Here is a 57,671-nt window from a genome sequence, read left to right on the forward strand (position 1 = left end):
CCAGCCCGCAATCCACCTCCACGGCACTGGTGCGATACAGGCGCGTCCAGGCAAATGGCAGCACGCCATCCAGTTCGCCATCGGTCAGGGTCAGCAGCTCTTCGCCGGTGACCATGGACACCGGGCAGCCGTGGGTCGCGGTTTGATCAGCGCTGGCGGTTGCTTCACCGTTGGGGTTTTTCGCGGAGGAGGGCGCGTCGTCGACCGCCTCATGCTTGACCAAGGCCGTCTTGGGCGCGGATTTTTCCCGCACCAGGGGCACCGGATTGGTTACTTCCATTGCGCCGGCTTTCAGCGGCACGCTGGGCACCGTCTTGATCGGCGTTGCAGGGCTACCCAGCATTAACGGCCTGAGCGCCTCGGCATGGGGCTCCATGCCGGTCTTCGCAAATGGCCGGGCCATCTGCTCGAGCCATTGGCGGACCCGACCCGACTTGATCTTGCCCAGCACTTGCGCGCCCAGGCGCACCGTCACGCCCATGCCGGCGGTGACCCACACCAGCAACAGGTTGATCAGCACTTCGGCGGTGATTTGCCCCAGCAGTTCGTTCAAGTACGGCGGCGGCAGCATGCGCATCCAGCTGACCAGCGCCGACAGGTAGATAAACAACAGCGGCTCGTCGCTGAGCATCAGCAGGCCATTGGCGATGGCTTCCTGGCTCAACGCCAGTAGGGCATCAAGTTCGGCCTGGGAGAGGTAGTGCAGGAGTTTTTCGCTGTTGGGCTTGAGGTCCGCCAGCCATTGATACAGCTGTTGGATGTTGTCCCACAGCTCATGCAGTGCGTTGCCAAACCCCTGCGCATAGCCTTGGTCCAGCAGGCGGTAGCGCTGCACAAAATTGGCTTCGGAGTAGCCCTGCCACAAAGGTTCGAATGTACTGCTCCAGTCTTTGCGCAACTGGCTTTCCAGCGGCGCAATGATGGCCTGGTAAGACGCGTACAACGCCTGGACGTGGGCTTTGGAAACATTGGGGTAGAAGGTGATCCGATACGGCTGGTCGCGGGTGCAGTCGGTGACTTCGAGAATGCCGCTGGGGCCGATGGTTTTGTAAAGGGGGTCGCCCAGCGGGCCACCGTTCTTGGGGATGGCTTGCAGCATCACCGGGGTGTTGCCGATGGGCACAAAACGTGTGCTCTCGAACATATGCACCAGGGTCAACGAGCCACTGGCTTTGCACATCGCGACGGTGCTGCTGGGGGCTTTGGACGCAATGGGTGCCACCAGCGCCACCTCATCGCCCACCTTGAAGACCTGCTCGACCTCCAGCGCCGAAAAGCTCCAGAAACTCTCGGCCCAGGCGTCATAGGTGTTCAGGCATTGCCGGAAGTCGGCGAGAACCGCTTCGACGTCCCGCGTTTTGAAGTCCATGGCCGCCAGGACCATAAAACCAATGGCGGCATTCAAGAGGTTGCCCCCAGGACCGGGGCATCAATTGGAAAGTACATCGGCGGTCCCTTGCGCTGTGTGATCAGGCGAGGGACTTTGCAGCGGTTTTTAACGCTTGGAAGTAGAGATTATCCGGCAGTCGGGTGGGAAATTTCGGGGGTGCCTGACGAGCAGTCCCCTGTCGGTTTGCGGATGAACAATGTGGCCTTTGTCAGGTAGGGTGGCTCGGCGGCCGAGCGGCCGTTTCATATCAAGGACGGCCGTGCCTATGGCCCTGGGGTGATGGACGACAAGGGCGGGATCGTCGCCGGGATCTATGCCTTGAAAGTGCTGAAAAACCAGCACTTCACGGACTACGCGCAAATCACCTTTCTGCTCGATGCCAGCGAAGAAACCGGCTCCGAGGCCGTCTCCGAACTGATCCGCAAAACCGCCAAGGCCCACGATGTCACCTTGAACCTGGAGCCCGGTCGTCCGGCCGATGGCCTGGTGGTCTGGCGCAAGGGCAGTGCCACAGCGGTGGTTGAGGTCAAGGGCAAGGCCGCTCACGCCGGGGTTGCCCCGGAGCTGGGGCGTAACGCGGCGATGGAGGCGGCCCACCAGATCCTGCAACTGGGCAAGCTTGGGGATGACGAGAAAAAAACCACCATCAACTTCACCGTGCTCAAGGCTGGCGATCGCACCAACGTGATCCCCGACCAGGCCACGGCCAAGGCGGATGTGCGGGCGGCGCTGCCGGAAGAGTTTGATCGGATCGAGAAGGATCTGGCGCGGGTTTCCGCCAATAAGCTGATTCCTGAAACACAGGTCACCACCAGCCTGCAACGGGGTTTGCCGCCGATGCCGCAGACGCCTGAGTCTGACAAGTTGGTGGCTATCGCCCAAGGCATCTACGCCGAACTTGGGCGCAAGCTGACCATTGAAGGCAGTGGCGGGGCGGCGGATGCCAGCCTGTCGGCGGGCGTCGGCACCCCGACGCTGGACGGCTTCGGGATTGTCGGCGGCAATATCCATACAGCGCAGGAGTACGCCGAGGTGGAGAGTGTGGCGCCGCGGATTTATCTGTTGAGTCGGATGATTATGGAGCTGGCCAAGCGCTGATCTGAAAGCACCATCAATCGCTCGGTAGACACCGGGTTGATGTGGGAGCGGGCTTGCCCGCGATAGCGGTGTGTCAGGCGGCATCTTGGTTGACTGATTCGCCGCCATCGCGGGCAAGCCCGCTCCCACACAAACCGACACATTAGGAGATTGCCGCCCGCACCTTGTCCCGGCCCAGCACCAAACTGCACAACGCTGGCAAGAACAGCAGCGTCAACAATGTCCCCACCAACACCCCGCCGATCAGCACATACGCCAGGGACGACCAGAACACCGACAAGGTCAGCGGAATAAACGCCAACGCCGCCGCCAGCGCAGTCAGTATCACCGGCCGTGCGCGGCGTACGGTGGCTTCGACAATCGCCTCGGTGGTGGCCAGGCCCTGTTCCTGGTTCTGGCGGATCTGGTCGGTGAAGATCAGGGTGTTGCGCATCAGGATCCCGCCAATCCCGATCAACCCCAGGATCGCGTTGAAGCCAAACGGTTGGTTGAACAGCAGCAAGGTCGGCACTGCGCCGATCAAGCCCAGCGGGGCGGTGGCGAAGACCATGAACATCACGCCGAACGAGCGCACCTGGAACATGATCACCGTGAGGGTCAGCAGGATCATGATCGGGAACAGTGCCGCCAGGGCCACGTTGGCCTTGGCGCTTTCTTCCACCGGGCCGCCGATGTCCAGGCGGTAGCCGGCCGGCAATCGTGCAATCAGCGCTTGCAGGTCTTTGTAGACAGCCATCTCCACGTCGGGCGGTTGCACGCCGTCGATGATGTCGGCGCGCACTTCAACCGTGGTCGTACGGTCGCGGCGCTTGAGGATAGGTTCTTCCATCACGGCCTGGAAATGCCCGACCTGGGCCAGGGGCAGCGACACGCCGGCGCTGTTGGTCAGGGTCATATTGTCGAGGTTGCCGAGGTCTTCACGCTGGCTGCCCTGGGCACGGACCACCACCGACACCGTGCGGTTGCCTTCGCGTACTTCGGTGATCGGGTTCCCGCTGAGCAGGGCGTTGAGTTGGGATTTCACCTCGTCGGGGGTGAAGCCCAGCAGGCGCAGGCGATCCTGGTCCAGCACCAGGCGATAAGCGCTGGTGCGTTCGCCCCAATCGAGGAACGCGTCCTTGGTCAGAGGGTTGGCGGCAACCACCTGGCGCACCTCTTCGGACAGGCTGCGCAACAGGCTCAAGTCGGGGCCGGACACGCGAAACACCACGGGGAAGGGCACCGGCGGGCCGAACAGCAATTGCGTGACCCGTACCCGCGCGGCGGGGAATTCGCCGTCGGCGATGCGCTCGCGCATGCGCCGTTTCAAGGCATCGCGGGCATGGGCGTCGGCGGTTTGCACGATCAGTTTGGCGAACGCCGGGTCAGGCAACTCAGGGTTAAGCGATAGGAAAAACCGTGGCGCACCGCCGCCTACATAGGTGTCGACCATGCGCGTCTGTGGCTCTTGCAGCAGCGCCTTTTCCAACTGTGCCGCCACCGCCTCGGTGCTTTTGAAGGCACTGCCCGGCGGCATATACACCTCCAGGATCAATTCGGAACGGTCGGAGTTGGGGAAGAACTGCTTCTTCACCACACCCATGCCCAATACGCACAGCACAAACGCCGACACCACCAGCCCGGTCACCTGCCAGCGCCGGCGCACGCAGGTTTGCACCAGGTGGCGCAGTTTCTGGTACCAGGGGCCGGCATAGATCGCGTCGTGGCCGCCGGGTACCGGCTTGATATTGGGCAGCAGCTTGACCCCCAGGTACGGGGTAAACACCACCGCCACCAACCACGACGCGATTAGGGCAAAGCCAACGATCCAGAAGATATTGCCGGCATATTCGCCCGCACCCGAACGGGCAAAACCCACCGGCAGAAAGCCGATGATCGTCACCAGGGTGCCGGTCAGCATTGGCGCGGCAGTGGCGCTCCAGGCGAAGGTCGCGGCGTGGATGCGGTCGAAGCCTTCTTCGAGTTTCACCACCATCATCTCAATGGCGATGATTGCGTCGTCCACCAACAGGCCCAGGGAAATGATCAGCGCGCCGAGGGTGATGCGGTCAAATTCGCGGCCGGTCAGCAGCATGATCACAAACACTATGGACAAGGTCAGCGGCACCGCCGCCGCTACTACCAAACCGACGCGAAAACCAAGGGCCAACAGGCTGATGACCATCACCACGGCCAGGGCGACGAAGAATTTGAGCATGAACTCATCCACCGCCAGGCTGATGTTTTTCGCCTGGTCGGAGACTTTTGCGAAGTTGACGCCCAGGGGCAGGTCCGCCTGGATTTTAGCCTCCTGGCCCTTGAGGCTCTGGTCCAGGTCCAGGCCGTTCCAGTGTTTTTCCATGATGATGCCCAGCATCAAGGCCGCGTCGCCCTGGTGGCGGATACGGTAGCTGGGCGGGTCTTCATAGCCACGGCTGACGGTGGCGACATCGGCGATGCGCAGCACTTTGCCGTCCACCGGCAGCGGCACGTTTTCGATCAGCGCCAGGCTGTCAAAGGCGCCGTCGATACGGATATAAGCACGGGCGCCGGCGGTTTCGACAAACCCCGACGGCGCCACGGCGTTTTGCGCGGCGAGGGCGGCGAAGATCTGCTCGGGCTTGATCCCCAGGGTCGCCAGGCGCTCATAGGAGAACTCGACAAATACCCGCTGCGCCTGTTCGCCGAGGATATTGACCTTCTTCACCCCCGGCAGCCTGAGGAAGTCCTGGCGCATTGCTTCGGCCATCTGCACCTGTTGGCGATGGGGCAGGTGTTCGGCTTCCAGGGCGTATAGGGCGAAGTACACATCGGAATATTCATCGTTGAAGAACGGCCCGATCACGCCCTTGGGCAGTTTGGCGGCTTCGTCACTGAGTTTTTTGCGGGTCTGGTAGAACAGGTCCTGGATTTCATTGGGGCGCGTGGACTCGAGGAAGGTCATGCGCATCGACACAAACCCCGGTTGGGCGATGGTTTCGACGCGGTCGTAGTCGTCCAGCTCCTGCAGGCGCTTTTCCAGGCGGTCGGCCACTTGCTCCTGCATCTCCTGGGCCGTGGCGCCGGGCCAGGCGGCGGTGATGGTCATGACTTTGACGGTGAACAGCGGGTCTTCGGCGCGCCCCAGTTTACCGAAGGAAAAAATCCCGGCAGCGAGGATTGCGAGGATCAGGAACAGGGTGACGGCACGGTGCTTGACCGCCAATGCCGAGAGATTCAGGCCATGCATGCTCAAGGTTCCTGGCGGCGGTTGAGGGGCTGTGCCTGGGCGGGCAGCACGCGCACGCTGTCACCCTGGTGCAGCAGGTGCGCGCCGAGGGCGACCACCCGTTGGCCGGGGCTGACGCCGCTGGAAAGCAGGGCTTCTTCCTGGCCCAGGCTGGCCACCGTGACCGCAGCGAAGCTGACTTTGTCATCCGCGCCAATCAGCCAGACCCCGCTGCCGTTGCCGGTATCCTGCAGGGCGCCAATCGGCACGCGGGTGTGTGGCGGTTGGCCGTTGCCTTGCAGGCGCAGGGTGATGGTGGAGCCGAGGGCGACACGCTCGACCGTGCCGTGCAGCACATAGCGCGCGCGGTAGGTGCGGGTGACGGGATCGGCGCTGGCCGAGAGTTCACGCAATGTCGCGGTGACCGCCTGGTCCGGCGCACCGAACGGCAAGGCCAGGGCTTTTTGCGAGGCGCGGTCACGCTGGTTTTCCGGCAGGTGGATGATGGCTTCCCGCGCACCGTCGTGGGCCAGGCGCGCGACGATCTGCCCTTCGGCCACCACCTGCCCGCGCTCCACCCGCACATCGGTGATCACCCCGTCGCCATCGGCCCGCAGCACCGAGTAGGTGCGACGGTTTTCAATCTGGCTGGCGTCCGACTGGGCGGCGGCGAGTTCAGCTTCGGCGACCCGCAGGTTAGTCGCGGACTGGTCGAAAATCTGCCGTGACACCGCGCCGGTGCTGGCCAGGCGTTGGTAGCGATTGGCATCATCACGGCGCTGACGCAGTTGCGCCTGGGCGGCATTGACGCGGTTTTTTGCCGAGCGCAGTGCCAGCTCGAAGTCGCCGATATCCAGGACCAGCAGGATGTCGCCCCGGGAAACGTGCTGGCCGGGATCGACTTTGCGTTCGATCACCTTGCCACTGACTCGAAAACCCAGGTCGCTTTCGGTGCGTGCCGCCACCACCCCGGTATAGGCATTCTGCTGGCTTGCAGCGGCTTCGACGTTGGCCGCCAGCACCGGGCGCGGTGGGGCGGTGTTGGCGGTGGGGTCGGCCTGGCTGTTGCAACCGCTGAGCAGGATCAACAGCGCCAGGGGCGAAAAAAGGCGGTGAAGAGGAGGGCGTGGGCTCATTTCAGGCTCCTGGTGGCGTTGGCGTAGAAAAAATTACGAACGTAATATTTGGCCAAATATTACGACCGAAATATAATTTAATCCACCCTTTGCTTTGGATCGCGTTGTCACACGTTGTCCAGGTTGTTCGGGCGTAGATGATTAAGATGCCTGCTTTGCGTTTTGCGGGTGGCCTGTAGTCTCAACGCCCACGCCAATGAAACCGGATGGGCTATGGCTGCGAAGCGCCGCGGTTAAGTCGTCCCATCCATGGAACGATGCGAGCCAAATCCGCTGTCTAGTGCCTTATTGGTATTGGATTTAAGGTGGATGCACTTTGGAGGTCCATCATGAAAAACATCATTGGTATCTACACCAGCCCACGCGGCCATTGGGTCGGCGACGGTTTTCCGGTTCGCACGCTGTTTTCCTACGACACCATGGGCAAGCACATCAGCCCGTTCCTGCTGCTGGACCACGCCGGCCCGGCGGATTTCACCCCCACCACGCAGCGACGTGGCGTGGGCCAGCATCCCCATCGCGGCTTTGAAACCGTGACCATCGTCTACGACGGCGAAGTCGAGCACCGCGATTCCACGGGTGCCGGCGGCACCATCGGCCCGGGCGATGTGCAGTGGATGACTGCGGCCAAAGGGATCCTGCATGAAGAGTTTCATTCCGAAGCCTTCGCCAAACGGGGTGGCGCCCTGGAAATGGTGCAACTGTGGGTCAACCTGCCGGCCAAGGACAAAATGAGCGAAGCCGGCTACCAGACCATTCTCGACGGCGATATTCCGTCGTTGCCCCTGGCCCATGGTGCCGGCAGCCTGCGCCTGATTGCCGGTGAGTTCGCTGGCCGCACCGGGCCGGCACGCACCTTCACGCCGATTGACGTGTGGGACCTGCGCCTCAATGGCGGCAAGGCCGTGACCCTGGACCTGCATGCCGGGCGCAATACCGCGCTGGTGGTGCTCAAAGGCACCGTGCAAGTCAACGGCCAGGAACTGGCACGCGAAGGGCAACTGGTGCTGTTTGAGCGCGAGGGCGATCAGCTCAGCCTGGAGTCCAACGCCCACGCCATGGTGCTGCTGCTCAGTGGTGAACCCATCGACGAGCCCATCGTCGGTCACGGTCCGTTTGTGATGAACACCGAGCAAGAGATTCACCAGGCCTTCGCCGACTTCCAGTCCGGCCAGTTCGGCCAAATGCACGGCGCCTCCCGCTGATTGGCGGCGCCCTATACCCGCCAACTTCATTTCATGCGATCTTCAGGGCATTCGCCCTGGAGTCGCCTGGATGCTGTCTTTTCTCTCCGATCACCCGATGCTGTGCGCCCTGGCGCTGATCCTTATCGATATCGTCGTCTGGCGTCTGTTTTCGGCCAGCCCCGGCAACTGGAAGCTGATTGCGCGGCTGGGGATTTTCGCGGTGTTCAGCGCCGTGCTGTTCAACGACGGCATGAACCCCATGCAACTGGCGCCGTACGCCGACAACACCCCGCTGCACCTGGCCGCCACGGCCTTGCAGATCGCCTGGTGGTTGTTTGCCGCGCGCACCCTGACGGTGTTGCTCGGCGCGCTGATGATGCAGCGGGTCGGCCACACCGGGCGGTTGCTGCAAGACCTGATGGGCGCGGTGATTTTCCTGATCGCGATCATCGCGGCCATGGCCTACGTGCTCGACCTGCCGGTCAAGGGCGTACTGGCCACCTCCGGCGCGGTGGCGATCATCGTCGGCCTGGCGCTGCAGAGCACCTTGAGCGACGTGTTCTCCGGAATCGTGCTCAACACCACCAAGCCCTACCAGCTGGATGACTGGATCTCCATCGACGGCACCGAAGGCCGGGTGACGGATATCGACTGGCGCGCCACGCGCCTGCAAACCTCCCAGGGCAGTATGGCGGTGATCCCCAACTCGCTGGCGGCCAAGGCCAAGATCATCAATTTCTCACGCCCGGCGGATATGTTCGGCCTGGCGGTGAGCCTGCAAGTCAGCCCCCATGCGCGTCCGCAAACAGTATTGGAAGCCCTGGAACGGGCCATGCAAGGTTGCCGGCAATTGCTGGCCAAGCCGGCGCCGAGCGTGGCCTTCAAAACCTCTACCGGTGGTGGCGTGGAGTATGAAATCAGCGGCTTCGTGCCGGCCATGGCCCTCAAGCGCGAGGTGCGCAACCAGCTTTATGACCTGGCCTACCGGCACTTGCAGGCGGCCGGTGTGAGCCTGTTGTCGAGCGCCGAAAGCCCGACCTCGCCGGCCACCACACCCGCACGGGCACTGCTGGAAAGCTCGAGTATCTTCTCGACCTTGCGTCAGGAAGAGAAGGAAACCTTCAGCCAGAACATGACCCTGCACACCTTCCGCGCCGGTGAGATGATCCTGCCGAGGGGGGAGGTCAGCGATCACCTGTTTATCATCGAGTCCGGGGTGGTTTCGGTGATGCTGGTCAAGGCCGGGCACGCGTTCGAAGCCGGGCGCATGGGGCCAGGAGAAGTGATTGGCGAAGCCGGGATTCTGGGGGCGCAAAGCGTGCCGGCGGACTTTGTGGCCAAGACCTACTGCACCCTCTACCGCATCGAAAAGGAATACCTCAAGCCGTGCCTGGATGCGCGCCACGATATCAGTGAAGCCATGCAGAACCTCCTGGATTTCCGCCTGCACACCGCCCAGCACCTGACCCAGGACGCACCGATCGTGCCGGTGAAAAAGGGCTTTTTACAGTGGCTGCGCCGCCGGGCCTGAAGCGCCTGGCATTGGCTACCTGTTCTTCGTCAGGATTGGCTATTTGTGCGAGGCAGTGGGGTGATTAAGCTGGGCGCCAATTCCTACTGTCCTGGAGTAACACCATGTCTGCTCGCATTGATTTCTACACCGCGTCCCCCGATGCGATGAAGGCCATGCTCGCCTTGGAAGCCGCCGTCGGCAAACTGTCCATTGAACTGCCGCTGCTGGAGCTGGTGCGCCTGCGTGTCTCCCAGATCAACGGCTGCGCCTTCTGCCTGGATATGCACACTGCCGATGCCCGCAAGGGCGGCGAGACCGAGCGCCGCTTGTGCACCCTGTCGGCCTGGCGCGAAACGCCGTTCTTCACCCCGCGCGAACGCGCCGCCCTGGCCTGGGCCGAAAGCCTGACGCTGATCAGCCAGACCCACGCCTCGGACGAAGACTATGCGTTGCTCAATGCCGAGTTCAGCGCTGCCGAACAGGTCGACTTGAGCGTGGCCATTGCCACCATCAACAGCTGGAACCGCCTGGCGGTGGGCTTTCGCAAGATGCCTAAGTAACGACATTCAAGGGTAGGCGCTGGCCATTGTGGGAGCTGGTTTGTGTGGGAGCTGGCTCCCACATAAGCCAGGTTTCACATTGGGTCGGGAGTCAGAAGTTGATGGAAGCACTCAGGCGCGCCGTCAATGGCGCACCCTGGAACAGGTAGTCATCGCCCATGTATTCGCCCGCATCACGCCAGTAGCGCTTGTCGAACAGGTTGTCGACGCTCAGGCGGAACACCGTTTCATAGCCGTCGACCTGGGTGGTGTAGCGGCTGCCGATGTTGACCAGCGCATAATCCCCCACTTCCACATTGCCGGTACGGTTGGCGTTCTTGCTGGCGCTGTATTGCACGCCGCCGAGTACCGCCAGGCCGTTGACCCATGGCAGGGCGTAGTCGGCGTATACACTGGCGCGCAGCTTGGGCACGTTGATCGTCTGGTGGCCTTCGTATTGCGGCGTGCCGCTGCCGCTCACCCGGGCGCGAATCGCCGCCACGCTGGTCGCAATCTGCAGACGCTCGGTGGCCCAGCCATTGGCTGACAGCTCCAGGCCGGTGTTTTTCTGCTGGCCCTGCTGCACGTAGGTGAAGTCTCCGGCGCTGTCGGGCTTGGCGTACTGGTAGGCCTGGCGTGTCTGGAACACCGCGGCGGCGAAGCTGATGCGGCGCCAGTCGTATTTCACCCCGGCTTCGATCTGCCGGGAGACGGTCGGCGCGAGGATTTCCCCATCATTGCTCGCATACCACGGTGCCTCACCGCCCAGTGACAGGCCCTTGCTGTAGCTGGTGTACAACGAGATGTTTTCCACTGGCTTGTAGATCAGCGCAGCGTTGGGCAGGAACTCGTACTGCTGGGTGTGACGCTCCTGCACGCCATGTTGATCGAAGGACTTTTCATCCAGGCGCACTTCGCGGCCACCGAGCACGGTTTGCCATTGCTCGTTGAAGCTGATGCGGTCGGTGACGAACAGCCCGTACTGGCGGCTGTCGAGGCGCCGGTGACTGTCGTTCAGGGGCTTGTCGGTGGGCGGGAAGGTTTCCGGGTCCTGATTGATATTGCCGCTGCCGACGTATTCATTGACCGACTTGCGCTTGTCGATCACCCGGCGGAAGGCGCTGGTGCCGAAGGTCAGTTCATGGCTCAGGCCGGCCGTGCTGAACAGGCCGGTCATGGCCGCCTGGATTTCATCATTGCGCCGGGTGTCGTCAGGGCTGCGGTAGTCAGCGATGTCGTAGTTGCCTTCCGGGCTGAAGTAGTTCGGCACTTTGACGCCGGCGCAACTGGGGGAGCCGTAGCAACCCCAGGCAAACGAACTGTAGTCATCAATCACCACCTTGCTGCGGGCCGCGCTGACGCTGCCTTTCCACTGGTCACTGAAGCGGTACTCGAACTTGCCGTTGAGGTTCAGCGAGTCGATCCCCACCTGCTTGGAGCCGCTCTGGTGGCCGAGCAGTTTTTTCGGCGAGGCGTCATGGGGCACTTCGGTGCCGCCGAGCAACTGGTAGCCGGGCACCGAGCGCTGTTGTTTGTCCTGGTATTCGGCATCCAGTTGCAGCACGGCGTCGGGGCTGATGTTCCAGTCGAAGGCCAGGGATACAAAGTCCCGCTGGCCATTGGCATGTTCGACATAGGAATTGAGGTCTTCATGGGCGACGTTGGCGCGCAAGCCAAATTGCTGCTCGCTGCCAAACCAGCCGCCGACATCGGTGGCGATATAGCCGCTGCCGCGATCATCGGTGGACACCGTGACCGAGCGCACGTCTTCCGGGCGTTTGGTCACGTAGTTGATCACGCCGCTGGGCTCGGAAATCCCGCTTTGCAGGCCCGCCAGGCCCTTGAGCAACTCCACCCGCTGCTTGTTTTCCAGGGCTACGTTCTGCTCGCCGGTGATGGTGCGCCCGTTGATCTTGTAGCTGCTGGCGGCATTCAGGGAAAAACCCCGGACCACGAAATTTTCGTAATAGCCAATCGGCGCGTAGCTTTCGCCCACCGAGGCGTCGTTGCGCAGCACTTCACTGAGCAGGCGTGCCTGCTGGTCCTTGATCAGCGCGGCGTTGATCACGGTGATCGAGGCCGGGGTGTCGAGCAGCGGTGCTTCATTGAAGCCGCCGACCGACGCGCTTTGCGCACGATAACCGGACTCATCCTGGCCCTGGATGTTCAGCGCCGGCAGTTCCAGCTCAGCCGCCAGGCTGTTGCCGATGCCGCCGCTGAGCAGCAGGCCGAGGGCCAAATGTGAGGTGACGACGGGGCGAAAACGCAAAACCATGGGGGCAAGGCCTTAAAGCGCGGGGCGGGGGCGCATAAGCTAGGCATAAGTGCGCGTCTTTACAAGTACTCGCCTCAGCCCGGCTGCTTGAGACGTTGCGTCTCAAGCCCTGCGCCAATTCATCCGGGCCTCGACAGCGTGACCCCGCACCTGCGATAGACAAGGCTTCGCTTATCGTTGCAGGAGATCATCATGGGTATCGCTGGAAAAGTTGCACTGGTGACCGGCGCCGGGCAGGGCATTGGCCGGGCCATTGCCCTGCGCCTGGCGCGGGACGGGGCGGATATCGCCCTGGTCGATATCAATAGCGCCAAGCTCGAAGCCGTGGCGGCCGAGGTCGTGGCACTCGGGCGCAAGGCCTCGGTGTTTACCGCCGACGTGTCCAAGCGCGAGCAGGTGGTCGCGGCGGTCGAGCATGCGCACCAGACCCTGGGTGGCTTTGACATCATCGTAAATAACGCCGGGGTGGCGCAGATTGACTCGCTGCTGGACGTGACCCCGGAACAGGTCGAACGCACCCTGGGCATCAACGTACAGGGCGTGTTGTGGGGCATCCAGGCGGCGGGCAATAAGTTCAAGGCGCTCAAGCAGAAGGGCAAGATCATCAATGCCTGCTCGATTGCCGGGCACGAAGGCTTTGCACTGCTGGGGGTGTACTCGGCGACCAAGTTTGCCGTGCGTGCCCTGACCCAGGCAGCGGCCAAGGAACTGGCAAGCGCCGGGGTGACGGTGAATGCCTATTGCCCAGGCGTGGTGGGCACCGATATGTGGGTCGAAATCGACAAGCGCATGGCCGAGATTACCGGCGCGCAAGTGGGGGCAACGTATAAGAAGTACGTGGATGGCATTGCCCTGGGCCGTGCAGAAACACCGGAGGATGTGGCGGGCCTGGTGGCCTACCTGGCCGGCCCGGATTCGGACTACATGACCGGCCAGGCGCCGCTGATCGACGGCGGCCTCGTCTACCGCTAAACCCCAGACTCGACTCGGTAAAAATGTGGGAGCGGGCTTGCTCGCGAAAGCGGTGTATCAGTAACAAGTAAGCTACCTGACACACCGCTTTCGCGAGCAAGCCCGCTCCCACATTTGGACTGCATTGTGTCAGGGGTGTTTACCCGGCATATCAATGCCCAGCTGCTTGACCCGGCGATACAGGGTCGCGCGGGAAATCCCCAGCGCCTGCGCCGCCGGCAATGGCTTCCAGCGATGGCGTACCAGCGCATCCAGCAGCACCTGCCGCTCCGGGCTCATACTGTGCTCGACCTCGACCTCCAGCCGTTCACCACGCACCTCCAGCGGCAAGTCCGCCAACTGGATCGTGCCGCCGTCACACACCGCACAGGCATACGCCAGCACATGGCGCAGTTGCCGCACATTACCCGGCCAGGCATAGCCCAGCAGCCGCTCCAGCGCGGCCTGGCCGATGCCGACCATGACCCCGCTGCTGCGCGCTTCCTGCTCCAGCAGCCGGTTGATCAAGGCCAGTTTGTCGGTGCGCTCGCGCAGGGGCGGCAGGGTGACGCGGGCGCAGCCCAGGCGAAAGTACAGATCTTCACGGAAACGCCCCTCACTGACCAGGCTCGCCAGGTCACGGTGGCTGGCGCAGATCACCTGAATATCCACCGTGCGGGTTTTCGCCGCACCCAGCGGCGCCACTTCACCTTCTGCCATCACCCGCAGCAAGCGGGTCTGCAGGGCCAGGGGCATATCGCCGATTTCATCGAGGAACAGCGTGCCGCCATGGGCCTGCTGCAACAGCCCGGTCATGCCCTTGCTGGACGCGCCGGTAAAGGCCCCGGCGACGTAGCCGAACAGCTCGCTTTCGATCAGGTTTTCCGGGATCGCCGCACAGTTCACCGCCACGAATGGTGCGTCGCGGCGTGCGCTGCGGGCGTGCAGCTGGCGGGCAAAAACTTCCTTGCCAGCCCCGGTTTCACCCTGCACCAGCACCGGCAGGTTGCGGTCCTTGACGCGCACCGCCAGGCGCAGGTGTTCTTCCACCCGGGGGTCGACCTGGGGGTTGGGCGCCACCCGCGCCGGTTGGCGTTGCGGCGTGTTGAGTCGCACATGGAGCACCCCGGCTTCGCCGCGCCACTGCAGTTGCTGGACCGATTGATCGGTCACCGCGCGTAGGGCATCGAGGTCGAACACCTCGCCGATATGCACCGGCACCTGGCCAAAACGCCGGCGCAGTGCCTGGCGTGCCTTGCTGTTCAAGGCTTGCAGGCGTCCGTCCTGGTCCCAGGCCAGCAGCAGGTCGGGTTGGCTGTCGACATAACCCGGGGTGCTGTGGGCCTGCAGTACCCAGTGCCGCGCAGCGCTGTGCATGAAGAAGGCGTTTTCGATGGCCTGGGCGCTCTGCGCCACCATCTGCCGCACCAGGTGCTGGCTGCGGCGGTCATCCGGGGATTGCAGCGCCGAGGCGTCCATCACCCCCAGCAGGTTGCCCTGGGGGTCGAAGATCGGCGCGGCGGAGCAGGTCAGGTTGATAAAGGCGGCGCGGAAGTGATCGCGCTTGTGCACCGTCACCGCCGCCTGGCTGGTCAGCACCGTGGCCACGCCGCAGGTGCCTTCTTCGGCTTCCGACCAGCAGGTACCCAGGTACAGGCCGGCCTTGCGACAGTCGCTGCGGATGGCCGCGTCTACCCGGTGGTCGATGGTCTGGCCCTGGGCATCGGTGAGCATCACGCAGTAGTCGGCGTGGCGCACGCGGTGGTGCAACTGGCTGACTTGCTCGCTGGCAATGCGCATGAACAGTTCGGCACGTTCGCGGCATTCCTTGAGCAGCGGCTCGGTGAGGATCCGTGGCCCCTGCAGCGAGCCGGGATCGAGGTGGTGCTGCTCCATGGAGCGGCGCCATGAATCGAAAATCAGCGACGGCACCGGCGCCTGGGGCAGGCGCTCGGCATTGCGGACCACGCGACTGACGCAGTCGACGTGCTCTCTGGAGTTCGCGGCGAGCATAAGGCCTCCGGTTCTCGATCTTTGTTGTTATGCCCGCCATTAAGCGCCCAGGGGCGCAGGGGGACAAGGGCGGCCTGACCAACTGCCCGCCTTGAGACGCAGCGTCTCATCCTGCCTGAGACGCAACCTGCACGCTGCAATGCGCCGTCTCATTGTGCGGTGGCATGCCGCACCGGCACAACCGCACGGCACTGCTCTGGGTCAAGGCTTTGCCAGGTTTTAGCGGGCCTTGGCACAGGCTGTGCTGAACAGGTTGCAGCTGGCCACAGCCAGCCTTTTGTGTGTCGAGACAACCTGGAGAACAACAAGATGTCCACTCACCTGTCCACCGATCAACTGCTGCATGCCTACACCGTGATGCGCACCATCCGTGATTTCGAAGAACGCCTGCATGTGGAATTCGCCACCGGCGAGATCCCCGGGTTCGTGCACCTGTATGCCGGCCAGGAGGCCTGCGCCGCCGGGGTCATGGCCCATCTCAACGATGAAGATTGCATCGCCTCCAACCACCGTGGCCACGGCCATTGCATCGCCAAGGGCGTGGATGTGTTCGGCATGATGGCCGAGATCTATGGCAAGAAAACCGGGGTATGCGGTGGCAAGGGGGGCTCCATGCACATTGCCGACCAGGAGAAGGGCATGCTCGGCGCCAACGGCATTGTCGGCGCCGGTGCGCCGCTGGCGGCCGGCGCGGCCCTGGCGTCCAAGCTCAAGGGCAGCCAGGGCGTGGCCGTGGCGTTTTTTGGCGACGGCGGTTCCAACGAGGGCGCGGTGTTCGAGGCGATGAACCTGGCCGCGATCATGAAACTGCCGTGCCTGTTCGTCGCCGAAAACAATGGTTATGCCGAAGCCACCGGTTCCGGCTGGTCGGTGGCGTGTAAGGACATTGCCGAGCGCGCCGTGGGTTTTGGCATGCCGGGGGTGATTGTCGATGGCAATGATTTCTTTGCCGTCCACGCAGCGCTGGGCGTGGCGGTGGCGCGGGCGCGCCAGGGCGAGGGGCCGACCCTGGTCGAGGTCAAGCTGCACCGCTTTTACGGCCACTTTGAGGGCGATGCGCAAACCTATCGCGGCCGCGACGAAGTGAAAAACCTGCGCGAAACCCAGGATTGCCTGGCGCTGTTTCGCCAGCGCTGCAGTGCCGAAGGCTGGTTGCAGGCGGCGCAGTTCGAGCGCATCGACGCCGAAGTCGCGCAGTTGATCGACGACGCCGTGCGCCTGGCCAAGTCCGATCCTAAGCCCCAGGCCGCCGACCTGCTCAGCGATGTCTACGTCGCCTACCGCTCATAACAACAAGACCCGGAGAGAATTTCATGGCTCGCAAAATCAGTTATCAGCAGGCAATCAACGAAGCCCTGGCCCAGGAAATGCGCCGCGACCAGAGCGTCTTTATCATCGGCCAGGATGTGTCCGGCGGCACCGGCGCCCCTGGCGAGCAGGATGCCTGGGGCGGCGTGCTGGGCGTCACCAAGGGCCTGTACCCGGAGTTCCCTGACCGCGTGCTGGATGCGCCGCTGTCCGAAGTCGGTTACGTGGGCATGGCCGTCGGCGCCGCCACCCGGGGCATGCGCCCGGTGTGCGAGTTGATGTTCGTCGACTTTATCGGCTGCTGCCTCGACCAGTTGCTCAACCAGGCCGCCAAGTTTCGCTACATGTTCGGTGGCAAGACCACCACGCCCCTGGTGGTGCGCGCCATGTACGGCGCCGGCCTGCGCGCTGCGGCTCAGCATTCGCAGATGCTTACCTCGATGTGGACGCACATCCCTGGCCTGAAGGTGGTGTGCCCGGCCACGCCCTATGACGCCAAGGGCATGCTGATCCAGGCGATCCGCGACAACGACCCGGTGATTTTCCTTGAGCACAAGATGCTCTATAGCCTGCAAGGCGAAGTACCGGAGGAGCTGTATACCGTGCCCTTCGGCGAGGCCAACTTTGTGCGCGAAGGCAACGACGTGACCCTGGTGACCTACGGGCGCATGGTGCATGTGGCCCTGGAAGCTGCGGCCAACCTGGCGCGCCAGGGCATCGACTGCGAAGTACTGGACCTGCGCACCACCAGCCCGCGGGATGAAGACAGCATCCTTGAAAGCGTGGAAAAAACCGGGCGCCTGGTGGTGATCGACGAGTCCAACCCACGCTGCTCGATTGCCACGGATATCAGCGCCCTGGTGGCCCAGCGTGGGTTTTCCTTCCTGCGTGCGCCGATTGAGATGGTCACCGCGCCGCATACGCCGGTGCCGTTTTCCGATGCCCTGGAAGACCTGTACATCCCCGACGCGGCGAAGATCGAGGCTGCGGTGCGCAAGATCGCTGACAAGAGGACTGCGGCATGATCCATACCTTGACCATGCCTAAGTGGGGGCTGTCGATGACTGAAGGCCGGGTCGATGTCTGGCTCAAGCAGCCGGGCGACCGGGTAGAGAAGGGCGAGGAAGTGCTCGACGTGGAGACCGACAAGATCTCCAGCAGTGTCGAGGCGCCGTTCAGTGGGGTGTTACGCCGAGTGCTGGCGCAGAGCGATGAGACCTTACCGGTGGGGGCATTACTGGGGATTGTGGTGGAGGGTGAAGCCACCGAGGCAGAAATCGACGGCGTGATCGACAGCTTCAATGCCGGCTTTGTCTCCAGCAGCGCCGAGGCGCAGGCGTCGGGGCCGAGTGCGCAGAAAGTCGAGCTGGGCGGGCGCCTGCTGCGCTACCTCGACCTTGGCGAGGGCGGCCTACCGCTGGTGCTGATCCACGGGTTTGGCGGCGACTTGAACAACTGGCTGTTCAACCATCCGGCCCTGGCCGCCGAGCGCCGAGTGATCGCCCTCGACTTGCCGGGGCATGGCGAGTCGGGCAAGCACTTGCACAGTGGCGATGCCGAGGAATTGAGCCAGGCGGTGCTGGCCTTGCTCGATCACCTCAAGCTCGACCGGGTGCACCTGGCCGGGCACTCCATGGGCGGGTTGGTTTCGCTGACGGTGGCGCGCCAGGCACCGCAGCGGGTCGCCTCCCTGGTATTGATCGCCAGCGCCGGCCTGGGGGCGGATATCAACGGTGATTACCTGCAGGGATTCACCGAGGCCAATAACCGCAACGCGCTCAAGCCGCAGCTGGTGCAACTGTTCAGCGACCCGGCGCTGGTCACGCGGCAGATGCTGGAGGACATGCTCAAGTTCAAGCGCCTGGAGGGGGTTGATCAGGCGTTGCGTCAACTCAATGCCAAGCTGTTCGACGGCGGGCGACAGATGCTTGACCTGCGTTCGGTGGTTGGGCAGCAGCCGAGCCTGGTGATCTGGGGCAGTGACGACGCCATTATCCCGGTACGGCATGCCCAGGGGTTGCAGGCCCAGGTGGAGGTCTTGCCGGGGCAGGGGCATATGGTGCAGTTGGAGGCGGCGGAGCAAGTGAATCAGTTGCTGAGTCTCTTCCTCAAATCTCAAGCCTGATAGCAATCAAATGTGGGAGCGGGCTTGCTCGCGAATACGGTGGGTCAGTCAGACATTCATTGCCTGATACACCGCTTTCTTGAGCAAGCCCGCTCCCACAGGGTTGACCGTGTATCAACCATGACGCTTGAGGGTTTCGCTGGGCAGTTCTTTGAACAACGCGCGGTAGCTATTGGAAAACCGCCCCAGATGCCAGAACGACCAATTCATCGCCACCTCGGCCACCGTGGTCTCGGTTGAGCTCAACAACTCGCGCCGTGCGCCGTTCAACCGGCGCAGGCGCAACCACTGCGCCGGGCTCATCCCGGTGTAGGTCTTGAAGCCCTGTTGCAACTGGCGCAACGGCACGCCGGCAATCTGCGCCAGTTGTAGCAGGTTGACGGTCTCATCCGGCGCATCCGCCGCCCACGCGCCGATGCGCGCCATCAGCCGGCGTTCTTCACTGCGCCGCTGCAATGAGTAGCGGTCCAGGCACACGCAGGCGTTGTCGAGGATAAACAGGCAATCGTCGAGCAGTTGCCGGGTGAGGGCGTCGCGGCTGATCGGGTCGATCTCACTGGACAAGCGCGTCAGGGTGCCACTGAGCCAGCGGCTGAACAGCGCGTTCTGTTGGCAGGTCAACGGCGCCATGAACAGGCCTTCGAGTCTGGCCACATCCAGGCCATGGCGTTGCACGAACTGCGGGCCGAACACCACGGCCACTTCCCGGTAGTTTTCCGGGGTGATCCAGGTGTTGCGGCTTTCGCCATTGAGCAGGTACAGCGCGTTGTCGCTGCCGTCGAAACAGAACGCCAGGGCGCCTGGCGGCGCGTTGAAGTGCTGCTCGACGCGGGTGTTCATGCACTCTTCGTACACCTGCACCCCCTGCAGGTCGAGGTAGCGGATCTGCCCGGCAAAATGCCCCGGGGACATCTGCTGGTACTGCTGTACCCAACCGGGTGTCGCACTGCATTGGGCGGCCACATCACCGGTGGTGAAGGCCTGTACGCGCAAAGCTGTTGCCTGTGTCATGGGTGATCCGTGCGCACTCTATTGGTGCGTTGTGGGTCGTGCAAAGTGGATAGATGCCTGGGTAAGGCTGCCCCAAGATAGACCTCAATGCGCCGGGAGTACAAGTCGGCGCAGCACCCAACCCATGCCGAGGTCTTTATGAATGCCCCTTTCGATCAGCTGTCCACCTGGCTGAAAGAACACAAGATTACCGAAGTCGAATGCGTGATCAGCGACCTGACGGGCATTGCCCGCGGCAAGATTGCGCCCACCAACAAGTTCCTGCATGAGCGCGGCATGCGCCTGCCGGAAAGTGTGTTGCTGCAAACGGTAACCGGGGATTTTGTCGACGACGATATCTACTACGACCTGCTGGACCCGGCCGATATCGACATGATCTGCCGCCCGGTGGCCAATGCCACCTACGTGGTGCCGTGGGCCATCGAGCCCACCGCCATTGTGATCCACGACACTTTCGACAAGCAGGGCAACCCCATTGAGTTGTCGCCGCGCAATGTGTTGAAAAAAGTCCTGCAGCTGTATACCGACCAGGGCTGGCAGCCAATTGTCGCGCCGGAAATGGAGTTTTACCTGACCCAGCGCTGCGAAGACCCGGACCTGCCGCTGAAAACCCCGGTAGGCCGGTCCGGGCGTGCCGAGACCGGGCGCCAGTCGTTTTCCATCGACGCGGCCAACGAGTTCGACCCGTTGTTTGAAGATGTCTATGACTGGTGCGAAGCCCAGGGCCTGGACCTCGACACGCTGATCCATGAAGACGGCCCGGCACAGATGGAAATCAACTTCCGCCACGGCGACGCCCTCGACCTGGCCGACCAGATCACCGTATTCAAGCGTACCCTGCGTGAAGCGGCGCTCAAGCACAATGTGGCCGCGACCTTTATGGCCAAGCCGGTGGCCGACGAGCCGGGCAGCGCCATGCACCTGCACCAGAGCGTGGTGGAGATCGCCACCGGCAAGCCGGTATTTGTCGACGCCGACGGGCAGATGAGCCCGCTGTTCTTGCAGCACATTGGCGGCTTGCAGAAATACATCCCGATGCTGCTGCCGATGTTTGCGCCCAACGTCAACTCGTTCCGCCGCTTCCTGCCCGACACCTCGGCCCCGGTCAACGTGGAGTGGGGCGAAGAAAACCGCACCGTCGGCCTGCGCGTGCCGACCTCCAGCCCCGAGGCGATGCGCGTCGAAAACCGCCTGCCGGGGGCCGATGCCAACCCCTACCTGGCCATCGCCGCCAGCCTGTTGTGCGGCTACCTGGGGATGATCGAGAAGATCGAACCGAGCGCCCCGGTGGAAGGCCGCGCCTATGAGCGGCGCAACCTGCGCCTGCCGATCACCATCGAAGATGCCCTGGCACGCATGGAGGCCTGCGACACGGTCAAGCAGTACCTGGGGGACAAGTTCGTGCGCGGGTATGTCGCGGTGAAACGCGCCGAGCATGAGAATTTCAAGCGGGTGATCAGCTCCTGGGAGCGTGAGTTCCTGTTGCTAAGTGTCTGACTCCACCATCAACCATAAAAAAGGTGTCGATATGCGTCTCGTCAAACAGCTCCTCCCACTGGCCCTCGCCGCAGTGTTCAGCAGCGCCAGCCATGCCGCGCCGACGGTCAGTGTCTACAACTGGACTGACTACATCGGCGAGACCACCCTGGCCGACTTCCAGGCCAAGACGGGAATCAAGGTGGTCTACGACGTGTTCGACTCCAATGAAACCCTGGAGGGCAAGCTGCTGGCGGGGCGTACCGGGTATGACGTGGTGGTGCCGTCCAATCACTTCCTGGGGCGCCAGGTAAAGGCCGGGGCGTTCCTTGAATTGGACCGCGCGCAACTGCCCAACTACCCGAACCTGGACCCCAAGTTGCTCAAGCTGCTGGAGCAGAACGACCCTGGCAATGCCCATGCGGTGCCGTACCTGTGGGGCACCAATGGCATCGGCTATAACGTCGACAAGGTCAAGCAAGTGCTGGGCATCGACCACATTGATTCGTGGGCGGTGATGTTCGAGCCCGAGAACCTGAAGAAACTGCAGCAATGCGGGGTGGCGTTCCTCGATTCGGCAGATGAAGCATTCCCGGCGATCCTCAACTATATGGGCATGGACCCGCGCAGCGAGACGGCCGGCGATTATGCCAAGGCCGAGGCCAAGCTGCTGACCCTGCGCCCGTACATCACCTATTTCCATTCCTCCAAATACATCTCGGACCTGGCCAATGGCGATATCTGCGTGGCCTTCGGTTACTCCGGCGATGTGTTCCAGGCCGCCAACCGCGCCAAGGAAGCCAAGAATGGCGTGAACATCGCCTATGCAATTCCCAAGGAGGGCAGCAACCTGTGGTTCGACTTGCTGGCGATTCCCGCAGACGCCACCAACCCGAAACAGGCCCACGCGTTTATCAACGACCTGCTGGACCCCGAAGTCATCGCCAAGATCAGCACCTATGTCGGCTACGCCAACGCCAACCTGGCGGCGAAGACTTTCATGGCGCCGGAACTGGTGAATAACCCCGAGGTGTACCCGCCCCAGGACGTGCTCGACAAACTGTACATTTCCACCACCCCCAGCCCGGCCATCATGCGTGTGATGACCCGGGCTTGGAGCAAAGTGAAGTCCAACCGATGAATCAGTCCCAAGACCATGCCCGTTCCTATTACCTGGCGTCGGCCAATGCCATGCCCCAGCGCGCGGCGCTGGCCGAGGACCTGAGCGCCGATGTGTGTGTGATCGGCGGCGGCTTTACCGGCGTCAACACCGCGATTGAACTGGCCCAGCGCGGCCTGTCGGTGATCCTCCTGGAAGCCCGGCGCATCGGCTGGGGCGCCAGCGGGCGCAATGGCGGGCAGTTGATCCGGGGGATCGGCCATGACGTCTCGGGTTTTGCCCGGCATGTGGGCGAGGAGGGCGTGCGTTACCTGCAACGGGCCGGGATCGACTCGGTAGCGTTGGTCGGTGAGCGCATCCGGGAGCATGGGATCGACTGCGACCTGCGCTGGGGCTTTTGCGAGTTGGCCAATACACCGGCGCAATTTGCTGCGTTCAAGGGGGAGCAGGAAAGCCTCGCGGCCCTGGGTTACCTGCCTGAAACCCGCCTGGTGGCGGCGCAGGATATGGCGCAGGTGGTCGGCTCTCAACTGTACGCCGGGGGCTTGGTGGACATGGGCTCGGGCCACTTGCATCCGCTGAACCTGGTGTTGGGTGAGGCCCGTGTGGCCGAGGCGCTGGGTGTGCGGATTTTCGAGCACAGCGCGGTGCTGCAATTGATCCATGGCGACACCGTGCAGGTGCGCTGCGCCGGCGGCAGCGTGCGGGCTGGTAGCCTGGTGTTGGCGTGCAATGCGCACCTCGACGAACTGGAGCCGCGCCTGAGTGGCAAGGTGCTGCCGGCCGGCAGCTATATCATCGCCACCGAACCGTTGCCGGCTGCGCTCGCCGACGAGCTGATCCCGCAGAACCTGGCGCTGTGCGACCAGAAAGTCGGCCTGGACTACTACCGGCTTTCCGCCGACCGTCGGCTGTTGTTCGGTGGCGCCTGTCATTATTCGGGACGTGACCCGGTCGATATCGCCGCGTACATGCGGCCGAAGATGCTCAAGGTATTCCCGCAACTGGCCAACACCGCCATCGACTTCCAATGGGGCGGCAAGATCGGGATTACCGCCAATCGCTTTCCCCAGGTCGGGCGGTTGCAGCAGTACCCCAACGTGTTTTACGCCCAGGGCTATTCCGGGCATGGGCTTAACGTCACGCACTGGTGCGCACGGCTGCTGGCCGAGGGGATCCACGCAGGTGTCAGCCAGGGTCTGGACACCTTCAGCCGGGTGCCGCACATGACCTTTCCCGGCGGCAAGGCTTTACGCTCGCCGTTACTGGCGCTGGGCATGGTGTGGTACCGGCTTCGGGAAATGCTGGGATAGGTGGGTAGCGGTTTAAAACACTGCATGATCGGATCCAATACGCTATAACCCCTCGGTCGCTGTGTCATTCCGAGGCCCCGCTTTTCATGCAGAACCCTTTGCAACGCCCGTTGTGGCAGGTGTACCTGTTCTTTCTTGCGCCGATGGTGCTGTCCAACTTCCTCCAGAGTTTTTCCGGCACCCTCAATGGCATTTATGTCGGGCAGATGCTCGGCACCCAGGCGCTGGCGGCGGTGTCGGGGATGTTTCCCATCGTGTTCTTTTTTATCGCCCTGGTGATTGGCCTGGGGGCGGGCGCCTCGGTGCTGATCGGCCAGGCCTGGGGCGCGGGGGAAACCGCACTGGTCAAGGTCATCACCGGCGCGACCCTGACCCTGGGGGCGTTGATCGGAGTTCTCGCCGCCGTGCTCGGCAGCCTGTTCGCCCGCCCGGCCATGCACGCGCTGGGCACGCCGCTGGATGTGCTGGACGACGCCGTCGGCTATGCCCAGGTGATGATGCTGATCATGCCGTTGCTGCTGGTGTTCATCCTCTACACCCAATTGCTGCGAGGCGTGAGCGATACGGTGTCGCCGTTGCTGGCGCTGATGGTTTCAACGGTGGTCGGCCTGGTGCTGACCCCGGCCCTGATCCGCGGCTGGCTGGGGCTGGCGCCCATGGGCATCCAGAGCGCGGCCTATGCCGGCCTGGTGGCCAACGCCGTGGCCATGCTGTTTCTGGTGCTGCGCCTGCGCCATAAAAACCATGTGATGGCGCCGGACCGCGCTTTACTGGCGGCCTTGCGCCTGGACCGGGCGATCCTCGGCAAAGTCCTGCGCATCGGCCTGCCCACCGGCTTGCAGATGGTGGTGCTGTCGTTGTCGGAGCTGGTGATCCTGGCACTGGTCAACGGCCACGGCTCCCAAGCCACGGCGGCGTATGGCGCGGTGACGCAGATCGTCAACTATGTGCAGTTCCCGGCGCTGTCGATCGCCATCACCGCCTCGATCCTCGGCGCCCAGGCCATTGGCGCCGGACGCCTGGAACGCATCGGGCCGATCCTGCGCACCGGGCTTGCGATCAACCTGTGCCTGACCGGAGGCCTGATCGTGCTGGGCTACGCCTTGTCCCACTGGCTACTGGGCCTGTTCATCACCGATGATCAGGCGAGGGTCCAGGCCGAACACCTGCTGCACATCATGCTCTGGAGCATTCTGGTGTTCGGCTTCCAGGCAGTGATTGGCGGCATCATGCGCGCCAGTGGCGTGGTGCTGATGCCGGTGGCGATCTCGATCTTCTGCGTGCTGGGTGTGGAACTGCCGGTGGCGTACCTGCTCAATGCACGCTTTGGCCTGGAAGGGGTGTGGATGGCGTTTCCGGTGACTTACCTGGTGATGCTGGGGTTGCAGACGGCGTATTACCGGTTGGTGTGGCGGCATAAGCAGATCAAGCGGTTGGTCTAGAGAGGGGGAGGCGACGGTCAGTAATTGCTCCCATTAATAGGAAGCATTACTATTCACGCCCCGCCTACCCAGTGCACCGTCGATGACTCCCCAGCCGCCCCGCAGACCAGGCTTTTTCGCGTACTACGAAGAGTTGGTCGGGACCTGGACGCGTCGCTTGCGCAATCGCCAGCAGGCCGAGGACCTGGCCCACGATACGTTTGTGCGGGTATTGGAGTCCAAGTCGGCGCGGGTCGAGCAGCCGCGTGCCTATTTGCACCAGACGGCGCGCAATATTGCGGTGGACGCCTATCGGCGTGCAGACCGGCGCGAAGCACTGGAACTGCAAGGTCTTGACCAGAGTGCGCCGCACAGTGGCGACCCGGAGCATTTCATGCACGCCGTCCAGTTGGCGGACTCCATCGAGCGGGCCCTGGCCGAATTGCCCCTCAATTGCCGCAGGATTTTCATCTGGCAAAAAATCGAAGGCATGACCCAACAGGAAATCGCCGAGCGCCTGGGGCTTTCTAAAAACATGGTGGAAAAGTATATGATCCGCACCCTGCGGCATCTGCGCGAGCGCCTGGATGCGCTGGCCCCATGACCAATGCCCGCTTTGAAACAGGACCTTCCATGATGGATACCCGCGAGTGTGCCTGTGGCAGTGCAACGGTGCGCGACGAGGCGGCGCAGTGGTTTGTGCGTCTGCAGGACCCGCCCCTGAGCGTTGAGGAGCAGGGGCTTTTTGACAGTTGGTGTAGGGAGCATCCCGCGCACCAGTATGAGTTCGAGGTGCTGCAGGGGCTGTGGAGCGCCGCCGACCTGCTGCCCAAGGTGCGTTTGCAGGCCCTGCTCGATACGCCTGTGCCGCGCAAGCGTCGCGGGGCCGTGGGCTATGCCATGGCGGCCAGCGTGTTGGCGGTGGCCGTCGGCCTTGGGTTGTTCAGTGGCCTGGACCACCCGCGCGGCTATGAGGCGCAATTCAGCACCGGGTTGGGTGAGCGGCGACAGGTGGCGCTGCCGGATGGCTCGCTGATGGACCTCAACAGCCGTAGCGTGGTGGCGGTGCATTACGAAAAGGGCCGGCGTGGGATCGAACTCAAGCAGGGTGAAGCGCTGTTCAGCGTTGAGCACGACACCCACCGGCCTTTTGTGGTGCAGGCCGGGGCAGGGCAGGTGACGGTCACCGGGACCCGGTTTGACGTGCGCCGCGACGATGACCAGACCCGCGTGGTGGTCGAGGCCGGAACGGTCAAGGTACAAGGGCAGGCTGCCCAGCCAGCGGTCACCCTGACCGCCGGCCTCGGTACCTCGATCGACCGTCAGGGCGCGGTCGCGGCGGCCCGCCCGGTCAACGCCCAGGCACTGTTGGCCTGGCAGACCGGCAAGCTGGTGTTCAACGATGCCAGCCTGGCCGAGGTGGCCCGGGAAGTCTCGCGCTACCGCGAAAAACCCTTGCGGGTCAGCGCTGCCGCCAGCGAGTTGCGCCTGACCAGCGTGTTCAAATCCGATGACACCGATGCCTTGCTCAAGGCCCTGCCGCACATTCTGCCGGTGGCTCTGCGCACGCTGCCCGACGGTAGCCAGGAAATAATTTCACGCTAGGTTCAGGTTTTTTCCGAGTTCTTCGTCTTCTTGTCCAACTGCAACTGGTTTGCATTAACAGCCGCGCTTTCTTGGGATTACGACGTGACAAAACTCGCTGCGAACAACAATAAAACTGCCCGCTGGGCGCCATTGGCCCTGGCCCTGGCGATCAGTACTGCGGCCTATGCCGACGATGCCATCCACATCAAGGCCCAGCCACTGGGGGCGGCACTGAGCCAATTGGGCCAGCAAACCTCACTGCAAGTGTTTTTCAGCCCGCAGATGGTGGCCGGCAAACAAGCCCCGGCCGTCGATGGCAACCTGTCGCCGGAGCAGGCCCTGCGCCAGTTGCTGCAAGGCAGCGGCCTGGACTACCAGATCGACTCGGGCTCGGTGACATTGCATCCCCTCGCCACTGGCACCGGTGAAGCCGGTTCACCCCTGGAACTTGGCACGACCGCGATCCAGGTGGTGGGCGACTGGCTGGGCGATGCCAACGCCGAAGTGGTGCAGAACCATCCCGGCGCGCGTACCGTGATCCGGCGCGAGGCTATGGTAGAGCAGGGCGCGATGAACGTCGGTGACGTGCTGCGCCGGGTGCCTGGGGTGCAGGTGCAGGAATCCAACGGTACCGGTGGCAGCGATATTTCCCTCAACGTCGGCGTACGCGGTCTGACATCGCGCTTGTCGCCGCGCTCCACAGTGTTGATCGACGGCATTCCTGCGGCGTTCGCACCCTATGGCCAGCCCCAGTTGTCGATGGCACCGATTTCCGCCGGTAACCTGGAGAGCATCGACGTGGTACGCGGCGCCGGTTCCGTGCGGTATGGCCCACAGAACGTCGGCGGCGTGATCAACTTCGTGACCCGGGCGATCCCCGAGACCTTTTCCGGTGAAGTCGGCACCACCCTGCAGACCTCGTCCCATGGCGGCTGGAAACATGTCGACAACGCATTTATCGGCGGCACCGCAGACAACGGCATTGGCATGGCGCTCCTGTATTCCGGGGTCAATGGCAACGGTTATCGCGACAGCAACAACGGGAACGACATTGACGATGTGATCCTCAAGACCCACTGGGCGCCGACCGATCAAGACGATTTCACCCTCAATTTCCATTACTACGACGCCAGCGCCGATATGCCCGGCGGCCTGACCCAGAAGCAGTTCGACGCCAACCCTTACCAGTCGGTGCGCGACTGGGACAACTTCAGCGGCCGGCGCAAGGATGTGTCCTTCAAGTACATCCGCCAGATCGACGACCGCACCCAGGCCGAAGTGCTGACCTATTATTCCGACAGTTTCCGGGGCAGCAACATCGCCAACCGTGACCTGAAAACCCTCAGCTCCTACCCGCGGACCTACTACACGTTCGGCATCGAGCCACGGGTGTCCCATGTGTTCGAGCTGGGCCCGACCACCCAGGAAGCCAGTATCGGCTATCGCTACTTGAAAGAAGGCATGCACGAGCAGGCCACCAGTCTCAACCTGATCAACAACGTGCCGACGCCGGGTGGCCAGAGTGACGGCCATGTGTACCAGGACCGCACCGGTGGCACCGAGGCCAACGCGTTCTATATTGATGACAAGATCGACGTGGGCAAGTGGACGATTACCCCCGGTATCCGCTTTGAAAGCATCCGCACCCAATGGCATGACCGCCCGGTGGTAGCGCTCAATGGTTCCCGCACCCAGGAGAAGCACCGCGCGATCAAGAACAACGAACCGCTGCCGGCGCTGAGCGTGATGTACCACGTGTCCGATGCCTGGAAGCTGTTCGCCAACTACGAAACATCCTTCGGCAGCCTGCAGTATTTCCAGCTGGGCCAGGGCGGAAATGGCGACCAGACGGCCAACGGCCTGCAACCGGAAAAGGCCAAGACCTACGAGATCGGCACCCGCTACAACGACAACGTCTGGGGCGGCGAAGTGACGCTGTTTTACATCGACTTCTCCGATGAGTTGCAATACGTCAGCAATGACGTGGGCTGGACTAACCTGGGCGCGACCAAACACACGGGTATCGAAGCTTCGGCCCATTACGACCTGGCCGACCTCGACCCACGTCTGGAGGGCCTGAGTGCCAATGCCGGCTTTACCTACACCAAGGCGACCGCTGAAGGTGATGTGGCGTTCAAGGGCCGTGACCTGCCGTTGTACTCCCGGCAAGTGGCGACCCTGGGGCTGCGTTATGCCGTCAATCACTGGACCCATAACCTGGACGCGTATGCCCAGTCCGGCCAGCGCGCGCCAGGCACCACCAACACCTATATCACCGAACCGACCGCCGACGGCCAGTACGGGGATATCCCGGGGTATGTTTCCGTCAATGTGCGCAGTGGCTATGACTTCGGCCCGCAACTGTCGAACCTGAAGTTGGGTGTCGGGGTGAAAAACGTGTTTGACCAGCAGCACTTCACCCGTTCCAGCGACAACAACGCCGGGATTTACCTGGGTGAGCCACGCACCTTCTTTGTACAGGCGAGCGTGGGGTTCTGACGGGGAATCGTCGCCTGCCGGCGACGATTTTTCTATTGATGGGGGGCGTCGCTGCTGACGCCCTTCCACGCGCTTTTCCTCTTGGCCTTTCTCTTGCTCCTTACGATCCTTCAGCCGAGGTTGAAGGGGACGTTGGCGGGCTTCCTACCTTTTTTAGGCGATTTTCGTCGCTTTCCGGAACCGAACTCCCCCAGTCCGCCACAGACACAATTAGCCCACTGTGCACAGACATCCGGTGATCAATTTATCGCCTGGGTGCTTCGGACGGTGAGGTACATCGTGTCAACAAGCCGCACTGGAGAACATTATGTCGGTACCTGCGTTCAATCAGCCTGTCGTCAATCTACCGAATGACGCCATGCGTCACGAGGCCGAGGCCAACACCACGGGCGCTGCGGCGTCGGCCGCCGGGCCAGCCGCCAAGGGGCCTAGTTTCAGCGGGCCAGAGAGCAAGTCTGGGCCGGTGTTTGCGGCTGCGCAGCCGATGGCACAAGGCGCCGCCGGCGTACAGGCCGATGCTGCCCGGGGGGGCAGGCCCCCGCTCCCTGGGAGCCTGCCGCCAAGGCCGTTCCCGCAGCAACCCGATCCGATCTATTCAAAGCGCAGCCATGATCAGTTGGCCCAGCAACTTCTGGATAATTTCAAGGCGTTCAACGATCCGAAAAACCCGGACTACATTACGCCGCAGGGGTTGAAAGCAAAGGCTGAAACACCCCTGACAAAGTACCCGCACAAGAATCAGGACATCCGGCTGGCCAGGGAAATCATGAAGCGTCCGGACCTGCTCAAAGCGCTTGACCGTGATGGTCGTACGGGGGGGCTGGATGCTCAGATCAGCCGTCAAAACATCTATGACGTCATCCGCTCTGACAACCCCTTGAAGTACAAGGACGATGAACAACTCGCCAAGGACATGCTGAAGAATTTCAATCAGCTCAAAGGCAGTTTCTGGAGCAAAGACATCAAGGTCGCCGATCTCAATGCCAGGGCCCAGCGCCCGTTGACAGGTAACCCTCATCGGGACCAACTCACCCACCTGGCGAGGGAGGTCTTCAACCGCTCCAACTTGCTGCAACAAATGGACAACGTTGCTAGCCCCGACTATGACGGCAGAATCAGCAAGCGTGGGTTGAAGAAGTTGTCCCATTAAACCGCCGGTATTGCACTGGGAGCACACAACCGGGAAGCGCCGCGAGTCTTTCGCGGTATTTCCCGGTTCGACCAGGGTTGCCAGTCTTGCGGATGACCGCTCTGGCTGGGGCTGCACGTGTCCACTTATCGCCTGCCACTTCGCTGATCAGGAACTGTTTTCAGCGGTTTGCCACATAACGTGTATCTGACGGCCTTTATGACGCCGGCAGTTTCACTCAAAGAGAGGGTGTTGACATGACTTCAACGTCGTTTGGAACTCAAACTCCCGGCCTGCCGCAATCCCTTCTTGCTCCACCTTGCGAAAACACGACGCAGAGACAACTTTTCGATGCCCAGAATCAGGCTATGCCGGAAGGGGAAGGCGCCGAAGCCCAACGGGTAAGGAATTTTTCCGGCCAGTACACCTTCAAGGCCCCGGCGGCGGATGACTTCGCCAAAGGCATGCAGTCCTACCGCGCCACTGCCGTCCCAACCACCACCATGCAGACGCCTGCGGGTACGACGAGCGGGTTGATCAATGCCATAAAAGCCTTGCTGGGCGGTTCTCGATCAGGAGCATTGTCGCCCCGAGAACCTGACTGAGGGCCGCGCCCAGGACTGATCATTGTTTACATACAGACATCGAAATTGATCGGGTGCCCCGGAACCATTGCCGGTGGTTGGCCACATACTTTGCGCTTGCTGGAAACCCACCCTTGCACTGACGGTGGTGGCAGCCGGTCTGAGTATGGATCTAGAAAAGGTGGATATGAACATGGCAATTGACGGTGGGGTACCTCTCCTGCGGCCCGATGTTACGAGCCGCCATGAAGCGATACCGGATGACGCACAACAGAAAGCTCATGCTGCTTCAAGCGAGACCACGCCGCGTGGCTGGCAGGCCGATAATCAACCTTTGCCCAGCACTATCCGCTCTTCGGGATTCCGCCGCCCGTTGCGGTGGGCCACGCCCGATGAGGTCATGCTGCATCATCAGGAGCTGAGAAACGCACCCTCGACGCGTACCCCCAATGTGAACCCCTATACCCAATTGCCGGACCGCCAGTTAGTCAAGGCGCTGGGTGACCATTTTTCCGTGCTGGAAAATTTTCATGAAAAATGAAGGACTGAAACTGTCGTCGCTGCGGCGAATTGCCAGTGCAAAAATGACTGACACACCGGCGCTCAACAACGCCATTCTGCTGGCCAGGGCACTGGTCCAGCGCCCGCGGTTGATCGACGCGATCCTTGACGAAGAGGGGTTTATAACGCGGCAAAGCCTGGAGCGGGCGGTACAGGGTGTGTTTGGCAACAGCGACCCCAATGCCTTCAGTCCGGATCCTTTTCACGCCAAGACCAATGTCGAGTTGGTGCTGGCGTTCAGGGCCGCTTTTGATGAACTGCGTGACAGATCCCGGGACCGCACGGGCTTTTTTGAGAGTGTCGGCTACGTCCAGATCGAGCGGCTTGTGTCAATCAGTAAGGATCCGGATGAAACGGACCAGAACGGTGCCGTTATTCGAGACCCTGCCACGGGGCTACCGAAAAAAATGTACAGCGAACAACTGGTGTATATGTCAAAAAACCTGGTGGACCGTCCCAGGCTTTTGAGTTCCCTGGAACGCATCCATTCTGGCTGGCGACGCATTTACGGTAGTCATTACCAGAAGGGATGGCTGAGCAACAAAGACCTTGACGGCTGGCTTGAAAACACTAGAGACCTGTAGCGCCTGGGGGCCTTACACCCGCAGTATTTTGCCGCTGATCGCCACCGCCAACAGCAGCACGGCGATCAACACAAAGGCCACGCTCAGGCTGCTGCCGTGGGCGATAAAACCAATCAGCGCGGGGCCTGCGAGAATACCGGCATATCCCAGGGTGGTAATGGCGGGCACCGCAATGTGCTCCGGCATGACCGTTTGCTTGCCCACCGCGGTGTACAGCACCGGCACGATATTCGAACAGCCGGCACCGACCAGGGCATAACCCAGCAGGGCGGTTTCCCATGCCGGGAGCAGGGTGGCCAGCAGCATGCCGGCGGTGGCCAGCAAACCACCGATCACGATCACCCGTTTGGCACCCAGGCGGCGCACAATGGCATCGCCGGTCAGGCGGCCGAGGGTCATTGTCAAGGCAAACGCCGCATAACCCAGGCCCGCGTAGGCTTCGTCGAGGCCGCGTTCGTCGCTGAGAAACACCGCGCTCCAATCGAGCACGGCACCCTCTGCCAGGAATACGATAAAACACAGGCAGCCGATAAACAGCACCACCCCATGGGGGATGGCGAAGGCCGGGCCGGAGCTTTCGCTGCCGTAGGGCAACAAGTGCGGGGCCGCCTTGAGCAAGGCGCCCAGGGTAATCACGATAACCACCAGGGTGGCCGAAAGCGGTGACAGCCCCAGGCCGAGCAGCGCACTGACACCTGCCGCCCCCACAATCCCCCCCAGGCTGAACAGCCCATGGAAGCCCGACATCATGGTTTTGCCACTGGCCCGCTCAACAATCACCGCCTGCAGGTTGACGGTGGAGTCCACCGTGCCCAGGCCTGCACCAAACAGAAACAATCCGGCCATCAGCAAGGGTATCGAGCTGACCGTGGCCAGCATCGGCAAGGCCACGCAGAGCAGCAGCGTCCCGGCGCTCAACACGCGGCGGCAGCCGAAGCGTGACGCCAGCGCGCCGGCCATCGGCATGGCAATGATCGACCCCACTCCCAGGCACAACAGCAACAGGCCCAGGGTGCCTTCGTTGAGCTGCGCACGGGCCTTGGCATAGGGGACCAACGGTGCCCAGGCCGCGATGCCGAAGCCGGCAATAAAAAACGCGATACGGGTCGACATTTGTTCCAGGCGTCCCGGAACCACAGGCGCCTGGGGGGTGATGGCAGTCATGAATATCCTTGGTTTTGCGTTCAGCGAACGATGTCCAGCGCGACATCCTTGCACATCAGGCCCTATCGAGCGAGCCAGGTTCCCTTGCGGGCCGCGAAGTTTTTACTGACAACACGGAACACTTTTACCGTGGATCACCACACAGAGGTTATCGGGCCTGCTTGAGGTGGCCTGGAGGGTGCGTAATCCCTGTGAGTAGCGTTGAACCCCAGGCTGCTTGCACAGGATTACCACCTTCCAGGCCACTTCTGCGCGTGGGTCAGTTGGGGGTTGGGAGATATGCCCTGACTTGCACCACGTCGGCGCCAGCGACCCGCACCAGGAGGGTGCCACGGGGCGTGGTTTCCTGGCCGATGTAACTCTCCACCAGCACCCGATCCGCAGCCGTGGCGTGCAGCGATAGCTTATGGGGTTTGCGCAGCAGCTTTCGAGCCTGGGCGTCCACCGGGAATGACGGCTGGCCCCGGCGCACACTGTCGCAAAACGCTACTGCCACGGCCCGTGGCGGCGGTGGTGGCGGCGAGGGCAGGTTGGCTGCGGTGAACAGCAGGTTGAGCTGCTCGGCGGTGGCGACGGCACGGGGGAAACCGGTAAAGGCCGAGGCCACCAGCAGCAGTTCAGTCAGCTCCCCAGGCGCCAGGCCTTGGGCCAGGCTGGTCTTGAAATGCACGCTCAACGGCGGGCCGACCATACCGGCGGCGACGATCGCGGCAAAGATCGCTGCTTCCTGCAAGCGCGGATCAAGGCCCGGGCGCTCGTGCAGATAGCCGTACACCACACCGACCGCCAACTCGCCCAGGGCCGGCGCGGTATGGAACAACGCATCCAGGCGTGCGCCGCCATCCGGTACCCGCTCAATGAATGTTTTGCGGCCGGCGCGGTAAAGCGTTTCAACGGGGCTCTGCGGGGCAAGTGTCTTCATGGTGCATCCTCCAGGAAAATGAGGACGGCGTTTGCTCGACTGCGCACGGACTTCGGCCTGATGAAAACGTCCATCCAGGGACACAGGAGTGTAGGGCGCGCTGGTTTTTTTTGCCATGCTCGGCGCGCTCGCTGTTGGTGTCCTACGCTGAGATCGCCCACAATCGCCAGGCGCTTTTCCCATGGCCGATCATCGGCGGATGCTGAGGTGATCTCACAATGACCCTGTTCTACGACGCTCGCGGCAATATCTACGGTGTGGCCAGCCCGGCCCTGTTGCGCAGCCGGGGCCTTGCCGTGCCCGATAACGCCGCCCTGGCCGCCAGCACTCGCCAGGCGTGGACGGGGCTGGCGATAGCGTCCGAATGTGGCTGGGGGACGTCGCCGCGCCCAGCCGAGGCCAAGGCCTATCGCTGCGACGGTTTGCTGGTCGGGCCGTTCCAGGCTGCACCGCCGTATGACCTGCTGATCGTCAATACCGACGGTTCCCTGGCCGAGCGCAGCGGCAATGGTTTGACGATCTTTGCCCAGGCCCTGACGGACGCGGGGCTGATGACCCAGGCCTGCGAGCTACGGGTACACCACGATCAACCTGATGGGGTGACGCCGCTGGTGACCGGGGTTGAACCGGCGGTCTATGGGGAGCTCCATGGGTTCTGGCTGGCACTGGGGCAGCCAGCATTTGGGCCGCAGGCAGTGGCAGCGATGGGGCCGGAAAGCGCCGAGCCTGGCCCAGTGAATGAGCTGGCTGCGATCAACCCGCAATGGACCCGCAGCCAATTTGTGCGTATCGGCAACCCCCATTGTGTGACCTTGGTCGAACACGTATCGGCCTTGCCGGACAATCGGCAGATGCACCAACCTGATCTGTTCGAGCCGTTGAAAGCGATTGCCTTCGCTCCTCCCGCAGGTAATGGCCGGCCCTGTGCGGCCGGGGTCAACCTGCAATGGGCAGCGCGAGACTCTGCCAATCGGCTGATTGCCCGGGTGTTCGAGCGCGGTGAGGGGCCCACGGCATCCTCCGGGACCAGTGCCAGCGCAGTGGCCTGTGCGGCATGGCGGGCGGGTTGGGTCAAGGCGGGAGAGGTGGCCGTGGTGATGCCGGGCGGTACGGCGCCAGTACGCTTGCACGTTCAGGCAGATGCGCTGCTGGGTGTCAGCCTGTTCGGGACCGCGATGCTTCAAGGCTGAGGTACGTGATGGCTTAACTAAGTGTCAGTTGTTTCTTTATTGTTTAGTTATTGTTTGAAGCGTCGCGTAAGGAAGTTCCTGCTGTTAGGGCTTGGTTTGTTTTGAGGATTTCTCATCTTGTAAAAGAGACTTCCATTGTGTCCGTACGAAACTTCTTTTTTATTTTCAAAGCGCCGAATTCTCGTGGATCTCGCTAATCTTTAGAGCGTTCAGGCACTTCTTTGGCCGCAGATTTTTTGTTTGGCGGGAGGGAGTATTTCAGTCAGATAGTGGATGGCGGGTAACAACGGATGGTGAGTGCGTTTGTTTCGTCACGTTTCAACTTTATTGTTCAAGGCATGGAGACAGACTTCCAAGTACTGGCATTCAAAGGCCGCGAAGCCCTTGACCAGCCCTACTTCATCGAAGTGCAACTGGTCAGCGAAAACCCCGGCCTTGACCTAGAAGCATTGCTGCACCAGCCGGCCTATCTAGGCTTCGGTGAAATGGGCGAAGGTTTGCACGGGCAGGTGTATGCCGTCGGTCGCGATGACCCCGGGGGCCGGCTCACTCGTTATCGCCTGACCCTGGCGCCGCGCCTGGCGTGGCTGGAGCATCGGCGCGACCAGCGCATCTTTCAACAACGCAGCGTGCCGCAGATCATCGCGGCCGTGCTCGAGCACCACGGCATCCTGGCCGACGCGTATGCCTTCGAGTTGGGTCCGGTGGTCTATCCGCCCCGCACGTTCTGTGTGCAATACGCGGAAACCGACCTGCACTTCCTCCAGAGGCTGTGTGAGGAGGAGGGGATTCACTACCACTTTCGCCACAGCCCGGACGCCCATGTATTGGTGTTTGGGGATGACCAGACGGTGTTCCGTCGCCTGCCTGCACAGCGTTATCGCCCTGCCAGCGGGCCGGCCGCCGAGGCACGGGGGATCCAGCGTTTCGATGTGCGCCTGGCGACGCGCAGCCGCCAGGCAGTGCGCCGTGATCACGACTTCGAGCATCCTTCACGGCGTTTGCAGGAACACGCCGGGGCTGCATCGGTGCTGCCTCTTGAGGACTACCATTACCCCGCCGGGTTTACCGGCCATGCGCGGGGTGTGCAATTGGCGCGTCGCAGCCTGGAGCGCCATCAGCGCGACCGTCACCGGGCCTTGGGCAAGAGTGATCAACCGGCGTTGTGCAGTGGTCATTTCCTGCCGTTGCACGATCACCCGCAGCCTGCCTGCAATGACTTGTGGCTGCTTACGTCGGTGCGTCACGAGGGGTATCAACCCCAGGCGCTGGAGGAGGCGATGCCCGCTGGCGACAGGTTCCAGGGCTATCGCAACCGCTTCAACGCCACGCCCTGGCGTGCGATCCACCGCCCGGCGCTCAAGCATCCCAAGCCAACCATTACCGGCAGCCAGACAGCCACTGTGACGGGCCCGGTGGGCGAGGAGGTGCATTGCGATGCCTACGGCCGGGTGAAGGTGCGTTTTCACTGGGATCGCCTGGACAAGGCCAGTGATAAAAGCAGTTGTTGGGTACGGGTGGCTTCCGGCTGGGCGGGCGACGGTTTTGGCGCGATCATGACGCCCCGGGTCGGCATGGAAGTGCTGGTGACCTTCCTGGAGGGCGACCCGGACCGGCCATTGATCAACGGTTGCCTGCCCAATGCGCGGCATATGCCGCCTTATCCACTGCCGCAACACAAAACCTGCAGTGTATTGCGCAGCCGCAGTTCCCCCGGTGGTGCGGGCGGCAACGAACTGCACCTGGAGGACCGCCTGGGTGAAGAGCTTATCTACCTGCGGGCCCAGCGGGACTGGCAGCAGCAGGTAGGGCGTGACAGCCACCTGGAAGTCGGCGGGGAGCGGCGGGAAACCATTCGCGGCCCGAGCACGGTGCGCCTGGAAAGCGCCGAACAGCGACATGTCAGTGGTGATCGCAAGGTGGTCCTGGGGGCGAGCGATCACCTCCAGGTGCAGGGCGATAGCCTGGCCTATATCGGCCAGGCACTGGTGATCGAGGCAGGGCAACAGGTTCATCTCAAGGCGGGTGCCAGCCTGGTGATCGACGCTGGCGCGCAGTTGAGCCTCAAGGCCGGAGGCGAGCACGTACTGATCCAGGCTGGTGGGATCTTCAGCAGTCGCCCGATTACCCTGGGTGGCCAACCGGCCGTTGCGCGCTCGGCCAGCCCTGCGGGTGCGGCCGTCAGCGGTGCGGAAATTTCAGCGGCCCAGGCTGTCGTCATGAGCATGGCCCGGCAACTGGATGCGGACTTCTGCCCGGTATGTGAACGCTGCCGCGAAGGCGTGTGCGACATCCGTGGGAGGGCGGCCTGATGCTGCGTACACCGGGCCAATGGATGACCCAACAGCAGCAGGCAGGACGCCGGCTGTGTTTGATTCTTGAGGGAAACAGCAATGCCCGTCAGCCGCTGATGGCGCCTCGCAACCTGGGGCAATGTTGCAGCCTTTACGGTGGCAGTGCAGTGGCGGTACTGGCGGCTGACGGGCCGGTGATCCTGCTGGTGGAGCAGTTCGATGAGCCTGCGCTTGTGGGGTTGCTCGAGCACCCTGAGATGAACTGGGGCTGGCTGGGCAGCTTGCCCGACGCGGACCTGGGCAACGTCATCGAGCATTGGCAGGCGCGGATGCTGGTGGGGCCACCGGGCAATCAGGCCCTGTACCGTTTCCACGACAACCGCACCCTGGGGCGTGCGCTGACCAGCGTGCCGGTAGCGCAATGGCCGGCCTATCTCGGGCCACTGATCAGCGTCTGCTACTGGCACGAAGAGCAATGGTGCTGCGCCAACAACCCAGCGCCCGGAAAGTACCCGATACCCGACCCCGCTCCTTGGCTCAACATCCCCAACCCCCAGGCCTCGGCCATTCTGCAGGCCAATATCCTGCGCTACCTGCTGGCCGAACACAGCGAAAGCCTTGCGGCGCTGGTCGAGTTCCAGGATCCAGGGGGATGGCTGGCCCAGGTACTGGACGAGGCCCGCAGTTGGCAATGGTACGGCGCTCTGCAACTGGAGTTTTTGGTGGTGCGGCGTTTGGCAGAGGCAACCGGGCCCAGGGTGATTCAGTGGCAGCCGCTGAAGGGGGAGGCGCCGGAGGAACACTTCAGGCGGGTGGCTGAGCAGTGGCGCACGTTGGGGCAAGCATGAGTAACCAGGCGTGTGGAGTTCTGCTGGTGCTGGGTATGGCCTGGACATCGGGGTGTGCGGTGGTGCCCGTTGATCGCTTTACCTTGGAGGTGGATTTGCCAGCCAATTTCCGCGTTAAAAGCGCCGCTAACTACAGCCCCGCAGCAGGTGAACGTTGCACCTTGCCTTGGCGTCGAGGCAAAAGGCCCGAGCGGAAGATTTTTAGTGTTCCCTACAGCCCGGTAGCCAGCCGCGTGACCCAGGCGCTGCCCCTGACTGAAACAGTCGAGGGCTGCCCGTTGGTATTGCGCAGCGTGGAGTTTGATTTTTATGCGCGGTGGGGCGCGCGCGATACGGATGTTGGCGGAGATATTGCGGCTATCCATATTCAGGATCGTTTAGACGCGGATGGGTCGGGGAGGCCTGAGTCGGGGGTGCTGGAGTTGCAAGCACGATGCAGGTGGTTCTTTCGCACAGTGGGGCCGGTGCATGCGATCAGGAAAATCCTCATGTGCAGATCAGTGGACGCAAATGGGCTTTCAAGTAAAGCGTCGGCAGGCGGCGCTGTGCAACGAAATCGACTGGCGGGGCAAAAACTCAGGCTGGTGTTGAACCTGTCTGACGAAGAGCTGCCTGCCTTTGACGATAACTGGGTAGCTGTTCCAAACGGCTGGAGGCGGTGCCGGGGTGAGAGTTTCGAAGATATGTTCGCGTACTGCCGGGGCAATACGACCGACTTCAAACCTATAAAAATGCCTGACGGACGTATCTGTGATGTTTATCCAACGTGCAACTACTAACAGGGAGTGAAGTCATGGAGTTGGAGGCATGGAAGCAGGAGTTTTTCAGTGACAAGATGCCGGCGTGCCCATTGCGAGGGCACTGGGTGAGTTTTTGTTTGGTCGATGAAACCGGCAATGGCAAGAATTATGGGGGGCTGCCGTACTCGTTCCATGACAGTGCCGGACAACAATACAGCGGTAGATTGAATGGAGAGGGCTTCGCCAAAATAACGGATTTTTACTGTGGTCCTGTGGTGCTTACGTTGGATGAACCCTATGCCGGGACAGAAGCACCGTATCACCGACTGACGACGCGCCTGACTTACAAACTACCCATCACCGAACTTCAGGTTCGCGCCGAACGCAGCGAGTTTTCTACCGGGGATGGCCAGCGTCTCGAGGGTAACCCAGCAAGGCGACAAGCCGATCGGTTCTACCAGGTCGAAGTGCGCGATCTGGTTCGCCATGTTGCCCACCTGCCACCGCTGGCGCCACGGTCTCACGGCCCCCAGCCACATGCCCTGAAAATGATGGCCGACCTTGGGTTTGGCCCACCCCAGCCCGAGTTGTCGGGCGTGGTGCTGTTCCCCAACCAGCACACGGCGCTGGAAGTCCGACCCCTGCGGGCACTGCGCCCGATGCTGTCGAGGGACGACGAATTCTGTGCCTTGAACCTGTACCAACTGGCATTGATGGCGACCTTGAGTTACTGCCGTTTTGGCCAGGAGCCGGCCACTCACCCGCAAGATGAAGTCCATTTTCCTCTGGACCCCAGCATCGGCCATCTATTTGCTGAAAAACTCGCGGGGTATCAGCAGGCCTGGAGGGTCGATGCCGAGCAAGTCCGGCGTTTTTACCCGCTGTATGAGGATGTCCCATACTCGCGGCGTTTCGAGATCCTGCCCTTCGACCCTCAGTTGTATCCGCAGAACAGTCCGCAGCTGGAGGCGAGGCAGGAGCATCCGGCACGCTTGCATTTTTTCGATGACGAAGAGCAGGGTACGGATACCCAGGCCTTTATCAGCCATCACGATGAAGTGGTACTGATTGCGGTGCGGGGCACGGCCAGTGCGGCGGATGGCCTGCGTGACGCGAATGCCCACCAGGTACCTTTCGCGGACGGCATCGGTAAGGTCCATGAAGGCTTTTACCAGGCGTACCGTGCCTTGCGTGACTTTGTATTGCGCTATCTGGATCAGTTCTACAGCGGCCAACGCATCGTGATTTGTGGCCACAGCCTGGGTGGGGCAATCGCTTTGTTGCTGGCCGAGGGACTGCGCCGGGTCAAGGATGCCGACTACAACGTGCTGCTGTACACCTACGGTGCCCCGCGCGCCGCCGATGCTGAATTCACAGGGGGAGCGGCTGCCCTGGTTCACCATCGTATCGTCAACCACAATGATCCGGTCCCCAGCGTGCCGGCGACCTGGATGAACACCACGGCCAAGCTATGGGTGCCGGGCGCCGTGACCTTATTCGGCGCGCCCGCGCCGGGAGGCCTGTTGTTTGCTGCGGGGCTGGTGCGGCTCGGTGGCCAGCCCTATCGGCATCACGGCGAGCAGCAACACTTCATGCCGATCATCCTGGCGGACGGCACACAGTCCTCGGTGCTGTGGCAGCCCGGTTGTGCGTCGGTGCAGGAGGCGGCGTGTAATCACGCTTTGCGTTTGCACGGCGATATGCCCGAGCGTGACAACCTGCTCAAGCAACTGTTCCAGGCCAGCCAGCACTTCATGGTCGCCAGCTACGTGCCGGCGGCGTGGGCCACGTTACGCCGCTGGCAACAGACACTGGATACCCGCGGCTCCCTGGTGACGGCACGGGAATACGCATTGATCGACCACGCGCTGAGCACCCTGCGCCGACAACTGCAGGACAAACGGCTTGAGCTGCACCGTCGCAGCCCGGCGAACGGACGCGGCCATGAGCATTACGATGCCTTGACCGCTGAAATCGACCGATTGCAAACCAGTCGCCAGCGTCTGGAAAGCCTGCGCTGGCGCCGTGTGGAAGGGCGCGATGTATACGGCAGTCACGCTTCATCCTCAAACCTGCAACCCAGCCTGGCTCGTTGGTTCAGCCACCCGGAAAACCATGAGTTGCCCCAGGTGGCAAGCATCCCGCCGGCCTTCGAGGGCGATCGGGACAAGGGCCAGACACTGGACCTGGACTCGATCGTTTAGCCTCGCGGGTTACAAAAATGTCACCTGCGCTGGCTGGCGTTTCATCAACACTTTGCCGTTGCGGATCGAATACAGCGCCAGGCCCTGGCTGCGAATGACTTCATAGTCGCTGTTTGCCGACAGGATCAGCAGGTTCGCCGGTCGCCCGGGCTCCAGGCCGTAGCGGTCGCCCAGGGCCATGGCTTTGGCGCTGTTGTCGGTGACCAGGTCCAAGGCCCTTTGCAGGTTGCTGTAGCCGAGCATATGGCAGATATGCAGCCCGGCCTCGAGCACACGCAGGATATTGCCGTTGCCCAGTGGGTACCAGGGATCGACGATGGAGTCCTGGCCAAAGCAGACGTTCATGCCGGCCTCCAACAGTTCGTTGACCCGGGTCACACCCCGGCGTTTCGGGAAGTTGTCGAAGCGGCCTTGCAGGTGAATGCTTTCGGTGGGGCAGGAAACAAAACTGATGCCCGAGTGGCCCAGCAGGCGGAACAGCTTGGCGCAGTAGGCATTGTCGTAGGAACCCATGGCCGTGGTGTGGCTGGCGGTGACCCGGCTGCCCATATCGCGACTGCGGGCTTCTTCGGCCAGCACTTCGAGGAAGCGCGAGTGCGGGTCGTCGGTTTCATCGCAATGCACGTCGACCAGGCAGCCGGTGCGTTCGGCCAGGTCCATAAGGAACTTGACCGAGCTGACCCCTTGGTCGCGGGTGTACTCGAAATGGGGAATACCGCCCACCACATCGGCGCCCAGGCGAATGGCTTCTTCCATCAGTTCGCGGCCATTGCGGTAGGACTCGATGCCTTCCTGGGGAAACGCCACGATCTGCAGGTCGATCAGGTGGCCGCTCTCCTGGCGGACTTCGAGCATGGCCTTGAGTGCGGTCAAGTCCGGGTCGGTGACGTCGACATGGGTGCGCACATGCTGGATACCATGGGCCGCCAGGGCCTGGATGGTCTGCTTGGCGCGGTTCTTGGTGTCCTCCTGGGTGATGGTGGCCTTGCGCTCGCCCCAGCATTCGATCCCTTCAAACAGCGTCCCGCTCATATTCCAGCGCGGCTCGCCGGCGGTGAGGGTGGCGTCGAGGTGGATATGTGGCTCGACAAATGGCGGTACCACCAGGTTGCCAGCGGCGTCCAAGTCGTCCGGCCCCAGGGTCGGCGCGGCGGTTTGTGGGGTAATGCTGGCGATCCGGCCATGTTCCAGGTGCAGATCATGCAGGCCTTCACGGTTGCGCAGGCGGGCGTTGATGATATGCATGGGCAAGTTCCTCTTGGGCAAAAAGCAATCAGGCAGACAGCCGCCAGATCATCAGCGCGACGCCGATGTCCAGACGGTCATTGGGGTTGTCCAGCGACAGCCCGCACAGGGCCTCGATGCGCTGGACGCGATGGGTCAGGGTGTTGCGGTGGACCGCCAACCGCAGGGCAGCAGCCACAAGGTTACCATTGTCCAGGAACCACGCTTGCAGGGTCGGCATCAGGCTCGGGCCGTGACGTTGATCATGGCGCAGCAGGGGCCCCAGGCGTTCCTGGAGAAACTGGTCGAGCAACCCGCGATCGCGCACTGCGCTCAGTAGCTTCAGCACCCCGAGTTCATCGTAGACACAGATACCGGCATGTTCACCAAAGCGCCGGGCGACCGCCAGCGCCTGGCGCGCTTCATCCAGGGCCTGGGCCAGGCCGGCTGGCGGATGTTTTGCCGCGCTCAAACCGATGCACAGCTTCAGCGGGGCCAGGCGCAGGTTCAGGGGCCTGAGCCAGTTTGCCAGGCGTTGCCGGTTGTCATCGGTGGGCAGTAGCAAGGTCCACTGCCCAGCCCTGCCGAGCACGGGCAGACGCGAAGGATGCTCGGCGGCGAACTGGCGCAATCGGCGAGTAATGCCATCGTGCTGGCGGGCCAACTGGGCTTCGGCATCCGCGGCCGCGGTTTGGGCAAATAGCGCGTCGCCACCGTCCAGTTGCAACTGCACCACTTGCCAATCCCCGTCCAGCGGCATGCCCAGCTGGCTGGCGCGATGCAGGAGCAGGTCGAGGGACTGATAGTCGCCCGCCAACAGGCGCTCCAGCACCTCATGCCGTGAGCGTCCGAGTTGCTCGGCCTCGATCAGCGCGGAGCCGATGGCCTGGGTCACCAGGACCATCTTCAGGGAATAAGGCTGTTCGATCAGCGGCATGCCGACGGCGTCGGCAGCTTCCAGCAGCCCAGGGGGGATTGCCTGGATGTAAGCCGGCCCGGTCAGGATCACCAGGCCGGCGACTTGCCGCGCGCAGGCTTCGTCGAGCAAGCGCAAAAGGTTGGCCTCGTCACGGGGATGGTTGATGCCGGTGACGAACACCAGTTCGCCGCCCAGCACCCACTCGGCAATACCGCTGTTCTCGGCTACATAAGGCCAGCGCACGCCATTATCCAGGCCTGCGCTACCCGCCCGCAGGCTCATGCACTCCAGCCCCGGCAGGGCCAGTACATCCGCCACCGTCAGGCTCATGCCTGGGCGTCAGCCGATGGCACCCGCACCCGCAGGACGGCGGTGAGCGCGATGTAGGTAGCGGCCGCAGCGATAATCCCCACCAGTGGCGCAACCCACGGTGAGCTGAACGCCAGCACCGTACCCACGGCATAGGCAATCAGCCCCGGCCAATTGAAGGCCGGCAAGCGCACATCTGCCAGCCGTGGATAGTGGCCGCGGTAGCGATAGAAAAAGTCGGCCATGATCACCCCGCCAATCGGTGGGATCACCGTGCCCAGCAAAATCAGGTAGGGCACCAGCATGTCGTACATACCCAGCAAGGCAAGCAGGGTGCCTATCACTGCGCCGACCAGAGTCACGGTCTTGCGGCGCCTGGTGCGCAGCAGGTTGCAGCCGGCGACGGCAAAGTTGTAGATGGTGTTGTCCTGGGTACTCCAGATATTGAGCAGCAGCATGGCCATCGCCGCCATGGCGAAACCTTGCAGCAGTAACACCTCCACCACATCCGGTTGCTGATAGACGATGGCGCCGTAGGCACCGATCAGCACCATCAGGCCGTTGCCGACAAAAAAGCCGATCAGGCTGGCCAGCACCGCCACCTTGGCCGAGCGGGAAAAGCGCGTCCAGTTGGTGGCCTGGGTGGCACCGCTGACAAAGGTGCCAAACACCAGGGTAATGGCCGTGGACAAATCCAACTCACTGCTGGGCACCACGGCGAGCAAACCTTCCAGCCCGCCGACTTTTACCGTGGCCACCCACATCGACAGCAACAACAGCAGGCCCATGGCCGGGACTGCAATGTAAGAGAGAATTTCCAGCCCCCGATAGCCCACGTAGGCCGTGGCGCAGAACGCCAGGCCGAACAACACCATCAGTGCCAGTACGCTGCCCTGGCTCAACTCGAAATACTTGCCCAGCACCACGGCCGCCGTGGCGGTGCCCCAGGCGTACCAGCCAATCTGGGTGAAACCCAGGATCAGGTCACTCAACTTGCTGCCCACTTCGCCAAAGCAGAAACGCCCCATCAGCACCGAGTTCAAGCCGCTCTTGAAGGCGATGTACCCCAGGCCTGCGGCGTAGATACCCAACAGCAGGTTACCCAGGGCCACGACCCCGAGCATCTGGGTAAAACTGAAGGCCACCCCCAGCTTGCCGCCAGCAAACATGGTCGCGGTAAAAAAGGTGAAGCCCAGCAACACCATGGCCGTGGAGCCAAGGCCCTTGCGTGCATGCATGGGCACTTCGCTGAGAGGGTAATCGTTGCCCGGTTCGTTCTGCGTCATGTGCCGTTCCCCTGTGAGTGACGCAGGGCCTGTTGCAGCGCCCGTGCCAACTGCCGGGCAGTGATGGGTGCACGGTGGGAGCTGTGCAGGTTGCACAATATTTGGGGGTGGGTAGGGCAGGGAGGCGGGATGGCTTGTGGATTGTGCCCAGCCCGGCACTAAAGTGGTGCGGCGGTGATACAAATGGGATCACCGGTCCAGGGTGTCAGTCGAACAGGGTCTGGGTGATTTCCCCACGGTGAAAGGCGAAGGCTGCTTCAAGATCACTTTCGATGGTGCGGCCGCGTGACAGGGGCGGCAGGTTGTCGAGGCTGAAGAAGCCGACGTCGGTGGTTTCAAGCCCGACCGTTGGGGCGGTCTGATTTGTCCGGTCACAGAGAAAGTACAACTTGTAGAAGTCCCTTACATCGGGTGTGTACGGACCTTTGGCTTTGTGAGTAATGCTGTAGAGCACTCGTGCCGTGACGGTCAGCCCGGCTTCTTCGTGGATTTCCTTAATCACGTTCTCGGCCGCTGAAAAACCGACATCCGCAAATCCACCGGGGAGCGCCCAACAACCGTCCGTTGCCTCGCGCACCAGCAGGATGCGATCGCCTTCGATCACTGCACCTCTCACATCAATCAATGGCGTTGAGTAGCGTTGTGCGAAGTCCGAGACTAGGCCAGTAATACTTTCCAGAGGCACGTTACCCAACTGTGCGAGCATCGAGTGGGCGATATGGGCGATTTCCTCAAGGTGCTCACGGTCAAATTCGTTTTTGCAAAAATGCAACGCGGTAGAGGCCAGTGCCTGCAAACGCTTGGCCTGTGCCAGCCAGGTGGATTCCATGGTGTGGTTCCTTGGTTTGCTTCAAAACCTGGTTTTATTCGCTGCTATCGTCGAGGGCAAGCCAGGGATGGAGCAATCCATGGCTAGGGAGGTGTCCCCTCGGTTTTGTAGAGGTGCTTTATTCACCGCGATAAATACAGCCACTGGTGCAGGTCTCATGGATACGAATGGCGCTGAGTTCCGGCAACAACGGCTTCAGCTCATTCCAGATCCACTTGGCCAGTACTTCGCTGGTAGGGTTTTCCAGGCCGGGGATGTCGTTGAGGTAGTTGTGGTCGAGGCGCTCATAGAGCGGCTTGAAAATCGCCTTGATCTCCGAGAAATCACGGATCCAGCCGGTATGCGGATCGAGGTCGCCGCTCAGGTGGATGGCCACCTTGAAGGAGTGGCCGTGCAGGCGCCCGCATTTGTGGCCTTCGGGGACGTGGGGCAGGCGGTGGGCGGACTCGAATGTAAACTCTTTGAAAATTTCCACGGTATGACCTGTAAGGCAGGAGTTTCTAGGGCTGTGTGCGATTGTCAGTGTGGGGTGAGCGCTTTATGGGCCCAGGTGACCGACTTGGCGCGCATTCTAACCTGTTTTATCGGGCAACCAGGCGGAGTGCGTAAAGCGCTGTTACTCCTGGGACCATAACGTTGTACTGACCTTGACCCCATCCCCACACGGCAATGAGCGCTGCGACCCTCGGCGCTCCAGTTCGGCATACGCACGGGCACACTGCACCTGGCTTTGGGCGGCGGCGTTATCAATGCTGATATTGCCGGTGGTTTCAGACACCAGGTTGCCGTTTTTCTCCAACCGGATCAGTGGCCGTTCGGGCTGCACTTCAAAGCGACTTTTCGTCGGTTCGGTGCTCAGTGCCAGGTCGGTGGGGGCTGCCGGCAACTGATCTTCGGTGACGCCATAGCGCGTGAGAAGCGAAAGGTTGGGCAAGTCCTGCGCGCTTGCCTGGGCTGCTGCCAGAAGCAGGAACATGCCAAGGCTGTACATTTTTTTGCGATTAGAATGCATGGTTGTATCTTTCCAAAGTTGTTTCCTGGTGGGCTGGATTGAAGAACAACTTATTATTATCGCAACCACGTTTAGGGCAGGGTGTATCCAGCCAGAAAGAAGAGCCGTGGCGGTTGCCGAACTGCGTACCTGGTTCATAAACCTTGAACGAGGAAGGGCTGAAACTGGTGTTACTGCAACCAGTAATCAGGGCGGTAGTGACGAGGCCCAGGAACTTTATGGGTTTCATAAGGGGGAGGTCCGCGTTGAATTTATCAGTGTTTTACAGGGTTGCCCGCAAGCCAGGCAGCTCATTCCAGGGCTAGGCTTCTTCGCTCTCGAACTCCAGCAAGTCGCCTGGCTGGCAATCCAGGGCGATACACAGCTTGTTCAGGGTTTCGAGTTTAACGCCTTTGATCTTTCCGTTTTTCAATAGCGATAGATTGGCTTCGGTAATCCCAATGGCATCTGCCAGTTGGTTGGAGCGAATCTTCTTCTTCGCCATCATGACGTCCAATCGAATGATGATTGTCATGGGTTAGATGATGCTTTTGTTTTCATCGTCGATAACTTTTGATTCGGCCACTGTTAATGAGAATGCACACAGAAAGATGCCTTGTATGATCGCATACATAGCGCCGGATGATACACCCACGGTAAGGGTGAACGTACGCTCGCCGGGCGCTACGCCAATTTGCGGAAAAATAAGGCCTGGTGGCTCAGAGCGCAATCAAGCGCTCACCCAATCGGCCACTATCGGCCAGTTCAAGGAACTCATCGCCCAGCCGCTGGCTTTCACTCATCGCGGTTTGCCAGTACTGATTGCGTCGCGCGTCATCCCCCATAAAGCGCTTGAAGTCGCTGCGATCCGGCAATTTGCCGTGGGGCAGGCGGGCCAGGTAGTCCCGTGAGGGGGCCACCAGCAACACATCCTGCAGACCCTGTGGGCTACTGCGCCGCCACGGCAGACTCTTGTCGAACCAGCCGGGGATGACTCGATCAGTGAAGTGCGGATACAGCACAACGTCATCGCCGTGGTAGGGCAGGTCGAGGTGGTAGTCCAGCAGGCCACCATCGCGATAGGTGCCGGCACCGGCGCCCGGCAAGTCGCGTACGCCTTGCATCACCATGGGGATCGAACCGGACGCCAGCAGGGCCTGGCGCAGGTTGCCCGGTTCCAGGGCGAGAAAGCGCGAAGGGAAATCCGTGAGCGGGTGCAGTGGCGGCGCCTGGCGCGGGTCGTGGATGATCAGCCGTTCAAAATGCCGGGACAGCCGTGCACGGCCGCGCAGGTTATCGGCGATCACCGAGGACAGGCCCAGGCCCAGGCGCCCTCGGTGATCGTCGGCCAACAGGCCATGGCTTTTGACCACGACTATATTCAGGCGATAGTGCGGGTTATCCAATAGCGACGCATCGCGCCCGGCCAGCAGGTCGTCGAGCATGCGCTGGCAGCTCTGGCTGACCTCGGCCATGGTCACACCCTTGGCAAAGCGTTGCTCGTTGTAAAGGCGCCCGAGGTCGAGCAGGCCCTGTACCGGATCCGGCAGGCAGGCACTGGCAAAGCGCCAGGAACCGATCGACGCGCCGATCAGCGCACGCTCGCGGGGGGCACGCGCCAGCCAGTCACCAAACAGCGCCAGGTCCAGACCCTGAATGCCCAGGGCCTTGGGACCACCGGCCGCGCCGGGCAGAATCCCCACATCGGCAGGCTGGAGGCCTTGTTCGCGAATGCGTGCAAAAGCGCGTTGGCCAGCCTTGAGCGTCAGGGCTGGGAACTTGATGTGAATGGCCGTCATACCGATCTCTGTGCAGGCGAGCCGGGCAGTATAGGAAATATTCCCCGGAGCCTGGCAAGGTGTTGTGGGACAATTGCCATGGTGGCAATTCAGTTTCAGTTAAGTTGCGACCCGTACTGTGGGGGCCGTAGGCAAAACATCCTGAAATGGAGAACGATCATGAAAACCCTCACAATTATCACCGCCAGTATCATCGCCCTCACCAGCGGCCTGGCCCAGGCGCGGGACCTGGGGCCGGATGAAGCGCTGAAATTGCGTGACGCTGGTACCATCCAGTCTTTCGAGAAGCTCAATGCCGCCGCCCTGGCCAAGCACCCAGGTGGCACGGTGCATGAAACCGAGCTGGAGCAGGAATACGGCAAGTATATTTACCAGGTTGACCTGCGCGATGCCCAAGGCGTCGAGTGGGATGTGGAATTGGACGCTGTCACCGGGCAAGTCCTCAAGGATCATCAGGATACGTAATGAAGGTAAATCTACGCACCGGCAGTCGACTGGCGCTGGTGCTCCTGGCCTTTTGCTCGGTGGTGGCTGCCCGGGACCTCAACCAGGATGAAGCCCTGGAATTGCGTCAGCAAGGGGTGATCCTGTCCCTGGAGCAACTGCTGCAGCAGGCCATGGCGCGGCATCCCGGTGCCAGGTTGCTGGAGGCTGAGCTTGAGAGCAAACACGGCAGTTACGTCTATGAGGTGGAGCTGGTGACCACCGATGGCGTGGTCCGGGAAATCAAACTGGACGCGACCACCGGCGCGCTGCTTAAAGACGAGGAAGATGACTGATGCGCCTGCTTCTGGTGGAAGACCACGTACCGTTGGCTGATGAACTGATGGCCGGGCTGAAAGCCCAGGGCTATGCCGTGGATTGGCTGGCGGACGGTCGCGATGCGGTGTATCAGGGGCGCAGCGAGCCGTATGACCTGATCATCCTCGATCTGGGCCTGCCTGGCTTGCCGGGGCTTGAGGTGCTGAGCCAGTGGCGCGCCGCCGCGCTGGCGACCCCGGTGTTGATCCTCACCGCCCGCGATTCCTGGGCCGAGCGCATCGCAGGGCTCAAGGCCGGGGCCGACGATTACCTGAGCAAGCCGTTCCACCCCGAGGAGTTGTACCTGCGCATCCAGGCCTTGCTGCGCCGTTCCCATGGCCAGGCCAACCAGCCGACCTTGCAGGCGGCGGGCTTGCACCTGGATGAAGGCCGTCAGTGCGTGATGCGCGACGGTGCCGAGGTGCAACTGACCGCTGCCGAGTTTCGCCTGCTGCGCTACTTCATGCTGCATCCCGAACAAATCCTTTCCAAAAGCCATCTGGCCGAGCACCTGTATGACGGCGAGACCGAGCGCGACTCCAATGTCCTCGAGGTCCACGTCAACCATCTGCGGCGCAAGCTCGGGCGCAGCGTGATTGAAACCCGGCGTGGCCAGGGTTATCGCTTTGGCGCCAGCCCCGCGTGAGGTCGATCCAGCGGCGGCTGAGCCTGGGGCTGATCAGCGTGATGGTGATCGTCGGCCTGGTGCTGGCGCAGACCAGCCTGTGGCTGTTCGAAGTGGGTCTGCAACGCTACCTGGAAGCGGGTCTGCGCAACGACAGCGAAAACCTGCTGGTGGCCCTGGTGCGTGGGCCCGGCGGCGTGCAACTGGATGAGCAGCGCTTGTCACCGGCCTATCAACGGCCGTTTTCCGGGCACTATTTCCGTATCGACTTCGGCGACAACCACTGGCGCTCCCGTTCATTGTGGGACCAGGAACTGCCGCAACTGCCCCAGGCCGGCCTGAAGGGCAACCTGCAATTGGGCCCGGAAGGCCAGCAACTGCTGGTCCTGCGATCGGACTACAAGCGTTTTGGCCAGTCGATTTCCATCAGCGTGGCCCAGGACTACACGCCCGTGCGGGAAAGTTTTCGCCTGATGCGCCAGGTCGGCTTGGTCCTCGGGCTGGCGGCGTTGCTGCTGATCCTGATCCTGCAACGGGTCACCGTACGCCGGGCCCTGCGCCCGCTGGAAACTGCGCGCGAGCAGATTGCACAGCTGCAACAAGGCCAGCGCTCGCAACTGGATACCCAGGTGCCGGCGGAGCTGGAGCCGCTGGTGGCACAGATCAACCACCTGTTGGCCCATACCGAAGACAGCCTCAAACGCTCGCGCAACGCCCTGGGTAACCTCGGCCATGCCTTGAAGACCCCGCTGGCGGTATTGTTGAGCGTGGCTTCCAGCGAGCAGCTCAAGGACCAGCCGCAATTGGCCAAGTTGTTGCGCGAGCAGTTGCAGCAGGTGCAGCAACGGCTCAACCGCGAACTCAACCGCGCGCGCCTGGCCGGTGAAACCCTGCCCGGCGCGCTGTTCGACTGCGACAGCGAACTGCCGGGCCTGCTGGCGACCCTGAACATGATCCACGGCGAGCACCTGGAGTTGAGCTACCAGGTTCGCCCCGGCCTGCAACTGCCCTGGGACCGCGAAGACTTGCTGGAGCTCTTGGGCAACCTGCTGGACAACGCCTGCAAATGGGCGGATGCCGAGGTGCGTTTGAGCATTGAGCAGACCCCGGAGTGTTTTCAACTGATCGTCGAAGATGACGGCCCGGGTATTCCCGAGTCCCAGCGTGACCAGGTTTTCAGTCGTGGCACCCGCCTGGATGAACAGACCGCTGGTCATGGCCTGGGGCTGGGCATCGTGCGCGATATTGTCGATGTATGGGGCGGTACATTGCAGTTGCAAGAGAGCCCACTGGGCGGGCTCAAAGTGTTGATCGAACTGCCCCGGCGCCAAACCTGACTGGCGGATACGCGCGCCGATTTGCAACAAGACTTTTCTTACAGAACCTGGCTCGCGCAATTTCGCTTATAACAGCCACCACGCAGGCCGTGTGGAACAGGTGAAAGGCACCCTGGTTTTTTCTCTGTTTCGGCCACGGCAGTTGCTATAGCCCTCGCCAGCCGGTCACGCGGCTGCTCGGCACCTAACAAGAAAGATAAAAGGTGAACCCATGCAAATGACCAAACGCTTGAGCCTGTTTGCTGCTGCCGCAGCCCTTGTCGCCAGTTCCTCGGCACTCGCCGCCCCAACCTTTATCAATGTACTGACCGGTGGCACCAGCGGCGTGTATTACCCGATTGGGGTGGCATTGTCACAGCTGTACAGCAACGGTATAGACGGATCGAAGACCTCGGTGCAGGCCACCAAGGCGTCGGTGGAAAACCTCAACCTGCTGCAAGCCGGTCGCGGCGAGCTGGCCTTTGCCCTCGGTGACTCGGTCGCCGATGCCTGGAATGGCGTGCAAGACGCCGGCTTCAAGGCACCCTTGAAAAAACTGCGGGCGATTGCCGGCACCTACCCCAACTACATCCAGATCGTCGCCAGCAAGGAGTCTGGCATCACCACCCTGGAGGATCTGAAAAACAAGCGTATCTCCGTCGGCGCGCCGAAATCCGGCACCGAGCTGAACGCCCGCGCCATCTTCAAGGCTGCTGGCCTGAGCTACGAAGACATGGGCAAGGTCGAGTTTCTGCCGTACGCCGAGTCGGTCGAGTTAATCAAGAACCGCCAGTTGGATGCCACCCTGCAGTCCTCGGGCCTGGGCATGGCGGCGATCCGCGACCTGGCCGCGACCCTGCCAATAACCTTCGTTGCCATTCCGGCGGATATCACGGCGAAGATCGATAACGCTGCCTACCAGGGCGCGGTGATCCCGGCGGGCACTTATGACGGTCAGGACAGCGATGTAGCGACCGTGGCCATCACCAACATCCTGGTCAGCCATGACGGCGTGACCGATGAGGTGGCCTACCAGATGACCAAGCTCATGTTCGACAACCTCGATCGTCTGGGTAACGCCCACTCGGCGGCCAAAGATATCAAGTTGCAAGGTGCGGCCAAGGGCCTGCCTATCCCACTGCATCCGGGCGCCGAGCGTTTCTACAAGGAAGCGGGCGCACTGTAAGGCCCAGGTGGGTGCGGTGCGCGGTGCCAAGCGCTGCGCGCTGTGCCAGAGCGGTGAATAGCCCGGCGCGCACAACGCGCCAGGCTTGTTGGCATGTCGATGTTGTAACGTGGGAGTGACCTGCATGAGTGAGCAAGACCAAGGCCTTGCCGCCAGTCCCAGGGATTGGCCGCGAGCGCTGTTCTATGTCGCGCTGTTGTTTTCCGTCTTCCAAATCATCACCGCGGCCTTCCATCCGGTCTCCAGCCAGATTCTGCGGGCCGTGCATGTGGGCTTTCTGTTGTTGGTGGTGTTTCTGTGTTTCCCGGCGCGTGGCAATGCTCAGCCCTGGCAGCCGATGGCCTGGCTGCTGGGGCTGGCCGGAATGGCCACGGCGTTCTACCAGTGGTATTTCGAAGCCGACTTGATTCAACGCTCTGGCGACCTGACCGATAGCGATTTGGTCATCGGCCTGTTGCTGATTGTGCTGGTGTTTGAAGCGGCGCGGCGGGTGATGGGGATTGCCCTACCGTTGATCTGTGCGCTGTTCCTGGCCTACGGCCTGTTCGGCCAGTACCTGCCGGGCGATCTGATGCACCGCGGCTATGCCATCGACCAGATCGTCAACCAACTGGCCTTTGGCACCGAGGGGCTGTATGGCACGCCGACCTATGTATCGGCCACGTACATCTTCCTGTTTATCCTGTTCGGTGCGTTCCTTGAACAGGCCGGGATGATCAAGCTGTTCACCGATTTCGCCATGGGCCTGTTCGGCCACAAAGTCGGTGGCCCGGCCAAGGTTTCCGTGGTGTCGTCGGCGCTGATGGGCACCATCACCGGTTCGGGGGTGGCCAACGTGGTCACCACCGGCCAATTCACCATCCCGTTGATGAAGCGCTTCGGCTACAAGTCGGCGTTTGCCGGTGGCGTGGAAGCGACCTCGTCGATGGGCAGCCAGATCATGCCGCCGATCATGGGCGCAGTGGCCTTTATCATGGCCGAGACGATCAACGTGCCGTTCTTCGAGGTGGCCAAGGCCGCGCTGATTCCGGCCATGCTGTACTTCGGCTCGGTATTCTGGATGGTTCACCTGGAAGCCAAGCGCTCCAACCTGCGTGGCCTGCCCAAGGACGAATGCCCGAACCCCTGGGCCGCGGTGAAGCAGCGCTGGTACCTGTTGATTCCGCTCTTTGTGCTGATCTACCTGCTGTTCTCCGGGCGCACGCCGCTGTTCTCCGGCATGGTCGGCCTGGCCCTGACGTCCATTGTGATTCTCGGCTCGGCGATCATCCTGCGGGTCTCGTCCAAGGTGATGCGTTTTGTCTTCTGGATCGTCCTGGGTCTGCTTTGCGCGGGCTTCTTCCGGCTCGGTATCGGCATGGTGTTCGGGGTGGTGGCGCTGCTGGTGGCGGTGTGCTGGTTTATCAAAGGCGGCCGCGACACCCTGACCATCTGCCTGCATGCACTGGTAGAGGGCGCACGGCACGCGGTGCCGGTGGGGATCGCCTGCGCCCTGGTGGGGGTGATTATCGGTGTCGTGTCGCTGACCGGGGTGGCTTCCACCTTTGCCGGCTACATCCTTGCCATTGGCCAGGACAACCTGTTCCTGTCGCTGGTGCTCACCATGCTCACTTGCCTGGTGCTGGGCATGGGGATTCCGACCATTCCCAACTACATCATCACCAGTTCGATCGCTGCACCGGCACTGCTGGACCTCGGCGTACCGCTGATTGTCTCGCATATGTTCGTGTTCTATTTCGGCATCATGGCCGACCTCACACCGCCGGTGGCATTGGCCTGTTTCGCGGCGGCACCGATTGCCAGGGAGAGCGGCCTGAAGATCAGCTTTTGGGCGGTACGCATCGCGGTGGCGGGGTTCGTTGTGCCGTTTATGGCGGTGTACGAGCCGGCGCTGATGCTGCAGGGCGATAGCCTGCTGGCCACACTGTATGTGGTGGCCAAAGCGTTGCTGGCCATTGGTATCTGGGGCGCGGTATTTACCGGCTACTTGCAAGCCAGGCTGAGTTGGTGGGAGCGCCTGCTGGGCTTCTTCGCCGGTGGTAGCCTGATTCTGGCGACGCCGTTAAGCGATGAAATCGGCTTCGTCATGGTGGGGCTGTTGATCGCACAGCACTGCTGGCGGGCCCATCGTGCCCAGGCGGCCACTGCGTGATCGGTCTGTGTCTGGGCTTGGCGGGCGCGGTATGGGCACAAGTGCCTACGCCTGTGTTCACCCTGGCCTGGACGCATACGATTGAGAAAGTGCGCTGGGAAGAGGATTACCGTGTAACGCCTGAGGGCCTGGTGTTGGGCGAGGCGCGGGTCAAGGGTTCCGGGGCCGGTATGGAGATCCCGCACGGCGCCGAACTGCGTGAGGGCAGTTGGCATTACCAGCGTCAGTTGCCACCCTTGCAGCCCCTGCGCCTGGGCCGCACCCCCGAGGCCGGGGATTATCAACTGTGTTTCAACCAGCAGTGCCAGTGGCTGAGTGCCTGGCTCGGCCCGCCCCAGGCGAGCCAGCCGGCGGTAGAGCTGTGGGGGTGTGAGCTGGAGGTTGCGTCCAGCCCCCGGCCCCGCACCTTTTAACCGCGATCAGACCCGGAACTGGTCCATCAACCCCTGTTGCTGATTGGCCAGGCTATTGAGCGTCTGGCTGACCCGCGCCGATTCATTGGCTTGTTCCGACAGCGACTCGGTCACATCACGAATCGTCGCCACGTTGCTGTTGATCTCCTCGGCCACCGCGCTTTGCTGCTCGGCGGCGCTGGCGATCTGCAGGTTCATGTCGCTGATCACCGTCACCGCATCGCCGATCTGGCGCAATGCCGTGACGGCCTGGCCGACCTGTTCGACACTGCCTTGGGCCTGGCGATGGCTGTTGCTCATGGAACTCACCACTTCCTGGGTGCCGTTTTGCAACTGTTCGATCACCTGGCGGGTTTCTTCCACCGACTCCTGAGTGCGCCGTGCGAGGTTGCGCACCTCGTCCGCCACCACCGCAAAACCACGCCCGGCTTCACCGGCACGGGCGGCTTCAATGGCGGCGTTGAGGGCCAGCAGGTTGGTTTGTTCGGCAATCGCGCGGATCACTTCCAGCACTGAACCGATCTGCTCGCTATTGGCTGCCAGACCTTCGACCTGGGCCATCGCCGTGCTCATGTCGGCAGCCAGGTGGCCGATGCTGGTGGTGGTGCGGTCGATCACCGTCAGGCCTTCGCGGGTGGCCTGGTCGGCATCCCGTGCAGCGTGTGCCGCCTGGGCGGCGCTGCGGGCGACATCCTGGGCGGTGGCGCTCATTTCGTGGGAGGCGGTGGCCACCTGATCCACCTGGCGGTACTGCTGCTCCATGCCGGCACTGGTCTGGCTGGCGATTGCCGCTGATTGGTCGGCGGTGCTGCGCGCGTCCTGCACCGAGCGTTTGACCTCGGCAATGATCGGTTGCAGTTTGTCGAGGAAGCGGTTGAACCAACTGGCCAGTTCGCCCAGTTCGTCGCGCTTGTCGTAGGCCAGGCGCCGGGTCAGGTCGCCTTCGCCGCTGGCGATATCTTCCAGCATATGGGCCACGCCGAGGATCGGCCGGGTGACACTGCGGGCCATCAGCCACACCAGCAGCAAACCGACGATGGCGGCGAGCAGGCCCAGGCCCAGTTCCAGCAGGGTGCCTTTGGTGTTGTCGGCATCCAGCTCGGCCTTGAGGGTTTCGGCGGGGCCGATCAGGACTTTTTCCGGCACATCCAGCAACACGCCCCAGGACTTGCCATTGGGAATGGGCTGGAAGGGTGCCAGCACCTTGAGTTGATGGTCGGTACGCAGGCTGTAGGTCTGGGTGCTGCTGGCCATGGCGCTGATCAGTTGTGCGCCGCTGGCGGTATCCACACTGTCCAGGCGCTGGCTGAGCTTGCTCGCATCCGGGCTGTAGCCGGCCAGCAAACCCACCGGGCTGATGATGCTGACGTTGGTCTGGCCGTCATACAGCTCGCGGCTGGCATTCTGGCTGACTGCCTGCAGGCTGTTGAGGTTGATGTCCACCGACAGCGAGGCGATGACTTTGCCATTGGCCATGAGCGGGAACACGATGCTGGTCAGCAAGACGTTGTGCCCGTCGATCACATAGAAGTACGGCTCGATCACACACGGCTTGAGGGTCGTGCGTGGGCAGGTGAACCAGGTGTTGGCCTTCTCGCCGCTGGGGCCGACGCTGGTGTCGGACATATCGCTTTCCGGCAGCGCCATCGAGGTCAGGGTGCCGGGTGTCGGCTGCGACCAGTACAGGGCAAAGCGTCCCTTTTCATTGCTGCCCAGTTCCGCTTGGCCGGCGAACAGCTCATCCTTGCCATCCAGGGCATTGGCTTCAAAGACCAGGGACAGGCCCAGCAGGTCCGGGTTGGCTTGCAGGGCGGCCTTGACCTGGCGGGTCAGGTCTTCACGCAGGTCGAAGGCATCGAGGAAGCGTTTTTCGGCCTGTTCGCGCAAAAACAGCACCTGGCGCGAAAAGCCATGGCCATATTGGTAGGCGTCCATAAATTGCTGGCGGATGCCCAGCGCCTGCACTTCACCCTGGGCTTCGATGCGCGATTGGGCTGCAACATTAAGCATCTGTGTGCTGGAGGTCTGGACCCGTTGTGAACTCTGGTCCATCCGATACAGCGAAAGACCCACCAGCAGGGTCACGATGCCCAACAGACAAAGGCCGGCGAGGAGGGTGATTTTCCATTGAATGGACAGCTGCCTGAGCGACATGGAGATCCTTAACCTTTCGTTGCGACAGAGATAATCCACTCTATCGGCCGCGGGTTGTTTTTCTTTATTCATACGTTCAATTGAATCTATTCGCGACGTCGTTCTTTGACATGGCGCGCCGGCTGCTGCAAAGTGCGCGGCCTCTAATAAAACTCCCTTTCTGCGTGTGCCGTGGTCGACATCTGGCCGGGGCGCCGGCGCGTGTTGTGTTTATATTTCTGTCTTGAGGTAACCATGATTAACGCAGTAATCGCCGCGGTCGGCACCATGCTCGTGCTCAGCCTGTCCCGCGTGCATG

Annotated in this window: 48 protein-coding genes and 2 pseudogenes (1 of these 50 running past the window's edge); 32 read left to right on the top strand and 18 right to left on the bottom strand. The window is 62.1% G+C overall.

Features of this window, described 5'->3' with window-relative positions; genetic code table 11:
- Window positions 1-1,369 (bottom strand): DUF6531 domain-containing protein (locus tag PSFL_RS06300; RefSeq protein ID WP_397469839.1); only part of this gene is annotated, 1,369 nt, incomplete at its 3' end.
- A 240-nt stretch (window positions 1,370-1,609) separates the two neighbouring features.
- Between PSFL_RS06300 and PSFL_RS06305 the strand changes: the two are divergent.
- Window positions 1,610-2,488: pseudogene (locus tag PSFL_RS06305) on the top strand (glutamate carboxypeptidase); the annotation flags it as partial.
- 142 nt (window positions 2,489-2,630) lie between these two features.
- Here the strand turns inward: PSFL_RS06305 and PSFL_RS06310 are convergent.
- Together PSFL_RS06310 and PSFL_RS06315 are read right to left on the bottom strand one after the other, a co-directional pair.
- Window positions 2,631-5,696: an efflux RND transporter permease subunit gene (locus tag PSFL_RS06310; RefSeq protein WP_397469818.1), complete on the bottom strand. Its 3,066-nt coding sequence runs from the start codon at window positions 5,694-5,696 to the stop codon at window positions 2,631-2,633.
- 2 nt (window positions 5,697-5,698) lie between these two features.
- Window positions 5,699-6,811, bottom strand: coding sequence for an efflux RND transporter periplasmic adaptor subunit (locus PSFL_RS06315; protein ID WP_200656541.1), 1,113 nt, complete (start codon window positions 6,809-6,811; stop codon window positions 5,699-5,701).
- Between the two features lie 329 nt (window positions 6,812-7,140).
- Here PSFL_RS06315 and PSFL_RS06320 point away from each other — a divergent pair, with 329 nt between their 5' ends.
- The 3 genes from PSFL_RS06320 to PSFL_RS06330 all read left to right on the top strand — a co-directional run bounded on the left by PSFL_RS06320 (window position 7,141) and on the right by PSFL_RS06330 (window position 10,071).
- Window positions 7,141-8,016 (top strand): pirin family protein, encoded by an 876-nt coding sequence (locus PSFL_RS06320; RefSeq protein ID WP_397469819.1) that lies wholly within the window; start codon window positions 7,141-7,143, stop codon window positions 8,014-8,016.
- 70 nt (window positions 8,017-8,086) lie between these two features.
- Window positions 8,087-9,529 (top strand): mechanosensitive ion channel family protein, encoded by a 1,443-nt coding sequence (locus tag PSFL_RS06325; RefSeq protein WP_057959068.1) that lies wholly within the window; start codon window positions 8,087-8,089, stop codon window positions 9,527-9,529.
- A gap of 104 nt (window positions 9,530-9,633) precedes the next feature.
- Window positions 9,634-10,071 carry a carboxymuconolactone decarboxylase family protein gene (locus PSFL_RS06330; protein ID WP_057438487.1) on the top strand — a complete coding sequence of 146 codons (438 nt, stop codon included), beginning with the start codon at window positions 9,634-9,636 and terminating at the stop codon, window positions 10,069-10,071.
- A 91-nt stretch (window positions 10,072-10,162) separates the two neighbouring features.
- On the opposite strand, the gene PSFL_RS06335 is transcribed toward PSFL_RS06330, so the two are convergent.
- Window positions 10,163-12,325: a TonB-dependent siderophore receptor gene (locus PSFL_RS06335; protein WP_289142239.1), complete on the bottom strand. Its 2,163-nt coding sequence runs from the start codon at window positions 12,323-12,325 to the stop codon at window positions 10,163-10,165.
- A 192-nt stretch (window positions 12,326-12,517) separates the two neighbouring features.
- Here PSFL_RS06335 and PSFL_RS06340 point away from each other — a divergent pair, with 192 nt between their 5' ends.
- On the top strand, window positions 12,518-13,297 hold the full coding sequence (locus tag PSFL_RS06340; RefSeq protein ID WP_057438489.1) for an acetoin reductase: 780 nt from the start codon (window positions 12,518-12,520) through the stop codon (window positions 13,295-13,297).
- Between the two features lie 129 nt (window positions 13,298-13,426).
- On the opposite strand, the gene PSFL_RS06345 is transcribed toward PSFL_RS06340, so the two are convergent.
- Entirely contained in the window at window positions 13,427-15,289 is a 1,863-nt protein-coding gene (locus PSFL_RS06345; RefSeq protein WP_397469820.1) for a sigma-54-dependent Fis family transcriptional regulator, read from the bottom strand.
- 309 nt (window positions 15,290-15,598) lie between these two features.
- Here PSFL_RS06345 and PSFL_RS06350 point away from each other — a divergent pair, with 309 nt between their 5' ends.
- The 3 genes from PSFL_RS06350 to PSFL_RS06360 are packed head-to-tail and all read left to right on the top strand — an operon-like array spanning window position 15,599 to window position 18,722.
- Complete coding sequence (locus PSFL_RS06350; RefSeq protein WP_057445001.1) at window positions 15,599-16,579, top strand: thiamine pyrophosphate-dependent dehydrogenase E1 component subunit alpha; 981 nt, start codon at window positions 15,599-15,601, stop codon at window positions 16,577-16,579.
- A 23-nt stretch (window positions 16,580-16,602) separates the two neighbouring features.
- The gene (locus PSFL_RS06355) at window positions 16,603-17,622 is read left to right on the top strand and encodes an alpha-ketoacid dehydrogenase subunit beta (protein WP_397469821.1); all 1,020 of its coding nucleotides are present in this window, start codon (window positions 16,603-16,605) and stop codon (window positions 17,620-17,622) included.
- Window positions 17,619-18,722 (top strand): acetoin dehydrogenase dihydrolipoyllysine-residue acetyltransferase subunit, encoded by a 1,104-nt coding sequence (locus PSFL_RS06360; RefSeq protein ID WP_128593790.1) that lies wholly within the window; start codon window positions 17,619-17,621, stop codon window positions 18,720-18,722. Before PSFL_RS06355 ends, PSFL_RS06360 begins: the two co-directional genes overlap by 4 nt.
- Window positions 18,723-18,836: 114 nt before the next feature.
- Here PSFL_RS06360 and PSFL_RS06365 read toward each other — a convergent pair whose 3' ends face one another.
- Entirely contained in the window at window positions 18,837-19,733 is an 897-nt protein-coding gene (locus PSFL_RS06365) for a helix-turn-helix domain-containing protein (protein ID WP_200656546.1), read from the bottom strand.
- Between the two features lie 138 nt (window positions 19,734-19,871).
- On the opposite strand from PSFL_RS06365, the gene PSFL_RS06370 reads away from it, so the two are divergent.
- From PSFL_RS06370 to PSFL_RS06420, 11 genes are all read left to right on the top strand, one after another.
- Window positions 19,872-21,230 carry a glutamine synthetase family protein gene (locus PSFL_RS06370; RefSeq protein WP_115129415.1) on the top strand — a complete coding sequence of 453 codons (1,359 nt, stop codon included), beginning with the start codon at window positions 19,872-19,874 and terminating at the stop codon, window positions 21,228-21,230.
- 31 nt (window positions 21,231-21,261) lie between these two features.
- The gene (locus PSFL_RS06375) at window positions 21,262-22,350 is read left to right on the top strand and encodes a polyamine ABC transporter substrate-binding protein (protein WP_169961229.1); all 1,089 of its coding nucleotides are present in this window, start codon (window positions 21,262-21,264) and stop codon (window positions 22,348-22,350) included.
- Window positions 22,347-23,642 carry an FAD-binding oxidoreductase gene (locus PSFL_RS06380; protein ID WP_057959074.1) on the top strand — a complete coding sequence of 432 codons (1,296 nt, stop codon included), beginning with the start codon at window positions 22,347-22,349 and terminating at the stop codon, window positions 23,640-23,642. Before PSFL_RS06375 ends, PSFL_RS06380 begins: the two co-directional genes overlap by 4 nt.
- Window positions 23,643-23,728: 86 nt before the next feature.
- The gene (locus PSFL_RS06385) at window positions 23,729-25,084 is read left to right on the top strand and encodes an MATE family efflux transporter (RefSeq protein WP_115128567.1); all 1,356 of its coding nucleotides are present in this window, start codon (window positions 23,729-23,731) and stop codon (window positions 25,082-25,084) included.
- An 82-nt stretch (window positions 25,085-25,166) separates the two neighbouring features.
- On the top strand, window positions 25,167-25,667 hold the full coding sequence (locus PSFL_RS06390) for a sigma-70 family RNA polymerase sigma factor (RefSeq protein ID WP_057438495.1): 501 nt from the start codon (window positions 25,167-25,169) through the stop codon (window positions 25,665-25,667).
- Window positions 25,668-25,699: 32 nt separating this feature from the next.
- Window positions 25,700-26,668, top strand: coding sequence for a FecR family protein (locus PSFL_RS06395; RefSeq protein WP_169961238.1), 969 nt, complete (start codon window positions 25,700-25,702; stop codon window positions 26,666-26,668).
- A gap of 84 nt (window positions 26,669-26,752) precedes the next feature.
- Complete coding sequence (locus PSFL_RS06400; RefSeq protein WP_216312565.1) at window positions 26,753-29,149, top strand: TonB-dependent receptor; 2,397 nt, start codon at window positions 26,753-26,755, stop codon at window positions 29,147-29,149.
- A gap of 307 nt (window positions 29,150-29,456) precedes the next feature.
- Window positions 29,457-30,299, top strand: coding sequence for a hypothetical protein (locus tag PSFL_RS06405; protein WP_397469822.1), 843 nt, complete (start codon window positions 29,457-29,459; stop codon window positions 30,297-30,299).
- 347 nt (window positions 30,300-30,646) lie between these two features.
- Window positions 30,647-30,883: a hypothetical protein gene (locus PSFL_RS06410; protein ID WP_057438497.1), complete on the top strand. Its 237-nt coding sequence runs from the start codon at window positions 30,647-30,649 to the stop codon at window positions 30,881-30,883.
- Window positions 30,884-31,028: 145 nt separating this feature from the next.
- Window positions 31,029-31,403 carry a hypothetical protein gene (locus PSFL_RS06415; RefSeq protein WP_152987925.1) on the top strand — a complete coding sequence of 125 codons (375 nt, stop codon included), beginning with the start codon at window positions 31,029-31,031 and terminating at the stop codon, window positions 31,401-31,403.
- Entirely contained in the window at window positions 31,393-32,007 is a 615-nt protein-coding gene (locus tag PSFL_RS06420) for a hypothetical protein (protein WP_057438498.1), read from the top strand. Before PSFL_RS06415 ends, PSFL_RS06420 begins: the two co-directional genes overlap by 11 nt.
- Window positions 32,008-32,019: 12 nt before the next feature.
- Here the strand turns inward: PSFL_RS06420 and PSFL_RS06425 are convergent, their stop codons facing one another.
- Both PSFL_RS06425 and PSFL_RS06430 read right to left on the bottom strand, forming a co-directional pair.
- Window positions 32,020-33,171 (bottom strand): MFS transporter, encoded by a 1,152-nt coding sequence (locus PSFL_RS06425; RefSeq protein WP_057959079.1) that lies wholly within the window; start codon window positions 33,169-33,171, stop codon window positions 32,020-32,022.
- 259 nt (window positions 33,172-33,430) lie between these two features.
- A complete protein-coding gene (locus tag PSFL_RS06430; RefSeq protein ID WP_057959080.1) occupies window positions 33,431-34,093 on the bottom strand; it encodes a carboxymuconolactone decarboxylase family protein in 663 nt (220 codons plus the stop codon).
- A gap of 218 nt (window positions 34,094-34,311) precedes the next feature.
- Here PSFL_RS06430 and PSFL_RS06435 point away from each other — a divergent pair, with 218 nt between their 5' ends.
- From PSFL_RS06435 to PSFL_RS06455, 5 genes are all read left to right on the top strand, one after another.
- Window positions 34,312-35,283 carry a diaminopimelate epimerase gene (locus PSFL_RS06435; RefSeq protein WP_397469823.1) on the top strand — a complete coding sequence of 324 codons (972 nt, stop codon included), beginning with the start codon at window positions 34,312-34,314 and terminating at the stop codon, window positions 35,281-35,283.
- A 290-nt stretch (window positions 35,284-35,573) separates the two neighbouring features.
- Window positions 35,574-37,595 carry a type VI secretion system tip protein VgrG gene (locus tag PSFL_RS06440; RefSeq protein WP_273872550.1) on the top strand — a complete coding sequence of 674 codons (2,022 nt, stop codon included), beginning with the start codon at window positions 35,574-35,576 and terminating at the stop codon, window positions 37,593-37,595.
- Window positions 37,595-38,425: a DUF4123 domain-containing protein gene (locus PSFL_RS06445; RefSeq protein WP_057959082.1), complete on the top strand. Its 831-nt coding sequence runs from the start codon at window positions 37,595-37,597 to the stop codon at window positions 38,423-38,425. The genes PSFL_RS06440 and PSFL_RS06445 overlap by 1 nt, the downstream gene beginning before the upstream one ends.
- Window positions 38,422-39,204, top strand: a complete 783-nt coding sequence (locus PSFL_RS06450) for a hypothetical protein (protein WP_397469824.1) — start codon at window positions 38,422-38,424, stop codon at window positions 39,202-39,204. Before PSFL_RS06445 ends, PSFL_RS06450 begins: the two co-directional genes overlap by 4 nt.
- Before the next feature lie 14 nt (window positions 39,205-39,218).
- Complete coding sequence (locus tag PSFL_RS06455; protein WP_397469825.1) at window positions 39,219-41,369, top strand: lipase family protein; 2,151 nt, start codon at window positions 39,219-39,221, stop codon at window positions 41,367-41,369.
- Window positions 41,370-41,378: 9 nt separating this feature from the next.
- Here the strand turns inward: PSFL_RS06455 and codA are convergent, their stop codons facing one another.
- The 8 genes from codA to PSFL_RS06495 all read right to left on the bottom strand — a co-directional run bounded on the left by codA (window position 41,379) and on the right by PSFL_RS06495 (window position 48,726).
- A complete protein-coding gene (gene codA / locus PSFL_RS06460; protein ID WP_397469826.1) occupies window positions 41,379-42,614 on the bottom strand; it encodes a cytosine deaminase in 1,236 nt (411 codons plus the stop codon).
- Window positions 42,615-42,642: 28 nt separating this feature from the next.
- On the bottom strand, window positions 42,643-43,842 hold the full coding sequence (locus PSFL_RS06465) for a PucR family transcriptional regulator (protein WP_169961222.1): 1,200 nt from the start codon (window positions 43,840-43,842) through the stop codon (window positions 42,643-42,645).
- Window positions 43,839-45,107 carry a cytosine permease gene (gene codB, locus PSFL_RS06470; protein ID WP_057959086.1) on the bottom strand — a complete coding sequence of 423 codons (1,269 nt, stop codon included), beginning with the start codon at window positions 45,105-45,107 and terminating at the stop codon, window positions 43,839-43,841. Before codB ends, PSFL_RS06465 begins: the two co-directional genes overlap by 4 nt.
- Before the next feature lie 205 nt (window positions 45,108-45,312).
- Window positions 45,313-45,936 (bottom strand): NUDIX hydrolase, encoded by a 624-nt coding sequence (locus PSFL_RS06475; RefSeq protein ID WP_169961221.1) that lies wholly within the window; start codon window positions 45,934-45,936, stop codon window positions 45,313-45,315.
- A gap of 118 nt (window positions 45,937-46,054) precedes the next feature.
- Window positions 46,055-46,411, bottom strand: coding sequence for a 6-carboxytetrahydropterin synthase QueD (queD, locus tag PSFL_RS06480; protein ID WP_003190259.1), 357 nt, complete (start codon window positions 46,409-46,411; stop codon window positions 46,055-46,057).
- Between the two features lie 141 nt (window positions 46,412-46,552).
- Window positions 46,553-46,948: a hypothetical protein gene (locus tag PSFL_RS06485; protein ID WP_057438507.1), complete on the bottom strand. Its 396-nt coding sequence runs from the start codon at window positions 46,946-46,948 to the stop codon at window positions 46,553-46,555.
- Between the two features lie 301 nt (window positions 46,949-47,249).
- Window positions 47,250-47,462, bottom strand: a complete 213-nt coding sequence (locus tag PSFL_RS06490; RefSeq protein WP_057439475.1) for a helix-turn-helix transcriptional regulator — start codon at window positions 47,460-47,462, stop codon at window positions 47,250-47,252.
- A 184-nt stretch (window positions 47,463-47,646) separates the two neighbouring features.
- The gene (locus PSFL_RS06495) at window positions 47,647-48,726 is read right to left on the bottom strand and encodes a patatin-like phospholipase family protein (protein WP_397469827.1); all 1,080 of its coding nucleotides are present in this window, start codon (window positions 48,724-48,726) and stop codon (window positions 47,647-47,649) included.
- Between the two features lie 159 nt (window positions 48,727-48,885).
- Between PSFL_RS06495 and PSFL_RS06500 the strand changes: the two genes are divergently transcribed.
- The 7 genes from PSFL_RS06500 (at window position 48,886) to PSFL_RS06530 (ending at window position 55,219) form a co-directional block, all read left to right on the top strand.
- Window positions 48,886-49,191: a PepSY domain-containing protein gene (locus tag PSFL_RS06500; RefSeq protein ID WP_057439473.1), complete on the top strand. Its 306-nt coding sequence runs from the start codon at window positions 48,886-48,888 to the stop codon at window positions 49,189-49,191.
- Window positions 49,191-49,505: a PepSY domain-containing protein gene (locus PSFL_RS06505; protein WP_057439472.1), complete on the top strand. Its 315-nt coding sequence runs from the start codon at window positions 49,191-49,193 to the stop codon at window positions 49,503-49,505. The genes PSFL_RS06500 and PSFL_RS06505 overlap by 1 nt, the downstream gene beginning before the upstream one ends.
- Complete coding sequence (locus PSFL_RS06510; protein WP_057959091.1) at window positions 49,505-50,173, top strand: response regulator transcription factor; 669 nt, start codon at window positions 49,505-49,507, stop codon at window positions 50,171-50,173. Before PSFL_RS06505 ends, PSFL_RS06510 begins: the two co-directional genes overlap by 1 nt.
- A complete protein-coding gene (locus tag PSFL_RS06515; RefSeq protein WP_057444136.1) occupies window positions 50,170-51,489 on the top strand; it encodes a sensor histidine kinase in 1,320 nt (439 codons plus the stop codon). Before PSFL_RS06510 ends, PSFL_RS06515 begins: the two co-directional genes overlap by 4 nt.
- A 211-nt stretch (window positions 51,490-51,700) precedes the next feature.
- Entirely contained in the window at window positions 51,701-52,654 is a 954-nt protein-coding gene (locus tag PSFL_RS06520; protein ID WP_057439471.1) for a TAXI family TRAP transporter solute-binding subunit, read from the top strand.
- A 124-nt stretch (window positions 52,655-52,778) separates the two neighbouring features.
- A complete protein-coding gene (locus tag PSFL_RS06525; protein WP_057439470.1) occupies window positions 52,779-54,806 on the top strand; it encodes a TRAP transporter permease in 2,028 nt (675 codons plus the stop codon).
- Entirely contained in the window at window positions 54,803-55,219 is a 417-nt protein-coding gene (locus PSFL_RS06530) for a DUF1850 domain-containing protein (protein ID WP_057439469.1), read from the top strand. The genes PSFL_RS06525 and PSFL_RS06530 overlap by 4 nt, the downstream gene beginning before the upstream one ends.
- Window positions 55,220-55,225: 6 nt before the next feature.
- Here the strand turns inward: PSFL_RS06530 and PSFL_RS06535 are convergent, their stop codons facing one another.
- Both PSFL_RS06535 and PSFL_RS06540 read right to left on the bottom strand, forming a co-directional pair.
- Window positions 55,226-55,981, bottom strand: coding sequence for a methyl-accepting chemotaxis protein (locus PSFL_RS06535; RefSeq protein WP_374068247.1), 756 nt, complete (start codon window positions 55,979-55,981; stop codon window positions 55,226-55,228).
- A 102-nt stretch (window positions 55,982-56,083) separates the two neighbouring features.
- Window positions 56,084-57,445: pseudogene (locus PSFL_RS06540) on the bottom strand (HAMP domain-containing protein); the annotation flags it as partial.
- Between the two features lie 165 nt (window positions 57,446-57,610).
- Here PSFL_RS06540 and PSFL_RS06545 point away from each other — a divergent pair.
- Window positions 57,611-57,671 carry the beginning of a Na+/H+ antiporter family protein gene (locus tag PSFL_RS06545; protein ID WP_169961237.1) on the top strand. The gene runs 1,259 nt beyond the window's last position, so only the first 61 of its 1,320 coding nucleotides appear in the window; the start codon lies at window positions 57,611-57,613; its stop codon lies beyond the right edge, outside the window.

Origin of the sequence: Pseudomonas sp. DD1 (genome assembly GCF_044510355.1) — a bacterium.
Lineage (GTDB): Bacteria > Pseudomonadota > Gammaproteobacteria > Pseudomonadales > Pseudomonadaceae > Aquipseudomonas > Aquipseudomonas shahriarae.

Coding starts and splice junctions, on each gene's coding strand:
- PSFL_RS06310 (WP_397469818.1), bottom strand. CDS start 5,696: ATGCATGGCCTGAATCTCTCGGCATTGGCGGTCAAGCACCGTGCCGTC.
- PSFL_RS06315 (WP_200656541.1), bottom strand. CDS start 6,811: ATGAGCCCACGCCCTCCTCTTCACCGCCTTTTTTCGCCCCTGGCGCTG.
- PSFL_RS06320 (WP_397469819.1), top strand. CDS start 7,141: ATGAAAAACATCATTGGTATCTACACCAGCCCACGCGGCCATTGGGTC.
- PSFL_RS06325 (WP_057959068.1), top strand. CDS start 8,087: ATGCTGTCTTTTCTCTCCGATCACCCGATGCTGTGCGCCCTGGCGCTG.
- PSFL_RS06330 (WP_057438487.1), top strand. CDS start 9,634: ATGTCTGCTCGCATTGATTTCTACACCGCGTCCCCCGATGCGATGAAG.
- PSFL_RS06335 (WP_289142239.1), bottom strand. CDS start 12,325: ATGGTTTTGCGTTTTCGCCCCGTCGTCACCTCACATTTGGCCCTCGGC.
- PSFL_RS06340 (WP_057438489.1), top strand. CDS start 12,518: ATGGGTATCGCTGGAAAAGTTGCACTGGTGACCGGCGCCGGGCAGGGC.
- PSFL_RS06345 (WP_397469820.1), bottom strand. CDS start 15,289: ATGCTCGCCGCGAACTCCAGAGAGCACGTCGACTGCGTCAGTCGCGTG.
- PSFL_RS06350 (WP_057445001.1), top strand. CDS start 15,599: ATGTCCACTCACCTGTCCACCGATCAACTGCTGCATGCCTACACCGTG.
- PSFL_RS06355 (WP_397469821.1), top strand. CDS start 16,603: ATGGCTCGCAAAATCAGTTATCAGCAGGCAATCAACGAAGCCCTGGCC.
- PSFL_RS06360 (WP_128593790.1), top strand. CDS start 17,619: ATGATCCATACCTTGACCATGCCTAAGTGGGGGCTGTCGATGACTGAA.
- PSFL_RS06365 (WP_200656546.1), bottom strand. CDS start 19,733: ATGACACAGGCAACAGCTTTGCGCGTACAGGCCTTCACCACCGGTGAT.
- PSFL_RS06370 (WP_115129415.1), top strand. CDS start 19,872: ATGAATGCCCCTTTCGATCAGCTGTCCACCTGGCTGAAAGAACACAAG.
- PSFL_RS06375 (WP_169961229.1), top strand. CDS start 21,262: ATGCGTCTCGTCAAACAGCTCCTCCCACTGGCCCTCGCCGCAGTGTTC.
- PSFL_RS06380 (WP_057959074.1), top strand. CDS start 22,347: ATGAATCAGTCCCAAGACCATGCCCGTTCCTATTACCTGGCGTCGGCC.
- PSFL_RS06385 (WP_115128567.1), top strand. CDS start 23,729: ATGCAGAACCCTTTGCAACGCCCGTTGTGGCAGGTGTACCTGTTCTTT.
- PSFL_RS06390 (WP_057438495.1), top strand. CDS start 25,167: ATGACTCCCCAGCCGCCCCGCAGACCAGGCTTTTTCGCGTACTACGAA.
- PSFL_RS06395 (WP_169961238.1), top strand. CDS start 25,700: ATGGATACCCGCGAGTGTGCCTGTGGCAGTGCAACGGTGCGCGACGAG.
- PSFL_RS06405 (WP_397469822.1), top strand. CDS start 29,457: ATGTCGGTACCTGCGTTCAATCAGCCTGTCGTCAATCTACCGAATGAC.
- PSFL_RS06410 (WP_057438497.1), top strand. CDS start 30,647: ATGCCGGAAGGGGAAGGCGCCGAAGCCCAACGGGTAAGGAATTTTTCC.
- PSFL_RS06415 (WP_152987925.1), top strand. CDS start 31,029: ATGGATCTAGAAAAGGTGGATATGAACATGGCAATTGACGGTGGGGTA.
- PSFL_RS06420 (WP_057438498.1), top strand. CDS start 31,393: ATGAAAAATGAAGGACTGAAACTGTCGTCGCTGCGGCGAATTGCCAGT.
- PSFL_RS06425 (WP_057959079.1), bottom strand. CDS start 33,171: ATGACTGCCATCACCCCCCAGGCGCCTGTGGTTCCGGGACGCCTGGAA.
- PSFL_RS06430 (WP_057959080.1), bottom strand. CDS start 34,093: ATGAAGACACTTGCCCCGCAGAGCCCCGTTGAAACGCTTTACCGCGCC.
- PSFL_RS06435 (WP_397469823.1), top strand. CDS start 34,312: ATGACCCTGTTCTACGACGCTCGCGGCAATATCTACGGTGTGGCCAGC.
- PSFL_RS06440 (WP_273872550.1), top strand. CDS start 35,574: ATGGTGAGTGCGTTTGTTTCGTCACGTTTCAACTTTATTGTTCAAGGC.
- PSFL_RS06445 (WP_057959082.1), top strand. CDS start 37,595: ATGCTGCGTACACCGGGCCAATGGATGACCCAACAGCAGCAGGCAGGA.
- PSFL_RS06450 (WP_397469824.1), top strand. CDS start 38,422: ATGAGTAACCAGGCGTGTGGAGTTCTGCTGGTGCTGGGTATGGCCTGG.
- PSFL_RS06455 (WP_397469825.1), top strand. CDS start 39,219: ATGGAGTTGGAGGCATGGAAGCAGGAGTTTTTCAGTGACAAGATGCCG.
- codA (WP_397469826.1), bottom strand. CDS start 42,614: ATGCATATCATCAACGCCCGCCTGCGCAACCGTGAAGGCCTGCATGAT.
- PSFL_RS06465 (WP_169961222.1), bottom strand. CDS start 43,842: ATGAGCCTGACGGTGGCGGATGTACTGGCCCTGCCGGGGCTGGAGTGC.
- codB (WP_057959086.1), bottom strand. CDS start 45,107: ATGACGCAGAACGAACCGGGCAACGATTACCCTCTCAGCGAAGTGCCC.
- PSFL_RS06475 (WP_169961221.1), bottom strand. CDS start 45,936: ATGGAATCCACCTGGCTGGCACAGGCCAAGCGTTTGCAGGCACTGGCC.
- PSFL_RS06485 (WP_057438507.1), bottom strand. CDS start 46,948: ATGCATTCTAATCGCAAAAAAATGTACAGCCTTGGCATGTTCCTGCTT.
- PSFL_RS06490 (WP_057439475.1), bottom strand. CDS start 47,462: ATGACAATCATCATTCGATTGGACGTCATGATGGCGAAGAAGAAGATT.
- PSFL_RS06495 (WP_397469827.1), bottom strand. CDS start 48,726: ATGACGGCCATTCACATCAAGTTCCCAGCCCTGACGCTCAAGGCTGGC.
- PSFL_RS06500 (WP_057439473.1), top strand. CDS start 48,886: ATGAAAACCCTCACAATTATCACCGCCAGTATCATCGCCCTCACCAGC.
- PSFL_RS06505 (WP_057439472.1), top strand. CDS start 49,191: ATGAAGGTAAATCTACGCACCGGCAGTCGACTGGCGCTGGTGCTCCTG.
- PSFL_RS06510 (WP_057959091.1), top strand. CDS start 49,505: ATGCGCCTGCTTCTGGTGGAAGACCACGTACCGTTGGCTGATGAACTG.
- PSFL_RS06520 (WP_057439471.1), top strand. CDS start 51,701: ATGCAAATGACCAAACGCTTGAGCCTGTTTGCTGCTGCCGCAGCCCTT.
- PSFL_RS06525 (WP_057439470.1), top strand. CDS start 52,779: ATGAGTGAGCAAGACCAAGGCCTTGCCGCCAGTCCCAGGGATTGGCCG.
- PSFL_RS06535 (WP_374068247.1), bottom strand. CDS start 55,981: ATGGAGCAGCAGTACCGCCAGGTGGATCAGGTGGCCACCGCCTCCCAC.